General features: G+C 70.5%; 50 protein-coding genes, 1 tRNA gene and 5 pseudogenes (1 of these 56 running past the window's edge). 26 read left to right on the forward strand and 30 right to left on the reverse strand.

All coding sequences use genetic code 11. From position 1 onward, the window contains the following. Positions 1 to 35: 35 nt before the first annotated feature. From OG936_RS10840 to OG936_RS10850, 3 genes and pseudogenes are all read right to left on the reverse strand, one after another. A pseudogene (locus tag OG936_RS10840) lies at positions 36 to 437 on the reverse strand (single-stranded DNA-binding protein); the annotation flags it as partial. 100 nt (positions 438 to 537) lie between these two features. Continuing rightward, the gene (locus tag OG936_RS10845; protein WP_406494206.1) at positions 538 to 2,511 is read right to left on the reverse strand and encodes a GTPase; all 1,974 of its coding nucleotides are present in this window, start codon (positions 2,509 to 2,511) and stop codon (positions 538 to 540) included. Beyond that, on the reverse strand, positions 2,508 to 4,160 hold the full coding sequence (locus OG936_RS10850) for an ATP-binding protein (protein WP_406500393.1): 1,653 nt from the start codon (positions 4,158 to 4,160) through the stop codon (positions 2,508 to 2,510). The genes OG936_RS10845 and OG936_RS10850 overlap by 4 nt, the downstream gene beginning before the upstream one ends. Positions 4,161 to 4,490: 330 nt before the next feature. On the opposite strand from OG936_RS10850, the gene OG936_RS10855 reads away from it, so the two are divergent. From OG936_RS10855 to OG936_RS10880, 6 genes and pseudogenes are all read left to right on the forward strand, one after another. Continuing rightward, positions 4,491 to 4,563: transfer RNA gene (locus OG936_RS10855), tRNA-Arg, on the forward strand. A gap of 148 nt (positions 4,564 to 4,711) precedes the next feature. Continuing rightward, positions 4,712 to 5,101 (forward strand): annotated as a pseudogene (locus tag OG936_RS10860) (XRE family transcriptional regulator); the annotation flags it as partial. An 89-nt stretch (positions 5,102 to 5,190) separates the two neighbouring features. After that, positions 5,191 to 6,090, forward strand: a complete 900-nt coding sequence (locus OG936_RS10865; RefSeq protein ID WP_406494208.1) for a macrolide 2'-phosphotransferase — start codon at positions 5,191 to 5,193, stop codon at positions 6,088 to 6,090. A 354-nt stretch (positions 6,091 to 6,444) separates the two neighbouring features. Then, entirely contained in the window at positions 6,445 to 8,040 is a 1,596-nt protein-coding gene (locus tag OG936_RS10870) for an ABC-F family ATP-binding cassette domain-containing protein (protein WP_406494210.1), read from the forward strand. 14 nt (positions 8,041 to 8,054) lie between these two features. Continuing rightward, positions 8,055 to 8,828 (forward strand): ISAs1 family transposase, encoded by a 774-nt coding sequence (locus OG936_RS10875; protein WP_406500394.1) that lies wholly within the window; start codon positions 8,055 to 8,057, stop codon positions 8,826 to 8,828. A gap of 214 nt (positions 8,829 to 9,042) precedes the next feature. Then, entirely contained in the window at positions 9,043 to 9,438 is a 396-nt protein-coding gene (locus OG936_RS10880) for a molybdopterin-binding protein (protein WP_266746251.1), read from the forward strand. A 314-nt stretch (positions 9,439 to 9,752) separates the two neighbouring features. Here the strand turns inward: OG936_RS10880 and OG936_RS10885 are convergent, their stop codons facing one another. Continuing rightward, positions 9,753 to 10,223, reverse strand: coding sequence for a hypothetical protein (locus OG936_RS10885; RefSeq protein ID WP_406494212.1), 471 nt, complete (start codon positions 10,221 to 10,223; stop codon positions 9,753 to 9,755). A gap of 138 nt (positions 10,224 to 10,361) precedes the next feature. On the opposite strand from OG936_RS10885, the gene OG936_RS10890 reads away from it, so the two are divergent. The 4 genes from OG936_RS10890 to OG936_RS10905 all read left to right on the forward strand — a co-directional run bounded on the left by OG936_RS10890 (position 10,362) and on the right by OG936_RS10905 (position 13,532). Further along, positions 10,362 to 10,748 (forward strand): molybdopterin-binding protein, encoded by a 387-nt coding sequence (locus OG936_RS10890; RefSeq protein ID WP_406494213.1) that lies wholly within the window; start codon positions 10,362 to 10,364, stop codon positions 10,746 to 10,748. A 65-nt stretch (positions 10,749 to 10,813) separates the two neighbouring features. Continuing rightward, on the forward strand, positions 10,814 to 11,602 hold the full coding sequence (gene modA, locus OG936_RS10895; RefSeq protein ID WP_406500395.1) for a molybdate ABC transporter substrate-binding protein: 789 nt from the start codon (positions 10,814 to 10,816) through the stop codon (positions 11,600 to 11,602). Next, complete coding sequence (modB, locus tag OG936_RS10900) at positions 11,599 to 12,459, forward strand: molybdate ABC transporter permease subunit (RefSeq protein ID WP_406494215.1); 861 nt, start codon at positions 11,599 to 11,601, stop codon at positions 12,457 to 12,459. The genes modA and modB overlap by 4 nt, the downstream gene beginning before the upstream one ends. After that, on the forward strand, positions 12,456 to 13,532 hold the full coding sequence (locus tag OG936_RS10905) for an ABC transporter ATP-binding protein (RefSeq protein ID WP_406494216.1): 1,077 nt from the start codon (positions 12,456 to 12,458) through the stop codon (positions 13,530 to 13,532). Before modB ends, OG936_RS10905 begins: the two co-directional genes overlap by 4 nt. A 334-nt stretch (positions 13,533 to 13,866) precedes the next feature. Here OG936_RS10905 and OG936_RS10910 read toward each other — a convergent pair whose 3' ends face one another. The 8 genes and pseudogenes from OG936_RS10910 to OG936_RS10945 all read right to left on the reverse strand — a co-directional run bounded on the left by OG936_RS10910 (position 13,867) and on the right by OG936_RS10945 (position 23,564). After that, positions 13,867 to 15,372, reverse strand: a complete 1,506-nt coding sequence (locus tag OG936_RS10910; RefSeq protein WP_406494218.1) for an FG-GAP and VCBS repeat-containing protein — start codon at positions 15,370 to 15,372, stop codon at positions 13,867 to 13,869. 211 nt (positions 15,373 to 15,583) lie between these two features. Then, positions 15,584 to 15,748: pseudogene (locus OG936_RS10915) on the reverse strand (DUF1772 domain-containing protein); the annotation flags it as partial. Positions 15,749 to 15,954: 206 nt separating this feature from the next. Continuing rightward, entirely contained in the window at positions 15,955 to 17,553 is a 1,599-nt protein-coding gene (locus OG936_RS10920; protein WP_406494220.1) for a vWA domain-containing protein, read from the reverse strand. A gap of 132 nt (positions 17,554 to 17,685) precedes the next feature. Further along, the gene (locus OG936_RS10925; protein WP_266746260.1) at positions 17,686 to 18,561 is read right to left on the reverse strand and encodes an ABC transporter permease; all 876 of its coding nucleotides are present in this window, start codon (positions 18,559 to 18,561) and stop codon (positions 17,686 to 17,688) included. Next, on the reverse strand, positions 18,558 to 21,227 hold the full coding sequence (locus tag OG936_RS10930; protein ID WP_406494222.1) for an alpha/beta fold hydrolase: 2,670 nt from the start codon (positions 21,225 to 21,227) through the stop codon (positions 18,558 to 18,560). The genes OG936_RS10925 and OG936_RS10930 overlap by 4 nt, the downstream gene beginning before the upstream one ends. Before the next feature lie 150 nt (positions 21,228 to 21,377). Then, a complete protein-coding gene (locus tag OG936_RS10935; RefSeq protein ID WP_406500397.1) occupies positions 21,378 to 22,043 on the reverse strand; it encodes a DUF981 family protein in 666 nt (221 codons plus the stop codon). A 184-nt stretch (positions 22,044 to 22,227) separates the two neighbouring features. Further along, positions 22,228 to 22,806: a DUF4291 domain-containing protein gene (locus OG936_RS10940; RefSeq protein WP_406494224.1), complete on the reverse strand. Its 579-nt coding sequence runs from the start codon at positions 22,804 to 22,806 to the stop codon at positions 22,228 to 22,230. 287 nt (positions 22,807 to 23,093) lie between these two features. Then, positions 23,094 to 23,564, reverse strand: a complete 471-nt coding sequence (locus OG936_RS10945; RefSeq protein ID WP_406494226.1) for a transglycosylase SLT domain-containing protein — start codon at positions 23,562 to 23,564, stop codon at positions 23,094 to 23,096. A 497-nt stretch (positions 23,565 to 24,061) separates the two neighbouring features. Here OG936_RS10945 and OG936_RS10950 point away from each other — a divergent pair, with 497 nt between their 5' ends. After that, positions 24,062 to 24,481 (forward strand): hypothetical protein, encoded by a 420-nt coding sequence (locus OG936_RS10950; protein ID WP_383756022.1) that lies wholly within the window; start codon positions 24,062 to 24,064, stop codon positions 24,479 to 24,481. An 88-nt stretch (positions 24,482 to 24,569) separates the two neighbouring features. Here the strand turns inward: OG936_RS10950 and OG936_RS10955 are convergent, their stop codons facing one another. The 5 genes from OG936_RS10955 to iolC are packed head-to-tail and all read right to left on the reverse strand — an operon-like array spanning position 24,570 to position 30,821. Then, positions 24,570 to 26,069: a CoA-acylating methylmalonate-semialdehyde dehydrogenase gene (locus OG936_RS10955; RefSeq protein ID WP_406494228.1), complete on the reverse strand. Its 1,500-nt coding sequence runs from the start codon at positions 26,067 to 26,069 to the stop codon at positions 24,570 to 24,572. 24 nt (positions 26,070 to 26,093) lie between these two features. Continuing rightward, complete coding sequence (gene iolD / locus OG936_RS10960) at positions 26,094 to 27,974, reverse strand: 3D-(3,5/4)-trihydroxycyclohexane-1,2-dione acylhydrolase (decyclizing) (protein ID WP_406494229.1); 1,881 nt, start codon at positions 27,972 to 27,974, stop codon at positions 26,094 to 26,096. Then, a complete protein-coding gene (gene iolB, locus OG936_RS10965; RefSeq protein WP_383756013.1) occupies positions 27,971 to 28,852 on the reverse strand; it encodes a 5-deoxy-glucuronate isomerase in 882 nt (293 codons plus the stop codon). Before iolB ends, iolD begins: the two co-directional genes overlap by 4 nt. Continuing rightward, positions 28,849 to 29,784, reverse strand: coding sequence for a deoxyribose-phosphate aldolase (locus tag OG936_RS10970; protein ID WP_406494232.1), 936 nt, complete (start codon positions 29,782 to 29,784; stop codon positions 28,849 to 28,851). Before OG936_RS10970 ends, iolB begins: the two co-directional genes overlap by 4 nt. Further along, on the reverse strand, positions 29,781 to 30,821 hold the full coding sequence (iolC, locus tag OG936_RS10975; RefSeq protein WP_406494234.1) for a 5-dehydro-2-deoxygluconokinase: 1,041 nt from the start codon (positions 30,819 to 30,821) through the stop codon (positions 29,781 to 29,783). Before iolC ends, OG936_RS10970 begins: the two co-directional genes overlap by 4 nt. A gap of 131 nt (positions 30,822 to 30,952) precedes the next feature. Between iolC and OG936_RS10980 the strand changes: the two genes are divergently transcribed. From OG936_RS10980 to OG936_RS11000, 5 genes are all read left to right on the forward strand, one after another. Then, positions 30,953 to 31,903 (forward strand): sugar phosphate isomerase/epimerase family protein, encoded by a 951-nt coding sequence (locus OG936_RS10980; protein ID WP_406494236.1) that lies wholly within the window; start codon positions 30,953 to 30,955, stop codon positions 31,901 to 31,903. Positions 31,904 to 31,995: 92 nt separating this feature from the next. Continuing rightward, a complete protein-coding gene (locus tag OG936_RS10985) occupies positions 31,996 to 32,430 on the forward strand; it encodes a peptidoglycan-binding protein (RefSeq protein ID WP_406494237.1) in 435 nt (144 codons plus the stop codon). 217 nt (positions 32,431 to 32,647) lie between these two features. Continuing rightward, complete coding sequence (locus OG936_RS10990) at positions 32,648 to 32,845, forward strand: helix-turn-helix transcriptional regulator (protein WP_406494238.1); 198 nt, start codon at positions 32,648 to 32,650, stop codon at positions 32,843 to 32,845. Positions 32,846 to 33,437: 592 nt separating this feature from the next. Beyond that, on the forward strand, positions 33,438 to 33,746 hold the full coding sequence (locus OG936_RS10995; RefSeq protein ID WP_383755999.1) for a heavy-metal-associated domain-containing protein: 309 nt from the start codon (positions 33,438 to 33,440) through the stop codon (positions 33,744 to 33,746). A gap of 139 nt (positions 33,747 to 33,885) precedes the next feature. Further along, complete coding sequence (locus OG936_RS11000; protein ID WP_406494240.1) at positions 33,886 to 36,294, forward strand: heavy metal translocating P-type ATPase; 2,409 nt, start codon at positions 33,886 to 33,888, stop codon at positions 36,292 to 36,294. Positions 36,295 to 36,776: 482 nt separating this feature from the next. Here OG936_RS11000 and OG936_RS11005 read toward each other — a convergent pair whose 3' ends face one another. The 4 genes from OG936_RS11005 to OG936_RS11020 all read right to left on the reverse strand — a co-directional run bounded on the left by OG936_RS11005 (position 36,777) and on the right by OG936_RS11020 (position 42,193). Continuing rightward, a complete protein-coding gene (locus OG936_RS11005) occupies positions 36,777 to 38,075 on the reverse strand; it encodes a citrate synthase (protein WP_383756519.1) in 1,299 nt (432 codons plus the stop codon). Between the two features lie 129 nt (positions 38,076 to 38,204). After that, positions 38,205 to 40,505: an ATP-dependent RecD-like DNA helicase gene (locus OG936_RS11010; protein WP_406494242.1), complete on the reverse strand. Its 2,301-nt coding sequence runs from the start codon at positions 40,503 to 40,505 to the stop codon at positions 38,205 to 38,207. 112 nt (positions 40,506 to 40,617) lie between these two features. Further along, positions 40,618 to 41,532, reverse strand: coding sequence for an RNA repair domain-containing protein (locus OG936_RS11015; RefSeq protein WP_406494244.1), 915 nt, complete (start codon positions 41,530 to 41,532; stop codon positions 40,618 to 40,620). Positions 41,533 to 41,680: 148 nt separating this feature from the next. Further along, positions 41,681 to 42,193, reverse strand: coding sequence for a DinB family protein (locus OG936_RS11020; protein WP_406494246.1), 513 nt, complete (start codon positions 42,191 to 42,193; stop codon positions 41,681 to 41,683). A 198-nt stretch (positions 42,194 to 42,391) separates the two neighbouring features. On the opposite strand from OG936_RS11020, the gene OG936_RS11025 reads away from it, so the two are divergent. The 5 genes and pseudogenes from OG936_RS11025 to OG936_RS11045 all read left to right on the forward strand — a co-directional run bounded on the left by OG936_RS11025 (position 42,392) and on the right by OG936_RS11045 (position 46,267). Beyond that, entirely contained in the window at positions 42,392 to 42,898 is a 507-nt protein-coding gene (locus OG936_RS11025; RefSeq protein WP_406494248.1) for a DUF6584 family protein, read from the forward strand. Between the two features lie 213 nt (positions 42,899 to 43,111). Further along, a complete protein-coding gene (locus tag OG936_RS11030; protein ID WP_406494250.1) occupies positions 43,112 to 45,187 on the forward strand; it encodes a PhoX family protein in 2,076 nt (691 codons plus the stop codon). A 130-nt stretch (positions 45,188 to 45,317) separates the two neighbouring features. After that, a pseudogene (locus OG936_RS11035) lies at positions 45,318 to 45,413 on the forward strand (DUF397 domain-containing protein); the annotation flags it as partial. Between the two features lie 87 nt (positions 45,414 to 45,500). Then, positions 45,501 to 45,800 (forward strand): hypothetical protein, encoded by a 300-nt coding sequence (locus OG936_RS11040; protein WP_351784582.1) that lies wholly within the window; start codon positions 45,501 to 45,503, stop codon positions 45,798 to 45,800. Beyond that, positions 45,797 to 46,267: a hypothetical protein gene (locus OG936_RS11045; protein WP_406494252.1), complete on the forward strand. Its 471-nt coding sequence runs from the start codon at positions 45,797 to 45,799 to the stop codon at positions 46,265 to 46,267. Before OG936_RS11040 ends, OG936_RS11045 begins: the two co-directional genes overlap by 4 nt. Positions 46,268 to 46,354: 87 nt before the next feature. Here OG936_RS11045 and OG936_RS11050 read toward each other — a convergent pair whose 3' ends face one another. The 3 genes from OG936_RS11050 to OG936_RS11060 form a co-directional block, all read right to left on the reverse strand. Further along, entirely contained in the window at positions 46,355 to 47,008 is a 654-nt protein-coding gene (locus OG936_RS11050) for a hypothetical protein (protein WP_406494254.1), read from the reverse strand. Positions 47,009 to 47,095: 87 nt separating this feature from the next. Further along, the gene (locus tag OG936_RS11055; protein ID WP_406494256.1) at positions 47,096 to 47,449 is read right to left on the reverse strand and encodes a hypothetical protein; all 354 of its coding nucleotides are present in this window, start codon (positions 47,447 to 47,449) and stop codon (positions 47,096 to 47,098) included. Beyond that, positions 47,446 to 47,742 (reverse strand): hypothetical protein, encoded by a 297-nt coding sequence (locus OG936_RS11060; protein ID WP_406494258.1) that lies wholly within the window; start codon positions 47,740 to 47,742, stop codon positions 47,446 to 47,448. Before OG936_RS11060 ends, OG936_RS11055 begins: the two co-directional genes overlap by 4 nt. Positions 47,743 to 47,882: 140 nt before the next feature. Here OG936_RS11060 and OG936_RS11065 point away from each other — a divergent pair, with 140 nt between their 5' ends. Beyond that, a complete protein-coding gene (locus OG936_RS11065; RefSeq protein ID WP_406494260.1) occupies positions 47,883 to 48,707 on the forward strand; it encodes a Scr1 family TA system antitoxin-like transcriptional regulator in 825 nt (274 codons plus the stop codon). Next, positions 48,694 to 48,918 (forward strand): DUF397 domain-containing protein, encoded by a 225-nt coding sequence (locus tag OG936_RS11070; protein ID WP_406494262.1) that lies wholly within the window; start codon positions 48,694 to 48,696, stop codon positions 48,916 to 48,918. The genes OG936_RS11065 and OG936_RS11070 overlap by 14 nt, the downstream gene beginning before the upstream one ends. A gap of 53 nt (positions 48,919 to 48,971) precedes the next feature. Here OG936_RS11070 and OG936_RS11075 read toward each other — a convergent pair whose 3' ends face one another. Both OG936_RS11075 and OG936_RS11080 read right to left on the reverse strand, forming a co-directional pair. After that, positions 48,972 to 49,133 carry a hypothetical protein gene (locus OG936_RS11075; RefSeq protein ID WP_406494264.1) on the reverse strand — a complete coding sequence of 54 codons (162 nt, stop codon included), beginning with the start codon at positions 49,131 to 49,133 and terminating at the stop codon, positions 48,972 to 48,974. Between the two features lie 246 nt (positions 49,134 to 49,379). Continuing rightward, positions 49,380 to 50,231 (reverse strand): helix-turn-helix domain-containing protein, encoded by an 852-nt coding sequence (locus tag OG936_RS11080; protein WP_406494266.1) that lies wholly within the window; start codon positions 50,229 to 50,231, stop codon positions 49,380 to 49,382. Between the two features lie 75 nt (positions 50,232 to 50,306). Between OG936_RS11080 and OG936_RS11085 the strand changes: the two genes are divergently transcribed. Next, positions 50,307 to 51,170 carry an alpha/beta fold hydrolase gene (locus tag OG936_RS11085; RefSeq protein ID WP_406494268.1) on the forward strand — a complete coding sequence of 288 codons (864 nt, stop codon included), beginning with the start codon at positions 50,307 to 50,309 and terminating at the stop codon, positions 51,168 to 51,170. A gap of 369 nt (positions 51,171 to 51,539) precedes the next feature. Beyond that, a pseudogene (locus tag OG936_RS11090) lies at positions 51,540 to 51,678 on the forward strand (lytic transglycosylase); the annotation flags it as partial. Between the two features lie 217 nt (positions 51,679 to 51,895). Here OG936_RS11090 and OG936_RS11095 read toward each other — a convergent pair. Genes OG936_RS11095 through OG936_RS11110 form a run of 4 tightly spaced genes read right to left on the reverse strand, consistent with a single transcriptional unit; the run spans position 51,896 to position 55,135 of the window. Further along, positions 51,896 to 52,723 (reverse strand): sugar phosphate isomerase/epimerase family protein, encoded by an 828-nt coding sequence (locus OG936_RS11095; protein ID WP_406494270.1) that lies wholly within the window; start codon positions 52,721 to 52,723, stop codon positions 51,896 to 51,898. After that, positions 52,720 to 53,868, reverse strand: coding sequence for a dihydrodipicolinate synthase family protein (locus OG936_RS11100; protein ID WP_406494272.1), 1,149 nt, complete (start codon positions 53,866 to 53,868; stop codon positions 52,720 to 52,722). Before OG936_RS11100 ends, OG936_RS11095 begins: the two co-directional genes overlap by 4 nt. Next, entirely contained in the window at positions 53,865 to 53,987 is a 123-nt protein-coding gene (locus tag OG936_RS11105; RefSeq protein WP_406494274.1) for a hypothetical protein, read from the reverse strand. Before OG936_RS11105 ends, OG936_RS11100 begins: the two co-directional genes overlap by 4 nt. Beyond that, positions 53,984 to 55,135 (reverse strand): Gfo/Idh/MocA family protein, encoded by a 1,152-nt coding sequence (locus OG936_RS11110; protein WP_406494275.1) that lies wholly within the window; start codon positions 55,133 to 55,135, stop codon positions 53,984 to 53,986. Before OG936_RS11110 ends, OG936_RS11105 begins: the two co-directional genes overlap by 4 nt. A gap of 128 nt (positions 55,136 to 55,263) precedes the next feature. Between OG936_RS11110 and OG936_RS11115 the strand changes: the two genes are divergently transcribed. Beyond that, positions 55,264 to 56,248: the 5' portion of a LacI family DNA-binding transcriptional regulator gene (locus OG936_RS11115; RefSeq protein ID WP_406494277.1), read on the forward strand. The gene runs 95 nt beyond the window's last position; 985 of the gene's 1,080 nt are visible here — the first part of the coding sequence; its start codon is at positions 55,264 to 55,266; its stop codon lies beyond the right edge, outside the window.

The raw sequence follows: 56,248 nt of genomic DNA on the forward strand, positions 1-56,248 counted from the left end.
TCATCCGAGCCCGGTGACGTGCCGCCTGCGTCAACTCCCCGGTCCACGCTCCCCGCCCGTGCCGCCGACCTCGGATCGCCCTTCGTCACGCGCCGGAACGCCGCCGTCCCCCGGGTCAGATCGTGTCCCACCGCAACCGCCTCGATGTCCACGAACGTCCTGCGCAGGCCTTCCCGTTCCTCCTCGCGCACCTTCAACCTGCCGTGCACGACCAGCGGTTCTCCGATGGAGACGGAACCGGACAGATTCGTCGCCAGAGACCGCCAGGCCCACACCGTGTAGAAACTGGTGTGTCCGTCCGTCCAGAACTGTTTCTCGCGGTCCCATCGGCGCGGCGTCACCGCGAACCGGAATCGCGCCATTCCGCCGGTCGCGGTCTCCCTGAATTCCACGCCCGTCGCCGCGTTGCCCACCAGTGTCACCAAGGTGTCGTTCATGACTCCGCCTCCCCTTCGGACTGCGATTCCCGTGCCCGCACCCGCGCGGTCACAGATCCCAGGTTGAAGGGGAGGCGGAATTCCCGCTGACGCCTGTGGACTACCGGACAGTTGTGGAAAACTCCGTCACCGCCACGTACCGCTCCCGCACTTCGCGGTACCGCACGAGCTCCGCCGCCACCGGATCGAGCACCCGCGCCCGGCCGCAGGCCGCCGCCGCCTCGCGCAACTGCCGCTCGGCCTCCTGCCCGTGCCGTCGCGCCGGTCCCCGCGCCGCGGCCGCACACGACCACTCCACCAACGGCCCGCCGACGACCCCGGCCAGCATCACCAGGGCGGGCGTGAGGAATCCCGGTTCGAGCAGGCCGACGATCTGGCCGACCAGCCAGAAACCGCCGAAGATCTGCAGCAGCGTCATCGACGCCTGCGCCAGCACCGCGGCGGGCCACCACCTGGGCCGCGGTGGCTTCCCGCCCACGCGACCGCTGTGCACCACGCCGGAGGCCCCGGCCACCCCCGTCGCCCTCACCGTCGAACCCCCCGGACCGATCCCACCCTGCGCCGCGCCGCCGCCGGAACCGCCCGTACCGCCGCCCGGGGAGGAGCTCGCCGGCCGCTCCCGTCCATCGTCCCTGCCGGCCTTCTCCACCAGTTCGTCGAGCGCCTCCGGCAGCCCGTCCGCACCGTTCACCGCGGCCTCCCGGACGGCCTGCGCCCAGGGACCGGGCAGCCCGTCGGCGGCCTCGTCCGCCACGGTCCGTACCGCCTGTTCGACGTGTTGCCGCGCGGTCAGCTCCTCCTCGACGGGCGCGGGCAGCGCGGGGCACTCCAGGCTTCCCGGCCGCCGGGCGGACTCGTACCAGCGCCACAGTCGCAGCCATGGCGTGCGGCACGCCCGTCCGGCGTTCCTGCACCACTCGCGCTCGGCGGCCTGGCCGGCAGCGGCCGCTCCGACCGCTTCCGCGAGCCGGTCGGCGAACTCCTCTCGGGCGCGTTCGCCCAGACCGGGGCGCCCCTCGGCGACGTACACCGGACGCAGCCTGGCCGCGGCGGCGTCCACGTCCGCGGAGAGCCTGCGTGCGGCGGCCGTGCGCTCCTGGACGAAGCGGCCGAGCACCTCGCGCAGTTCGCCCACGCCGTCGCCGGTGAGCGCGGACAAGGACATGACGGTGGCGCCCGGTTCGCCATGCTCGCCGAGCGCCATGCCGTCCTCGTCGAGCAGCCGGCGCAGATCGTCCAGGACCTGGTCGGCGGCGTCGCCGGGCAGCCGGTCGATCTGGTTGAGGACGACGAAGGTGATCTCGGCATGCCCGGCGAGCGGCCGCAGGTAGCGCTCGTGCAGGGCCGCGTCCGCGTACTTCTCCGGGTCGACGACCCAGATCACCGCATCGACCAGCGCGAGCACCCGGTCGACCTGCTCACGGTGTCCGGGCGCCGCCGAGTCGTGGTCGGGCAGGTCGACGAGGACAAGGCCCTGGAGCGCCTCGTCGGCGTCCGTGCCGCCCTGTTGCGGCCTGCGCCTGAGCCGTCCGGGAATGGCGAGCCGGTCCAGGAGTCCGGCGGCCCCGTCGGTCCAGGAGCAGGCGATGGGAGCGGCGGTCGTCGGCCTGCGCAGCCCGGTCTCGGAGATCTGGACGCCCGCGAGAGAGTTGAAGAGGGCCGACTTTCCGCTGCCGGTCGCTCCGGCGATGGCGACGACGGTGTGCCGGGAGGAGAGCCGCCGACGGGCCGCCGCTTCGTCGAGCACACGTCCTGCTTCGGCGAGGGTGACCCCGTCGAGCCTGGCCCTGGACAGCCCGACGAGTTCACGCAGCGCGTCGAGCCGCGGCCGGAGCGGACCACCGTACGGTACGTACGCCTCGACCTGGGGCGTACGTACGTCGTCGTCCGCGGTCCCGGGCCCGGGACCCGCCTTCATGGCGGCGGCACGCCGGGCGATGAGCCCGTCGTTCCAGTCCCCGCCCGCCTCCGGCACGCGCGTCGGCCTGTCGGGCGTCCGGCCCGGGTGGTCGCTGTCCTCGTGAGGTGCGGGACTCTCGCCCCGGCCGGTCCCTTCGTCAATGACGGCAGTCATCGCTGCCACCTCTCCTTCTGCAGTACGGACAGAGCGGCGATGAGATCGGCCTGCGGCTCCGGGGCGACGTCGAGTGCGTCGAGCGGTGCGAGCCGCCGGTCGCGCTCACCGTCCAGCACCCGGTCGAGGCAGTCGGTGAGCAGTTCGCCGCCCTTGTCACGCAGCCGCAGCGCGCCCTGGGCGCCGATCCGTTCGGCGAGCTGTTCTCCGGCGCCGCGGGTGCGGCGGCCGCCGAGCAGTGCGGCGGCCAGCAGCGCCGCCACCGTCTCGGTGTCGGGCGCGGCGTTGCGTTCGAGCCGGCGCACCTCTTCCTCGGCCAGTTCCTCCAGCACCCGCCACCACCGCCGTACGGCCATGCTGATCCGGCCCCGGATGTCCTCGGCGGGTCCCCATCCGCCGGCCTCCCGGCCGACGTCCTCGAAGCCGAACACCCCGGCCGCGGGTTCGCGCTGCCAGGTCGTGCGGATCTGTTCGTCGGCGGCGGCCACGGCGCACTGCAGGAGTGCGGCGAGACTCTCCACCAGCGCTTCGAGGAGTTCCTCGGAGGTGCTGTACAGCGGGTATCCGCGCCACCGGGTCCGGGCGTCCCCGGCGAGCACGCCGCCGTTTCGCAGCCGCCGCCGGACCCGGGCGCCCTCCGCGCGGTACGCGTCCTCGACGACACCGGTCAGCCGCACGGCCGCCGCGTACTGCGCCGCGACGGCCCCGGCCAGCGCGGGCATCCGTACGTTCAGCGAGTCGATGACCCCGGCCGCCGTACGCCCGACCGCCTGCTGGCGGGCCGCCGGGTCCTGGGCGCGGTGGCTGAGCCAGGCCCGCAGCGGGGCGACCGCGGTGGTGGGCAGCAGCCCGCTGCCGCCGCCGGCCGATTCGGGCAGCTCGGGAATGGTGAAGCGCGGCACCTCGCCGAGGCCCGCCTTGGTGAGCAGCGCTCCGTACTGCCGCGACACCTCGGCGATCACCTGGTGCGGCACCCGGTCGAGGACGGTGACGAGCGAGGCGTCGTACTCCTTGGCGGTACGCAGCAGATGCCACGGCACCGCGTCGGCGTACCGGGACGCCGTGGTCACCATCACCCACACGTCCGCGGCGCAGATCAACTCGGCGGCCAGCACCCGGTTCCGCACCAGGAGCGAGTCGATGTCGGGCGCGTCGAGCAGCGCGAGTCCGCGCGGCAGACCGGTCGCGGTCTCGACGCGCAGCGCGGTCCCGTCCTCCTCCTCGCTCCCGTCGAGCCCGTCGAGGTCGTCGCACCGGCCGGGTTCCCCGGAATCCTGGGGCGGCAGCCAGACCCTGGTGAGCTGCGGCAGTACGCGGCCCCCCGCGAACCAGTGGTGATCATCGGGGTGGCAGACGAGTACCGGCGTCCGGGTGGTCGGCCGCAGCACCCCGGCCTCGCTGACCAGCCGCCCCACCAGCGAATTGACGAGCGTCGACTTCCCGGCCCCGGTGGACCCGCCGATCACCACGAGCAGAGGCGCTTCGGGGTCCCTGAGCCGGGGAAGCAGATAGTCGTCGAGCTGGGCGAGCAGCTCGCTCCGGGTCTGACGGGCCCGCGCGGCCCCCGGCAACGGAAGTGGAAAACGCACGGCAGCGACACGGTCGCGCAGGGCGGAAAGTGCGTCGATGAGCTGAGGCCGTACGTCCAAGGTCACCACATGCGAAGAATGCCCAATTTTGGCGCCTTTTTGAAGCGTATAGCCACCTCTGCGCGCCGGTTCTCGCCTTGGGAAGGGAGTCGGGACAGAGGGGACGAGTGGGGCGCAGGCATAACGAGTGCACAACACCCGGGGCGCGAGGCGTCAAAAACGGTGCACGATCCCCACCCACCTGCGATTATCGGTTCGCTTCACCGAACCTCCACATCGTGCCACGCAGGTGAAGCAACCAGGACGAGGCGATCGGAGCCCTATCCTTGTCCCGGCAGCTCGCCGACCGGCCAGGCCCCAGGGCCCCAGGCCGGTCGAGGCCACCACCCGGCCCCCGTAGCTCAGTGGATAGAGCAGGCGCCTTCTAAGCGCTTGGCCGCAGGTTCGAGTCCTGCCGGGGGCGCACAACGCGCACCACTTTGGGGTCCTCCACCCGGAGGGCCTTTTCGCTGGTCAGACGCACACTAGAGAAGGGCCCGTAGAGGGCGCGTAAGCGCCGGACCGGCCTCGGAAGGCTGTGAGGACGGTCCGGCGCTGTCCGGCTGTCACCGTGCGAGATGTCCTACCTGTGGCCAGACGAGCGGACATCAGCGCAGGTCACAGAGGCTGGGAATGCTGAGCTGATCAAGCTCTACCCTCATCGCTCCGTGGTTCCGAACCGCCTCTGGCCGCAGCTCTACGCCCGAGCCTCACGGCACTTTGAGGTACTCGTCTACTCGGGGTTCTGGTTCACCGAGGGGGCGGCATTCCACCAGGTCGTCAAGGAAAAGTCGGCTGCCGGCGCCCGCATCCGGTTCATGCTCGGGGATCCCGCGTCCGCAGCCGTCACTGTGCGCGGCGAGGACGAGGGAATCGGGGGTGCGATGGCCAGCAGGATTCGCAACGCGCTGGTCAACTACGCCTCGCTGTTCCAGCTTCCAGGGGTGGAGTTCCGGCACCACTGTGTCGCTCCGGAGCAGCCCCTCGGCGGCATGGCTGGTGAGGGGAAAAAAGCTGGAAGTGGCGTAGGCGCAGGTGAGAGCGTGGTCCCATGAACACGATCGATGACGCCATCGCCCTGGCCGCCACCCACGGCCCGCGCCTGTCCGCGCAGGACGCCACCGTGAACGAGGCGGGCCTGGACTACCGCGTCGTCATGGCCTCCGACACGACCGACCAGAGGTGGGTGCTGCGCGTACCGCGCCGCGCCGACGTCTCCGAGGGCATGGCCGCCGAGACACGCATTCTCGACCTGGTCGCCCCCGTCCTGGCCGAGGACGGCGTCGCGGTCCCCGACTGGCAGGTCCGCTCCCCCGAGCTGATCGCCTACCCGGCCCTGCCCGGCGCCCCGGGCCTGACCCTGACCGACGCCGGGGAGCCCAACTGGCACATGGACCCTGCCAGCCCGGACTACGCCGAGCGCCTGGGGCGCCTGCTGGCCCGTCTGCACTCCATCACCCCGGAGCAGGCCGAGGCCGCGGGCGTCGAGGTCCGCACCCCGGCCCAGGTACGTCAGGCGTGGCGGGACGACGTCGCCCGCGTGAGCGAGGCCTTCGCTGTCTCCCCCGCCCTGACCGAGGCCTGGCAGGCCTGGCTCGAGGACGACACCTGCTGGCCCGAGCAGACCGTGATGACCCACGGCGAGATCTACCCCGCGCACGTGCTGTTCGACGAGGAGGGCACGATCACCGGGGTCCTGGACTGGACCACCGCCCGCGTGGACGACCCCGCCCGTGACCTGTCCGCCCAGTACGGCGCCGCAGGCGAGGAGATGCTGCAGGCCACCCTCACCACGTACGAGCAGGCGGGCGGGAACGTCCACCCCGGCCTGGCAGCCCAGGCGAAGCACCTGTGGGACACCTCCCCGATCGGGTACGCCCTGTACGCGCTGACCACCGGCGCCGAGACCGACCTGGCCACCGCGGCAGCGATGCTGAACCCCGAGGCTTGATGACCCGCCCGGTCTGACGACGGCGCACCTTCCCGGGGCGGGAAGGTGCGCCGTCGTCAGACCGGAGATCCGTGGGGGCACATGAGGTGGGTCACGCCCCGGTTAATTCCCTCGCTCCTGCTCGGGGCCTGTCCGTAGACTGCGGGGCATGTCTTTCTGTATGAAGCCCTGGTTCTGCCGCTGACGGCGGCCGAACCCGACTGATTTCTCGCCCGCCGTCCTGGCCTTGTGCCGGGCGGCCCCGCGTGCTGCCCGGCTCCATGACGAGCTGAGAGAACACGCATGCTTCGTACTACTTCCTCTTCCCCTGTTTCTGCCCTGCCTCGGGATCTTCCTGCCGGCGCTGCTGCGCACGTGCGCGCCGAGGGGGTCGTGGTCCGTCTGGGAGAGCGCACGGTCCTGTCCGGCGCCGACGTGACGGTCTCGGCCGGTTCTCGTCTGGCCATCGTCGGCGAGAACGGACGGGGCAAGACGACCCTGCTGCACGTGCTGGCCGGCACTCTGACGCCCGACGCGGGCACGGTCTCGCGTACCGGGACCCTGGCGCTGGTCGAGCAGACCCTGCACGTCGAGGACGAGCGCACCGTCGGTGACCTGGTCAAGGAAGCCGTCGGGGACTCCCTGACCGCCCTGGACCTGCTGGAGAGCGCGACCGAGGCCCTTGCCCAGGGTGATCCCGGTGCGGAGGACGCCTACGCCCAGGCCTTGGAGGTCGCCGCCGCGCTGGACGCCTGGGACGCCGAGCGGCGCGTCGACGTCGCCCTGGAAGGTCTGGGGGCCTGCACCGACCGTGACCGGCGCCTGGCGACCTTGTCGGTCGGGCAGCGCTACCGGGTGCGTCTGGCGGTCGTGCTGGGCTCGAGCACCGATCTGCTGCTGCTGGACGAGCCCACCAACCACTTGGACGCCGCCACCCTGGACTTCCTGGCACGCAGGCTGCGTGAGCACCCCGGGGGCGTGGCCGTGGTCAGCCACGACCGGGCGCTGCTGCGCGAGGTCGCCACGACCTTCCTGGACCTGGACCCGAGTCGGGACGGTCTGCCCCGCCTGTACGCGGGCGGGTACGACGGCTGGGTCGAGGGCCGTCGTCGTGAGCGGGAGCGGTGGGAGCAGGAGCACGCCGCCCAGCAGGCCGAGCACGCCCAGCTGACCCGGGCCGCCGAGGAGGCCCGCGGGCGCTTGCAGACCGGCTGGCGCCCGGACAAGGGCACCGGCAAGCACCAGCGCGCCACCCGTGCCGCCGGGGTCGTGCAGGCCTTCAACCGGCGCGTGGAAGACCTTGAGCGGCACCGCATCACCGTGCCCGAGCCGCCCCGGAGCCTGTCCTGGCCCGACCTGCGCACCCGGGCCGGACGTGAGGTCCTGCACGGGCAGGACCTCACAGTCTCCGGACGGCTGCGCCAGCCGGTCGAGGTGACGATCAGCGGTGGTGACCGGCTGCTGCTGACCGGCCCGAACGGGGCAGGCAAGTCCACACTCTTGGGCGTGCTGGCCGGGCAGGTGCGCCCCACCGGGGGCAGCCTGCAGCTCCACCACGACGCGCGGGTGGTCCTGCTGTCCCAGGAGGTTCCCGCCGGGAACCCGGAGCACACCGCCTACCGGGCCTACCAGGCGCACGTGGACCGGCTCCAGTCCCGCGGCCTGAAGGGGCATGCACCCTCGCTCAGCGGGCTGGGCCTGCTGGACGCAATCACGCTGCGCACCCCAGTGGGACGCATGTCCCAGGGCCAGCAGCGGCGCCTGCACCTGGCGATGTGCCTGGCCGAGCAGCCCGACCTGCTCATGCTCGACGAGCTCACCAACCACCTGTCCGCCTCCCTGGTCGACGAGCTCACCCAGGCACTGACCACCACGGCCTGCGCGGTCGTGGTCGCCACCCACGACCGGCAGATGCTCATCGACCTGGCCGGCTGGCCCCGCCTGGAGCTGGCCGGGCCGAAGCAGAAGTGAACGCTCCTGCCCAGGTGCCACCTGTCCGGCTCTCGGACACGCGGCGGCCCGGTCGGCCTCTGCCGGCCGGGCCCGCGGCCCCGGACACTCAGGAGGAACTGCACGAAGACCGTCTGAGGCTGCTGCTGGAGGTCCTGGCACAGGTGACCGACCCGCGTGACCGGCGCGGCCGGGTCCACCCGCTGCCTTTCGTGCTCGCGCTGGCAGTCCTGGCCGTGACCGCCGGTGCGCGCACGAGCCTGGAGATCGCCGAGCAGTCCGCCGACCTGGACCAGCGGGTGCTGCGGGTCCTGGGCTGGAGGCGGTGGTCCGGGACTCCTTCGAGGTGGACGTTCGACCGGGTCCTGGCCAGGATCGACGACGCCGAGCTCGACCGGGTCCTGTCTTGGTGGTCCTCGCCTGGTCGACAGGCGGCGGTGGACGGCAAGACCATGCGCGCAGCGGCCACGGGCCAGTCCTCGATGCCCTTGACCCAGGTCGTGGCCGCTACCGGGGCGAACGGGAGCGTGCTCGGACAGGCACAGGTCGTAGGTGGCAGCGAGAACGCCGCAGCCCTCGACCTGATCGCCCGGCTGGGACCCGAGCGGCTCTCCGGGGCGGTACTGACCGCGGACGCCAAGCACACCAGCGCTCGGTTCGTCGCGGCCGCCGGGGCGGTAGAAGCGTTCTGGTTACTGCCCGTCAAGCACAACAGCCCGGCCCTGCACAGGAAGCTGGCGGAAAGGCCTTGGGGCAGGTCAGTCCGGCCCGGGCAAACATCAGGCACGCAAGGTCACTTGGCTCCGTGATCGCGTTCGGGACGAAGAGGTCGTGACGGCACCCCTGACCGCAACGGCACAGTCCGTACCCTTATGAGGCCCTCCGCGTCGGAGGGCCTTTTCGCTGGTCGGAGGCACGTTGGTGAGCGCGCCGTAGAGGCGGCGCAAGACCGGCGGATGCGCCGGCCCGGCCGGACCGGTGCGGTGGGCGCGGGCGTCCGTGGATGGGCCTATCTTGGCGCGTATGCAGTTCTACACAATCGGCCAGGCCGCCCGGCTCCTCGGTGTGAGCCCCGACACCGCGCGGCGCTGGGCCGACGCCGGCCGGGTGGTCACCCATCGGGACGAGGGCGGGCGGCGGCTCATCGAGGGCAAGGACCTTGCCGTCTTCTCCGTGGAGCTGGCCAAGGGCGGTGGCGGTGAGGAGGACGCTTCGTACACCTCGGTCCGCAATGCCTTCCCGGGGATCGTCACCGCGGTGAAGCTCGGTGATGTCGCCGCCCAGGTGGAGATCCAGGCCGGCCCGCACCGGCTGGTGTCGCTGCTGACGCGGGAGGCCGTGGAGGAACTGGGGCTGGAGGTCGGGATGGAGGCCACTGCCCGGGTGAAGTCGACGAATGTGCACATCGACCGCGTCTGACCGGGAAACGGTGGCCTCCCCTGGCCTCACCCACGAGAGTCGGGCCCTCGTAGCGCCGTCCGCGGCGGATGATCCGGGACGTCCGGCTCGTGCGTCGGCGACCGACGACAACGCGGCGAGGCACGGTGCCGGGGCACGCGCGCCGGCCTGATCCGAACGAGAGGTGGGCCCCTCGCTGCCCAGCCGATGGGCGAGGCAGGCGTCCGCTTCGGGGCGGACCCTCGTGCGGCACATGCCGGACGATCAGGACGCCCGTGGGTTCCGCCCGGCTCACAGGCCGCTCTTCGGCGTTGCCGTACGGGTATTGCCCGGTGTCACGCCCGCGGGGCGTAGCCACCGTCCACGCGAATCGCGTTGATGCCGCTGATGTGCCGGGCCCCGCAGCGGTCCTGGGGCAGGACGAGCTGCGCGCCGGCGCGGTCGAGCGAAGTGCCGTCGATCGTGGCGGCGAGCAGTACGGGCGCGCGGCCGAAGTCGGGGTCGATCTCCGCCCAGGACAGCAGGACATGGTGGCCGTCCGCGCCGAACACCGCGATCAGGAAACGCAGGCGGTCCTTGCGGCGAGCGGGGTCGAAGACGGGACCGGCCCCCGACAGGACATCGTGCAGGAGCGGCCCGGTGAAGCGGTGGTGCCGGATGCCGCTGGTGGCGCACTCGAAACTGACGTCGGCCTCGCGCTGCGGCCAGGCGAGCAGGTCGGGCACCGTCAGGCGCGCCGGACGGATCAGATCGCCGACGAGGGCGAATCCCGCCACCGTGTCCGCCACTACGGGGAACTGACTCACGGGCTACCACCTCCCGAACACCTCTACCCGGACACCCATCCCGTACAAACGCACATGCCACCCCGGAAGATCAGAGATCCGGCTCATGCAAAGCCACAGAAGACTTTCCCCTCGCATCTGCGGCAGTATGATCAGCGCATGCACACCTACCGGATCGGGGACGCGGCCGCCTTACTCGGCGTCAGTGCCGACACCGTGAGGCGTCTGGTCGACGACGGGAAACCCACCGCCGAACGCGACGGGACCGGCCGCCGGATCATCCCCGGGCCGGCCCTCGCGGCCCACGCCCGGCGGTTGCACCGTGCGGAGCGGGATTCCACCGGCTCCTCGGCCCGTCACCGCTTTTCCGGCATCGTCACCTACGTGCCCCTCACAGACGTGTCGGCGCAGGTGGGAATCCAGGCCGGACCGTTCCGGGTGGTGGCGATGGTCAGCCGCGAGTCGGCTGAGGAACTGAAGCTGGAGCCCGGCGTTCCGGCGGTTGCCGTGATCAAGTCGGCCAACGTGGTCGTCGACAGACCGTAGATGTGTCCGTCAGGACCAGAGGGAGTGGACCCGTGATATCCCGTACCGCACGCCGGACCCTGCACATGACCGGTGCAGGCACCGCCGCGCTGCTGGCCCTGAGCGCCTGCGCCTCGTCCGACGGTTCCTCGTCGGTGAAGTCGGACTCCTCCGCCTCGGCCGCCTCGTCGGACAAGCTGTCCGGCACGGTGACCGTGTTCGCCGCGGCCTCGCTGAAGGAGAGCTTCACGACCCTGGGCAAGGAGTTCGAGAAGCAACACCCGGGTACGAAGGTGACGTTCAGCTTCGGCGGCAGCGACTCTCTCGCCGCGAGCATCACCGGTGGCGCGCCGGCCGACGTCTTCGCCGCGGCCAGCCCCAAGACGATGAAGATCGTCACCGACGCGGGCGATGCCTCCGGCACGCCCGCCACCTTCGTTCGCAACCAGCTGGAGATCGCCACCCTGCCGGGCAACCCCGACAAGATCTCCTCCCTCAAGGACCTCACCAGATCGAGCCTGAAGGTCGTGCTCTGCGACAAGGAGGTGCCGTGCGGCGCCGCCGCCCAGAAGGCCCTCGACGCCGGCAGCCTCAAGCTCACTCCGGTGTCGTACGAGCAGGACGTCAAGAGCGCCCTGACCAAGGTCGAGCTGAAGGAGGCCGACGCGGCGGTCGTGTACAGGACCGATGTGAAGGCGGCCGGTGACAAGGTGCAGGGCGTGGAGTTCCCCGAGTCGGCCGACGCGCTCAACGACTACCCGATCGCCCTGCTCAAGGACGCCCCCAACGCCGATGCCTCCAGGGCGTTCATCGCTCTGGTGCAGTCCGCCGAGGGCCAGAAGGTCCTGACCGGGGCCGGGTTCCTGAAGCCGTGACCTCGACCGTCAAGTCCGACGCCGCGCCCGGCGCCCTCGGGGGTGGGCCGCGGCGTCGGCGTGTCCGGGCGGGTGGCGGTCGCGGCGTACCGCTCCCGCTGCTCGTGCCCGCACTGATCGGCCTGGCGTTCCTGATCGTGCCGCTGATCGCCCTGCTCGTACGGGCCCCGTGGCGCAGCATGCCCGAGCAGCTGACCAGCGCCGAGGTGTGGCAGGCGCTCCGGCTGTCCCTGGTCTGCGCCACGGCGGCGACCGCGGTGAGCCTGGTCATCGGGGTGCCGCTGGCCTGGCTGCTGGCCCGGGTCGAGTTCCCCGGACGCGGCCTCGTCCGCGCTCTCGTCACGCTCCCGCTCGTCCTGCCGCCGGTCGTGGGTGGCGTGGCGCTGCTGACGGCGCTCGGCCGCAACGGCATCGTCGGGCAGTGGCTGGACTCCTGGTTCGGCATCACCTTGCCGTTCACCACGGCGGGGGTCGTGGTCGCGGAGGCGTTCGTGGCGATGCCGTTCCTCGTCATCAGCGTCGAGGGCACCCTGCGGGCCGCCGACCCACGCTACGAGGAGGCGGCGACCACCCTGGGCGCGTCCCGCTTCACCGCGTTCCGCCGGGTCACGCTCCCGCTGATCGCGCCGGGCATCGCGGCCGGCGCGGTCCTGGCGTGGGCCCGCGCGCTCGGCGAGTTCGGCGCGACCATCACCTTCGCCGGCAACTTCCCCGGCCGTACCCAGACCATGCCCCTCGCCGTCTACCTCGCCCTGCAGAGCGACCCGGAGGCGGCGATCGCCCTCAGCCTGGTGCTGCTGGCCGTGTCCATCGCGGTGCTCGCCGGACTGCGCGACCGTTGGATGACCGCCGGATGACCAGAACTCACGACCTTCGCACCGGCACTGCCCCGGCCGGGCTCGACGCCCGCCTCGTGGTGGACCGCGGCGCCTTCCGCCTCGACGTGGCGCTGACCGTCGCGCCCGGCGAGGTGGTCGCCCTGCTCGGCCCGAACGGCGCCGGCAAGACCACGGCCCTGCGCGCGCTCGCCGGCCTGACACCACTCACCGGCGGTCACCTACGGCTGGACGGCGCGACGCTGGAGCGTACGCCGCCGGAGTCCCGCCCGGTCGGCGTCGTCTTCCAGGACTATCTGCTCTTCCCCCACCTGACCGCCCTGGACAACGTGGCGTTCGGGCCGCGCTGCCACGGGGCGACCAAGGCGGAGGCACGTGCGCAGGCCGCGGACTGGCTCGACCGCCTGGGTCTCACGGATCACGCCGGCGCCAAGCCTCGGCGGCTCTCCGGCGGCCAGGCGCAGCGCGTCGCCCTCGCCCGCGCCCTCGCCACCCACCCACGCCTGCTCCTCCTCGACGAGCCCCTCGCCGCCCTCGACGCCCGTACCCGCCTGGAGGTCCGTACCCAACTCCGGCGCCACCTGGCCGAGTTCGAAGCAGTCGCCGTACTCGTCACGCACGACCCGCTCGACGCCATGGTCCTCGCCGACCGCCTGGTCGTCGTCGAGCACGGCGAAGTCGTCCAGGAGGGCAGCCCGTCCGACATCGCCCGTCATCCCCGTACGGACTACATCGCGCAGCTCGTCGGCCTCAACCTCTATGGAGGTCACTCGGACGGCCACACGGTCCGCCTCGACACCGGCCCCGCCATCACCACCACAAAGGCCCTGTCCGGACCGGTCTTCGTGGCGTTCCCCCCGAGCGCGGTCACCCTCCACCGCAGCCGGCCCACCGGCTCCAGCGCCCGCAACCTCTGGCGCTGCGAGGTCGCCGGCCTGGAGACCCACGGCGACCGGATCCGCGCCGCCCTCACCGGCGATCTCCCCCTCGCCGCCGATCTCACCACGGTCGCCGCTGCCGAGCTCGAACTGCACCCGGGTGCGGAGGTCTGGGCGACGGTGAAGGCGACGCAGACCCACGCGTACCCCGCCTGAAGAACGCGCAGAATCCGGAGAGCGTCCACGACCTGCGAGGCACCGCCTGCCTCATCCATCACAGATGCGATGGGTCCAACGCCCGCCCCACCCGGTCCCGGCTACGGTGGGGCCACAGCAGGACCGAAACGTGACAAATCAACCCTTGTCTTCGTGAGGCGTTCCGCCATGAGCCTGAGCATTCCGGCTCCACGGTCGCCGTGGAGCCGGACTTCTTCCGCCACCTGCCAGGGAGGACGGTCGGGCGCGCTGGGCCACGAGGGCGAGCACCTCGCCTTCTCCTACGCCGCAGGTGGCGCGTGCCCTGCCCCCCTGCCCCGGTATTCGGAACGGGTCAGCGGTTGAACGATGAACCCAGCTGTGCGTTCGTTCCCACCGTGCCCAGCGTTCCGTGGCCGAACGCGAACGAGCCCTTGGCCGTCACGCCGGAGGCCGTGGCCGGGAAGACCCAGAGGGAGCCTGCGTCGGTGTTCTCGCCGGGGGCGCCGACGGCCAGTTCGGCGCGGCCGTCGCGGTTGGCGTCGACCAGCCTGACGGCGGCGCCGAACCTGTCGTTCGCCTCGGCCACCCCGGGGACGTTCGCCGTGTCCTGGTTGAAGCCCACCGTGCCCGTCCCGGTCGGGCCGGACGCGGTGCCGGGAAGGACCAGGACCGAACCCGCGTTCTTCGTCGTGCCGAGGTCCTCGTAGGGCACGCCGACGGCGATGTCGCCGTAGCCGTCACCGTTCATGTCACCGATCGACAGCGACGCGCCGAATCCGTCGTGCACTTCGGCGACACCAGGGACACCGGCGCTGTCCTGGTTGAAGACCTTGGCCCGGTCGCCCCGCGGGCCGGTGGCGCTGCCCGGTACGTAGGTGATCATGCCGCCCAGGGCGAGCGGATAGTCCAGATCGCTGTCGTAGCCCTCGATCGTGCGGCCCACGACGAGGTCGGCGTACTTGTCACCGTTGACGTGGCCGGCCGTGACGGTCTCGCCGCCCTGGAGGCGGTAGCCGTCCGCCCGTTTGACAACGGTGTACTTCTCGCTGAGGCCGGTGGCACCGCCGTTACGGACCAGGATGCGCCGGGCGTCGAGCTCGTAGTCGTCGTGGACGACGGCGGCCAGGTCGTCGCGGCCGTCGCCGTTGAAGTCGCCCGCGGCGAGGTCCAGGTACCGCAGATCGTCCATGTCGAGGAATACCCTGACGGCTGCCGCGCTGCCGTCGCGCTCGAACGGGCCGGACAGGATGTGCATGCCGTTCATTCCGAGGGTGACGACGTCCATGGCTCCGTCGCCGTCGAAGTCTCCGACGGCGGCCTTGCCGCCGATCCCGTCGTACAGTTGATTGCCCGTCAGGAGGGTCGCGCCACCCGACAGTCCGTGCGCGCCGCCCCAGATGACGGTGAGCGAACCGGCCGACTTGAATGAGCCGATCGCTTCCTTCGGCGCGCCGACCACGAGGTCGCTGTACCCGTCCCGGTCCAGATCGGCGGAGACCATCGAGCTGCCGAACGCGTCACCTGCCTCGGCGGTGTCCGGGATTCCGGGCGAGTCCTGGGTGAAGACCTGCCTGGTGGAGGGCTGCAGACCGCTCTTGGAGCCGTACACCACACCCACGTATCCGGCCTTGGTCCTGCCCCCGACGGTGGCACCGGGCGCGGTGAACGCCAGGTCCGGGTAGCCGTCCCCGTTGAAGTCGTCGCGTCGCGGGGTCGGGGCGGGCACGGCCCGCGCGGGGGTCGCGGAGGCTGTCGCGGGGGCGGACGTCGTCGCCTGGGCGGCGGCAGGGAAGGTGATCACGGCGGTCGCCACGGTGATGGCGAGAACCACGGTGATTCCTGGAGCGCGGATTGCCACGTGGGCTCCTTCGTTCGATCAGCGATGAGGGGGCGGTGCGGGACTCGGCGGGTTTCCGGGATGTACGGGAGTGCAGGGCCATGCGCCGCACCGGCACTTTGCAGACTCAGACCAGTGGTGTCGCCCGAGGGTTGCGTTCCCCCTGGACTGTCGCAGTTCTTCCACCCCGAATCCCGGCGGAGGCCTGATCCGATCGTCCGTCACTTCGGCGCCCCGGCACCTTCTCGTTGAAGCGGCGCATCGCGGCCGCGAACCGCTCGTCCGGCAGTGCGGCGATACCGGGCATCACCGCTGTCAGGAAGGTCAGCAGGAAGCCCGCGTAGAGGCCGGTCGTGATGACGCCGAGCGCGAGGAGCAGGGCGGGGAGAGAGGACATGGTGCACATCATGGCGTCGGCGGCCGGGCCGCACAGCCGGCTTTCGCAGGATCGCGCGGCCCGGTGGCGGAGGGTGGGCGGCGGGGCACGGGGCACAGGCTGTGGGGCGCGGGCCGCAGGACACGGACGGCGGGGCACGGACCGCAGGGCGGGGCGCCCCGTTGCCCCTCCCCCCGACTCCTCGGTCCCTCGGCCTCTCGGCCCCGTCAGTCGATCTCGCTCTCCGGCGCTCCCCCGGTCCCGTTGTCGTCCCCGCCGCCCTTGAGCCGGTCCGCCTGTCCGATCGCGGTCGCCAGCTTCCGTACCGAATCGTCCTCGGTCTGCGATGCCAACTTCTCGGCCCGACTAGCGAGTTCGGTGAGGCCGGGCGCACCCGGCAGTCGGCTGCCGCGCAACGCGTCGGCGAAGTAGGCGGCGACCACGGTCACTTGGAGCCGCTTGCTGTCGCCGCCCCACAACGGGCCGTCGATCGCGTTCGTCGCGACCGACCCCGTCCGCTCGTGCGGCGCCCGGGTCTTCGGGTCCAGCCAGCGTACGGTCGCGGTCGCCACATGCCCGGCGGCGCCGTCCTTGAGGTGGACGGCGTACAGCGCCGTCACCGTGTGACCGGGCCCGACCTCGCCACCGTCGACGCGGTCGTTGCGGAAGTCCTCGTCGGCGACCTTGCGGTCCTCGTAACCGATCAGCTTGAACTGCTTGACGGTCTCGGGGTCGAAGGCGACCTGGGCCTTGGCGTCGCGCGCGGTGAGTTCGAGGTGTGCGGGCAACTGGTCGACGAAGACCTTTCGGGCCTGGGTCTCGTCGGCGATGTACGTGGTGTGGCCGTCGCCCTTGTTGGTGAGCTGTTCCATCAGCGCGTCGCCGTAGTCGCTGCCGACGCCGACGCCGAAGAGGGTGATGCCGTACTCGCGGCGGGCGGAGCCGATGCGTTCGAGGATGGCTTCGGCGTCGGTCGCGCCGGTGTTGGCGAGGGCGTCGGAGAGCAGGACGACCCGGTTGTTGGCGCCCTCGACGCGGCCGTCGACCGCCTCGTCGTAGCCGCGCCGGATGCCCGCCTCCAGGTTGGTGGAGTCGGTGGGTTCCATGGAGTCGACCCGGTCGCGGATCGTGCCGCGGTGGTCCCGCAGCCGGGTCATCGGCAGCAGCGTCTTCGCCTTGTCGCTGAAGGTGACCAGGGAGACCGAGTCGTCGTCGCGGAGTTCGTCGGTGAGGATGCCCAGGGACTTCTTCACCAGGTCGAGGCGGCCCGCTCCGGCCATCGAGCCGGAGATGTCGACGACGAAGGTGAGCGCGGCGGGCGGGCGCTCGTCGCGGGCGGGGGCGGCCCGGGTGGCCAGGCCGACCCGCACCAGCGACCAGCCGTCCGCCCCGGCGTGGGCCCCGTCAATGTTCACGGTGAAGCCGTTGTCGGCCGGGCGCCGGTAGCCCTGGCGGAAGCTGTTGACGAACTCCTCGGGCCGCACGGTGGTCGGCTCGGGCAGGGTGCCGTAGGCGAGGGTGCGGCGCGCGTATCCGTACGAGGCGGTGTCGACGTCCAGCGCGAAGGTGGACAGATAGTCGGGCGGCGCGGACTCCCGGAGCCCGTCCTGCTTCTTCGCGCCCTTCGCGCCGTCGCGGTCGCCGTCGACGACACCGCCCGCCGCGGGGGCCGGGCCGGGTGCACCCCCGCGGTCCATGGCGGAGCTCTCCTTGGTCGTCGTGGCCGAGCAACCGGTGAGCAACACCCCGCCCGCCAGCAGCACCCCGAGTACCGCTTGCCATGTCCGTACGTACGTCGCTCCGTACTTTCCTGTCCGGCGTTCCATCCCCAGCCCCCAACGTCGTCGTGTCAGCACTTGTGACTGTGACGTGCGAGATGGCGCCGAGGAGCAGACGAAGACGTTGCGGATGAATCTCGATGCGGCAACGGAGGCCGGGGAACGGGTCGGAGGTCGGGCTCAGGACACGATGTCCTTACGGCTGAACCCCCGGAAGGCGAAGGCGAACAGGACCAGGGCATAGGTCACCGAGATCGCGGCGCCCTTCACCATGCCGCCCCATTCCAGTTCGGGCTGGAGCGCGTCGGCCCAGGCGAACTGCCAATGTGCGGGCAGGAATTCGCGCCAGGAACCGAGCGCGGTGACGGCGTCCAGCACATTGCCGACGATGGTCAGCCCGACCGCCCCGCCGACCGCGCCCAGCGGGGCGTCGGTCTTCGTCGACAGCCAGAACGCCAGCCCGGCGGTGACCAGTTGGGAGACGAAGACGAACGCGACGACGAGCGCCAGCCGGGGCACGGTGTCCGAGGTCGCGAGCGCCCCGCCGGTGGGGAGTTCGAGCGGCCCCCAGCCGTACGCGGCGGCTCCCGCGGCCAGCGCGACGAGCGGCAGCAGCACCATCGCGGCCAGGCTGAAGCCGAGCGCCACGACGAGCTTGCTCCACAGCAGCCTGGCCCGTGGCACCGGCGCCGCCAGCAGATAGCGCAGCGAGGACCAACTGGCCTCGGAGGCGACGGTGTCCCCGCAGAACAGCGCCACCGGGACGACGAGCAGGAACCCGGCGGACACGAAGAGGCACGTCGCGGCGAAGTTCGCGGCGGACGCGGTCGCGGTGTCCATCAGGGTGAGCCGGTCGCCGCCGCCCCGCGAGGACGGTGTGCCGCCGATCGCGAACGCGGCGATCAGGATGAACGGCAGCGCGGCCAGCACCCCGCCCATGAGCAGCGTGCGGCGCCTGCGCAGCTGGCGTACCGCCTCGACGCGCAGCGGCAGGGTGTGCCGGGCGCGGTAGCCGGGGGCCCCGGCGGCTTCCGTGACATCGACTGCGGCACTCATGCGGAGCCTCCGGAGATCAGGGTGAGGAACGCGTCCTCCAGGCGGCGGTGTGGCCCGACGCCGGTCAACGGAACGTCCAGCCGGACGAGTTCGGTGATCAGCTCGGGCGAGGTGGCGCCGTCGAGCCGGACGAGCAGGCCGCGGCCGTCGTCCGTACGGGCCGCCGAGCCGATCCCCGGCAGCGCGGCGATCTTCTCCACGAGGGGTTCGGTCAGTTCACGCGCGCTGGTGACGAGCAGCATGTCGCCGGAGCCGGTGATCTCGGCGACCGGGCCGGCCTGGACGAGTCGGCCACGGTCCATGACCACGAGGTGGGTGCAGGACTGTTCGACCTCGGACAGGAGGTGGCTGGAGACGATGACGGTCCGGCCGCCGGCCGCGTACCGGATCATCACGTCGCGCATCTCGCGGATCTGGGGCGGGTCGAGTCCGTTGGTCGGTTCGTCGAGGATGAGCAGGTCCGGCATGCCGAGCATGGCCTGGGCGATGGCGAGCCGTTGCCGCATGCCCTGCGAGTACGTGCGCACGGCGCGGGCCAGCGCGTCACCGAGTCCGGCGATCTCCAGGGCCTCCTCGATGTGGGCGTCCTCGGCGGGCCGTCCGGTGGCCTGCCAGTACAGCTCCAGGTTGGCGCGCCCGGAAAGGTGCGGCAGGAAGCCCGCCCCTTCGACGAACGAGCCGACGCGGGACAGCACGGGCGCGCCCGGCCGGACGGCCTGTCCGAAGACGCGGATCTCGCCGTCGTCGGGCGTGATGAGGCCCATCAGCATGCGCAGGGTCGTGGTCTTGCCCGCGCCGTTGGGTCCGAGGAGCCCGAGCACCTGCCCCTTCTCGACCCGGAAGGACAGTTCTCTGACGGCGTATCTGTCGGTGGACCTGGCGTACTTCTTCGACAGCCCCGTGATCTGGAGGGGTACCTCGGCGAGCGCCGGATCGGGTGCGGGGGTCGCGGTTCGGCGGCGGGCGGTGAGCAGCAGCAGGGCGGCGATCACGACAGCGGCGGCCGGGAGCCCCCAGGTCCACCACGGCAGGGTGGCCGGGGCGGTCTTCAGCGCGGGGGCGGTGGGGACGGTCAGCGGCCCTGCGGCAGTCACGGTGTACGTCGCCGGCTCGGCCGGTGAGGCGTAGCCGAGGTCGGTGGCGGAGAGGACCAGACGGAGCCGGTGTCCCGCGTCGAATTGGTGGTCGATGGCGGGCAGGGTCAGCCGCACGTCCTTGCCCTGCCGGTCCGGGGTGATCCGGAAGGGTGCGACCAGTTGGGAAGGCAGCACCTGTTGCTTGCCGTCCGGCGAGACGTCGTACACCTTCCCGAACAGCACGGCGTCGCCCCGCTGCGCTTCGACGTCGACCCGCACGGTCGGTGAACCGGTGACGCGCAGGGACGCGTCCAGCGGCGCCGAGTCGAAGCGGGCGTACTGCCCCGGGAAGTCGACCGAGAGGCCGACACCGAGGGACGACAGCCGGGAGATTCCGCCGCCGACGCCTGGAACGGCCGAGATGGCGGGCGGGTTGGCCCCGGCGGGGTTGTGGAACGTCTGAGTCCGGTGGCCGAGGCTGATCGATTCTCTTCCGCTGCTCAGCCCGGGGTACGTGTCACTGCTCGCACCGCGCGTGAGGGCGGCCCCGTCGGTGGAGTCGATACCTCCGGTCCGGGTGACGCGGAAGCCGGGCCCGGTGTCGGCGCCCTTGTCGCCCTTCAGATACCGGTCGAACCAGCCGTTGATCCGCTGCTGCACCCGGTCGCTCTCCATGTCACCGCCGTCGTGCCCGCCGGCGATCCAGTCGACGGCGACCGGTGCGCCGTTGCCGCTGATCGCCTCGGCCATGGCGTCGGCCTGGCCGAGCGGGAAGAGGGAATCGGTCTGGCCCTGCACGATGAGCGCGGGCACCTTGATGCGGTCGGCGACGGCACTCGGAGAACGCTCGGTGAGCAGCGCCCGCGCGGCGGCGTCCGGTTTCCCGCTGACGGCGACCCGTTCGTACATCGCGCAGAGCTGCTTCTCGAACTTCTGGCAGCCGCCGCCGGTGGTGACGAAGATTCCGGCCCAGAGCTTCTTGAAGACCCCGTCGGGGAACAGTGCGTCGGCCAGGTTCCAGTAGGTGATCTGCGGCGCTATGGCGTCGACGCGCTTGTCGTACCCGGCGGCGAGGAGCGAGACGGCTCCGCCGTAGGAGGCCCCGGTGACCCCGACCCGGGGATCGCCCTTGGCGTCGAGCTCCACCTCGGGGCGGTCCGCCAGCCAGTCGATCAGCCGGGACACGTCCTTGACCTCGCGGTCGGGGGCGTTGAGCGAGATCTCCCCGCCCGACTTCCCGAACCCGCGGGCGGACCAGGTCAGTACGGCATACCCGGCACCGGCCAACTGCTCTGCCTGCGCCCGTACATCGTTCTTACTGCCACCGAATCCGTGCCCGATCAGCACGGCGGGCCGGCGTTCCGCGCCCCCGGTGGTGAAGTACGAGGTGTCGAGGGACACCCCGTCGATCCGCATCATCCGGTCCTGGCGGTGCACTGCGGGCACGCTGTCGTCGGCCGCGGCGGTCCAGGTACCCGCACCGGCCAGCACGGCGAGCGCCACGAGGCCCGCGGCCCACCGGCCGCGGCTACGGGGCATACGGGGCAGCAGCCGCCGCCACCGGGACGTGCGCGCATCAGGGGTCTCCATGGTTCCCGACCCTAAGCGGACCATCGCGGGGTGCGGGCAGCCGCCGGGGGGAACTCTCCGGCGTCCTTTCGGCGTACGGCACTCACCCGCCGTACTCCGTACGCGGTATGCCGAGGAACCCGGGCCGGGCCCACCGGGATTCCGCGCGGGTCACATGGTGTTGATGATGAGACCGATGTGGGTGAAGTAGTTGAGCCCGCCGAAGAGCAGGAACGCCAGTCCGGCCAGGCCCCAGACGACTCCGATGACCGGGCTCAGCCAACTCCTGGGACGGCGCAGGGCGAACGGGAACAGGAGTGCGCCGATGCCCACGAGGACGTACAGCCCGGACATGAAGCTCGCTTCCAGAATCGGCCACTTCGCGAACTCGCCGGAGATGGGTTCCTCGGGCGGTGCCGCGAAGAGGGTGTACTTCCAGCCCGCGGCGGCGATCCCGAAGCAGGCGAGCCCGAGGCCGAAGACGAAGACGGAGATGGGTGCGGCAACCCGGGCCGAGTGAACGATGCGGTCGGCGCTGTTGAGTTCGGCGCCACGTTTCCAGAGGTAGCAGGATGCGGCAAGCAGGAAGACGCCGAAGGCCAGTGCCGGTTCGCCGAAGATGATGTTGTCGAACGGGAAGCCCTGTCCGGCGAGCGGCCAGGTCAGGGTCATGTGGAGGCCGGTGGTGACAAGCGTGAAGCCGACGGCACCGAACGCCAGCACCCAGCCTTCGGGGGTGATGGTGCGGTCGGAAGCGAGGAGCAGGCGCCCCAGCGCCACCACGAGCAGCAGCCCGGCTCCGGCGGCCACCGCCATGATCGTGTTGTACGTCGGCATCTTGGCCCAGTCGATCTTCAGGCCGGATGCCGCCAGGAGGATGGCATGGTGAGTCACGAACGCACCGTAATGCCCCTTATGATCATTATCGGGTAATTAACCCTTTTACCCGAGTCGGGAGCAGCGGGGTGGCCGGTTCGGGGCAGAGGGGGCCGAGAGGCTGAGGGGGCCGAAGGGCCCGGGGTCACGTTCCCACGGGATACGGCGTCTCCCGCGGCAGGAGTTCCGCCGCTTCGTCGAGCCGTCCGGCCGACACCAGTTCGTGGATCCGCCGGGCGAGCGGGGTGACGTCACGGATCGAGACCGCCCACTCGTCCGCGTACCGCCGCGCCGCCTCGCCGGAGAGGCCGAGTTGCAGGGAGCGGTAGGTGAGCCGGTTCAGACGGAGGTCGCGCTCGGGGTCCCACTGGACGCGGGCCGGACTCCGGCGCAGGCGCTGCTGCCAGGTGCCGCGGTCGGGATGAACTCCCCGTACGTAGTGGGAGAGTTCGGAGTTGGCCAGCGCCCAGTCGAAGCCCTCGCGGGCTATCTCGACGGCCAGGACGGTCTCCTGCCCCTCCTTCGTGGCCCAGCCGCAGCGGTACATCATCCACAGGAAGCTCGGCTTGATCCATGTCATGCGGTCCCGCTTCCAGGCGTCCGGGAAGCGCCCGTCGCGCACGGCGGGCAGCCCGATGGACGGGGCGTACGCCTGGTAAACGGTGATGGTCGTGTCCGTGTGCTGGGCGCGGATCTCGTGCTGCGGCCTGGTCGGGGCGGTCATGGCCCCATCACAGCACCGGTCCGGCCGGTGGGGCGACCGAGTTACGGCCGTCGCCCGCCTGGCAGCGGCTTTCGGCGGAGTCGACGGACTCGGCGCGTTGACACCGAGGACCGGCCGAAGAATCCCAGGAGACCGGAGAAACAGCAGAAGCCAGGGAACCCGACGAGGCTGGAGAAACCGAAGAAGCCGATGAAGGGGAGCCACGAGGCTCCCTTTCTTCGGCTTCTCTTCGGTCCCGGCCCGGGACGCCCCTGGCACGGTCATGCGACGTGGATACCCTGCCCCGCTCAGTAGGCGGAGTTGACGTTGTCGATGGAACCGTAGCGGTGCGCGGCGTAGTTGGAGGCAGCGGCGATGTTGGCGACGGGGTCGTAGATGTTCTTGGAGGTGCCGCCGACGTGGTACGCGCTGAAGGTGGGGTCGATGACCTGGAGCAGCCCCTTGGACGGGATGCCCTTGGCGGCGTTGGAGTCCCAGTTGTTGATGGCGTTCGGGTTGCCCGCGGACTCACGCATCAAGTTGCGGTGGATACCTTCGTACGAGCCCGGGATGCCCTTCGCACGCATGACCTCCAGCGCCTGCTTGATCCAGACGTCCACGTTGCCGCCGGCGGCCTTGGTCGGGGTGGCGGCCGAGGCGCCCGGGGCGCCGGCGACGGTGCCGGCCATGATCGCCGCACCGGCGGCGAGCATACCCAGCGAAGCCTTCTTGGTGCGGGTCATACGGGCGAACTTCTTGGGCATCGAGGTGATCTGCATTCGGAATTCCTCTTTCGTCGGTGGGGTGATGCCAAGAATTGTTATGCCAAGAGGAAATCCAGGTCAATGATGGCCTTTTACTAAAAGCAATCGTATGTGGCGTCGGAAATGATCCAGCAATGCGCCATGGCAGCCGGAAACGACAGCCGGAACGACAGCACCGAGCCTCTACTATTCCGCTTCATAGTGACGCTCGTCATGTGGCCCACTACACACGGCAAATGCGCCAAATCGCCACAAGAGTGGTGCGCGTCACGTGGTCTGTGCCACATAAAGAGCGGGCTATTAACTCACCGTAATGCGAAATAAGCACGCCGCATTGACTGCGAGCGGTGAATCGCCTGCCCATCGCCTGCCCTGCGACGGTCTCCGCCGGGCGCGCTCGCCGGCCCGCCCCGGGCGGCCATGACCTCAGAGGTAATTGAGCGGATGCCGGGCCCGTCCTTACCGTTCGCATGACCAGAGCGACCGCATGACAACGACAGGAGGACCCAGTGATGTCGTCCCAGAACGCGAGTACGGTCCCGGCGACGGGCACCGCCCGCTCCGACGGCCTTCTCCGGGCTGCCCTCGTGGCAGATGTGATCCTCACCGGCGCGAACGGCATCGGTTATCTCGCGCTCGCCACCGTCCTGGACTCGTTCCTCGGCGTGCCGCTCCCCGTCCAGTACGCGGTGGGCGTCTTCCTCACGGTGTACGCGCTGTGGGTGCTGACCGTCTCGCGGCAGCAGAACATCAGCCGCGGCGCGGTCACCGTCGTCATCGCGCTGAACGCGGCCTGGGCCGTGGCCGGTGTCGTGACCGTCGTCCTGGACGCGCTGACCGCCACGACGGCCGGCAACGGCTGGATCGTGTTCCAGGGGCTGGTCGTGGCGGCGATGGGCGCGGTCCAGTACGCGGGGCTGCGGCGCATGTGAGAGCGCGGGGCGACGGCCCGTACGGACACGGCGACGGCCCGTACGGACGGGGGATGCGTCCGTACGGGCCGTCGGCCGGGATGAGGGATCAGTGGTTGCGGGGGAAGCCCAGGTCCACGCCCGACGGGGCGTCGGCCGGGTCCGGCCAGCGGGTGGTGACGACCTTGCCCCGGGTGTAGAAGTGCACGCCGTCGTTGCCGTAGATGTGGTGGTCGCCGAAGAGCGAGTCCTTCCAGCCACCGAAGGAGTGGTAGCCGACCGGCACCGGGATCGGCACGTTGACGCCGACCATGCCGGCCTCGATCTCCAGCTGGAAGCGGCGGGCGGCGCCGCCGTCACGGGTGAAGATCGCGGTGCCGTTGCCGAACGGCGAGGCGTTCATGAGGGCGACGCCCTCCTCGTACGTCTCGGTGCGCAGGACACACAGGACCGGGCCGAAGATCTCGTCCTTGTAAGCGTCCGAGTCGGTGGACACGTTGTCGAGGAGGGAGAGGCCGATCCAGTGGCCGTTCTCGAAGCCGTCGACCGTGTAGCCGGTGCCGTCGAGGACGACGTCGGCGCCCTGGGCGGCCGCGCCCGTGACGTAGGAGGCGACCTTGTCGCGGTGGGCGGCGGTGATCAGCGGGCCCATCTCGGACGTGGGGTCGTTGCCGGGGCCGATCTTGATCTTCTCGGCGCGCTCCTTGATCTTCGCGACGAGCTCGTCCGCGATGGAGCCGACCGCGACGACCGCGGAGATCGCCATGCAGCGCTCACCGGCGGAGCCGTACGCGGCGGAGACGGCGGCGTCGGCCGCGGCGTCGAGGTCCGCGTCCGGCAGCACCAGCATGTGGTTCTTCGCGCCGCCGAGCGCCTGGACGCGCTTGCCGTTGGCGGAGGCGGTGGCGTGGATGTACCGGGCGATCGGGGTGGAGCCCACGAAGGAGACCGCGGCCACGTCGGGGTGGTTCAGCAGCCCGTCGACGGCGACCTTGTCGCCGTGCAGAACGTTCAGCACGCCGTCCGGCAGACCCGCCTCGGAGGCCAGCTCGGCCAGCAGGTTGGCGGCCGACGGGTCCTTCTCGCTGGGCTTGAGCACGAAGGTGTTTCCGCAGGCGATGGCCAGCGGGAACATCCACATCGGGACCATGGCCGGGAAGTTGAACGGGGTGATCCCGGCGACGACACCGAGCGACTGGCGGATCGAGGAGACGTCGACCCGGCTGGAGACCTGGGTGGACAGCTCGCCCTTCAGCTGGGTCGTGATGCCGCACGCCAGCTCGACGATCTCCAGACCGCGGGCGACCTCGCCCAGCGCGTCCGAGTGCACCTTGCCGTGCTCGGCGGTGATCAGCGCGGCGATATCGTCGCGGTGGGCGTCGAGCAGCGCGCGGTAGCGGAAGAGGACCGCGGTACGGGTGGCCAGCGAGGACGTGCCCCAGGTGGCGTAGGCGTCCTTGGCGGCGGCCACCGCGGCGTCGACCTCTTCGAGGGAGGCGAGCGGGACCTGGGTGGTGACGGCGCCGGTGGCCGGGTCGGTGACCGGGCCGTAGTTGCCCGACGCACCCTCGACGGTCTTGCCACCGATCCAGTGGTTGACGGTCTTCATGACAGAACTCCTTCAGTGGCGTCTTCAGAGGTGGTGGCGTCGTGCGGCGACGTGTCGGTCGTACTCTTCGCGGGCTTTCACGGCCGACGGCCGGGTGGCCGTTTCGGCTACGGGAACATCCCACCACGCCTGCGCCGGAGGCGGGCCCGACACTGTGTCTGCCGTTTTGGTCTCGACGTAGACACAAGTGGGACGGTCCGCGGCGCGCGCCTCGGCAAGGCCTTCGCGCAGGTCACGCACGGTCTTGGCGCGCAGTACCCGCATCCCGAGCGAACCGGCGTTGGCCGCGAGGTCGACGGGGAGCGGCGGGCCGGTGAACGTGCCGTCCGCGGCGCGGTGACGGTAGGCGGTGCCGAAGCGTTCACCGCCGACCGTCTCGGAGAGACCGCCGATGGACGCGTAGCCGTGGTTCTGGAGGACGACCAGCTTCACGGGGAGTTCCTGCTGCACAGCGGTGACGATCTCGGTGGGATTCATCAGATACGTGCCGTCGCCGACGAGGGCCCAGACGGGGCGGCCGGGGGCGGCCAGCTGGACCCCGATCGCGGCCGGGATCTCGTAGCCCATGCAGGAGTATCCGTACTCGACGTGGTACTGGTGCGGGGAACGGGTCCGCCAGAGTTTGTGCAGGTCGCCGGGGAGCGAACCGGCCGCGTTGATCAGGATGTCGTCCTCGGTGACGAGCGCGTCGAGCAGACCGAGGACCTGGGCCTGGGTGGGGCGGGCGTGCGGGTCGTCGGCGGTGAACGCGGCGGTGACACGCCGCTCCCATTCCTCCTTGGCCTCGGCGTACTCGGTCTCGTAGGACGGGTCGACGCGGTGGTTGCGGGCGGCGAGCGCGGCGGTGAGTGCTTCGAGGGCGGTACGGGCGTCGGCGACGAGCGGCAGCGCGCCGAGCTTGTGGGCGTCGAAGCCGGTGATGTTGACGTTGAGGAAGCGGACGGCCGGGTTCGAGAAGAGCGTGGCGGAGGCGGTGGTGAAGTCGGAGTAGCGGGTGCCGATGCCGATCACCAGGTCGGCGGTGCGGGCCAGTTCGTCGGCGGTCGCGGTGCCGGTGTGGCCGATGCCGCCGACGTCGGCGGGGTGGTCGTGGCGCAGAGATCCCTTGCCCGCCTGGGTGGAGGCGACGGGGATACGGGTGGCGGCGGCGAACGCGGCGAGGGTCTCCTCGGCCGCGCTGTGGTGGACGCCGCCGCCCGCCACGATCAGCGGCCGGCGGGCGCCGCGCACGGCCCGTACCGCTCGGTCGAGCTCGTGCGGATCGGGGGCGGGGCGGCGTACGTACCAGACGCGCTCGGCGAAGAAATCCTCCGGCCAGTCGTACGCCTCGGCCTGTACGTCCTGCGGCAGTGCGAGGGTGACGGCGCCGGTCTCCGCCGGGTCGGCGAGGGTCCGCATCGCCTGGAGTGCGGCCGGGATCAGGGCCTCGGGGCGGGTGATCCGGTCGAAGTAGCGGGAGACGGGGCGCAGACAGTCGTTGACCGAGATGTCGCCCGCGGCCGGGACTTCGAGCTGCTGGAGCACGGGGTCGGCGGGCCGGGTCGCGAAGGTGTCCCCGGGCAGGAGGAGGACGGGGAGGTGGTTGATCGTGGCGAGGGCCGCGCCGGTGACGAGGTTGGTGGCGCCGGGGCCGATGGACGTGGTGACCGCGTGCGCGGAGAGCCGGCCGCACTGGCGGGCGTAGCCGACGGCGGCGTGCACCATGGCCTGTTCGTTGCGGCCTTGGAGGTAGGGCATGGCGCGGCCGGACTCGACGAGCGCCTGGCCGATTCCGGCGACGTTGCCGTGGCCGAAGATGCCCCAGGTGGCACCGATCAGCCGCTGCCGTCGGCCGTCGCGCTCGGTGTACTGGCGGGTCAGGAAGGACACCAGGGCCTGGGCGGTGGTCAGGCGGCGGGTACTCATGCGGGTGCCTCCGTCCCGTACAGCGGGAGTCTGGGGTCCACCGGCTGGGTGGTCCAGGTGTCACGGATCCAGCTGTGGTCGGGGTGGTCGGTGATCAACCACTCCCGCAGCTCCCCCGGGCCCGCCATCACGTTGAGGTAGTACAAGGTGCGGCCGGGGGAGGCGATGGACGGGCCGTGCCAGCCGTCGGGGATGAGGACCGCGTCGCCGCTGCGGACCTCGGCGAGGACGTCCGTACCGCCCGCCCGGGACGGCGACACCCGGTGGTAGCCGAGACCGTCGCCCGCCACCTCGAAGTAGTAGATCTCCTCCAGCACGGATTCGACGCCGGGGCGGTGCTCGTCGTGTTTGTGCGGCGGGTAGGACGACCAGTTGCCGCCGGGGGTGAGGACCTCGACGGCGATCAGCCGGTCGCACGCGAAGGTGTCGGCGGCGGCGAAGTTGTTGACCTGTCGGGAGCAGTTCCCGGATCCGCGCAGCTCGACGGGTACCTCCGGCGCGGGGCCGTAGCGAGCGGGGAGTCGTCGCTCGCACTTCGCTCCTGCCAGGGCGAAGCGGCCTCCTGCGCCGGAGGCGATCTGTGCATGGGCGTCACGCGGTACATAGGCGAAGTCGGATACCCCGCTGAACACGCTTTCCCGGCCCAGCAGTTCAAAGATCTCACCTGAGGTGTGCACCGTACAGCCACCGGTCAACGGCAGAACGATCCACTCGCTCTCCCCAGTGACGAGTGTGTGAACTCCGCCCGGCTCCAGCTCCAGCACGCGCAGGCCCGACCGGTCCCATCCGGCGCGCTCCGGGCCGATATCGAGGGCGTAGGGGCCGTGCGCCGTGGATCCCGCGCGGACGTGGTACCGCGGCTCTTCGTACGTCGTCATACCCATCCCCTACCCGGCACCCGGTCCCCGCCCGTTCCTCTCGGCTCCAGCAGCGATACGGCCGTGTCGACGGCCGCGGCCACCTTCCCGTCGGCCGGGTAGAGCAGCGAACGCCCCACCACCAGGCCCTGGACCGTGGGCAGTCGCAGCGCCGTGCGCCACTTCTCGAACGCGCCGTCCAGGTCGTCGCCCACCTCGCCGCCCAGCAGCACGGCGGGCAGCGTCGAGGCCTCCATCACCCGGGCCATGTCGCCGGGGTGCTCGGTGACGGGCACCTTGAGCCAGGTGTACGCGGACGTCCCGGCCAGCCCCGAAGCGATGGCGATCGAGGTGGTGACCGCCTCCGCCCCGAGGTCGTTGCGGACGTGGCCGTCCATCCGGCGGCAGAGGAACGGCTCGACGAAGACCGGCAGCCGGCGCGCGGCCATGGCGTCGATGGCCCGGGCGGTTGCGTGCATGGTGTCGAGCGAGCCGGGGTCGTCGTAGTCGATGCGCAGGAGCAGCTTGCCCGCGTCGAAGCGGAGCCGGTCGAGGTCCTCGGGGCGGTGGCCGGTGAAGCGGTCGTCGAGTTCGAAGGCGGCGCCCGCGAGCCCGCCGCGGTTCATCGAGCCGATGACGACCTTGTTCTCCAACGCGCCGAGCAGCAGCAGGTCGTCGAGGATGTCGGCGGTGGCGAGGACGCCGTCGACGCCGGGGCGGGAGAGAGCGAGGCAGAGCCGTTCCAGGAGCTCGAAGCGGTTGGCCATGGCCAGTTCGCGGTCGCCGACGGCGAGGGAGCCGCGGGCCGGATGGTCCGCCGCGATGATCATCAGGCGTCCGCCGTCGCCGACGAGGGGACGTCTGCGGCGGTGCGCGGCGGCCTCGGCGACGGCCTCCGGGTGGCGCATGCGCAGCTGGACGAGTTCGGAGACCGAGGAGGCCGGGGGCGTCATGGGGTGGCTCCGGTGGGGCGGGAGGTGACGGCGCCCGCGGTCAGGGCCGCTTCGACTTCGTACGGGAACGGCATGGCGGACGAGCAGGCGAGCCGGGAGGCGACGATCGCGCCGGCGGCGTTGGCGTACCGCATGACGTGTTCGGTCTCCCAGCCGGCGAGGAGCCCGTGGCAGAGCGCCCCGCCGAAGGCGTCCCCGGCGCCGAGGCCGTTGACCACCTCGACCGGCAGCGGCGGCACATCGGCCACCGTGCCGTCGCGGTGGACGGCGAGGACGCCCTTGGGGCCCTGTTTGACGACGGCCAGCTCGACGCCCGCGGCGATCAGGGCACGAGCGGCCGCGTACGGTTCCCGCTCGCCGGTCGCGATCTCGCACTCGTCGAGGTTTCCGACGGCGACGGTGGCGTGGGCGAGGGCCTCGCGGTAGCGGGCGGTCGGGGTGGAGGTGGTGGAGCCGGAGGCCGTGGAATCGGAGGTCGTGGAGTCGGATTCGGAGGTCGTGGAGTCGGCGCTCCAGAACATCGGGCGCCAGTCGAGGTCGAAGACGGTGATGCCGTTCCGGTCGCGGGCGCGGAGTGCGGCGAGGGTCGACGCGCGGCTCGGTTCGGCACACAGCCCCGTGCCCGTCATCCAGAAGACCCGGGCGGACCGGACCGCGTCGAGGTCCAGCTCCGACTCATGGATCTCCAGGTCGGGGGCCTTGGGCTGCCGGTAGAAGTAGAGCGGGAAGTCGTCGGGCGGGAAGATCTCGCAGAAGGTGACCGGCGTCGGATACGCGTCGACGGGCGTCACCCAGCGGTCGTCCACCCCGAACTCCCGCAACTGCTGGTGGAGATACTCCCCGAACGCGTCCCGGCCGGTACGGGTCACCACCGCGGCTCGCCGGCCGAGCCGGGCCGCCGCGACGGCGACATTGGTGGGTGAGCCCCCGAGGAACTTCCCGAAGGTGTCGACCCGGGCCAGTGGCCGACCGGTCTGCAAGGGGTAGAGATCCACACCGATCCGGCCCATGGTGATCACGTCGTACAGCTCAGGCATCTGCGTCCCTTCGACCGGCGACCGGGCGGCTGCCCCCAGGTCTAGCCCTCCCCCGCACCCCTGTCAACGCTTTGTCCGGACATACGGACGAATCATTGACACGGTTCCCCGGGGCCGGGAGGCTGGGCGGCATGACCTCCTCCGCAGCGGCTCCGGCCCGTATCCGTATCGGTTCGGCACCCGACTCGTGGGGGGTGTGGTTCCCCGACGATCCGCGGCAAGTGCCCTGGCAGCGCTTCCTCGACGAGGTCTCCGCGGCGGGTTACGAGTGGATCGAGCTCGGTCCGTACGGATACCTCCCGACCGACCCGGCCCGTCTCACCGACGAGACCCGCCGCCGCGGACTCACCGTCTCGGCCGGGACCGTCTTCACCGGATTGCACCACGGCCCCGGCGTCTGGGACCGGACCTGGGCGCATGTCGCCGATATCGCGGCACTCACCCGGGCGATGGGCGCCGGGCATCTGGTGGTCATCCCGTCGTTCTGGCGCGACGACAGGACGGGCGAGCTCCTGGAGGACCGGGAGCTGACCGCGGAGCAGTGGCGCGACCTCACCACCCTGACGGAGCGGCTGGGCCGCGAGGTGCGGGACCGGTTCGGGCTGCGCATCGTCGTCCATCCGCACGCCGACACCCATATCGACAGCGAGGAGAACGTCGCCCGCTTCCTCGACGCCACCGATCCCGACCTGGTCTCGCTCTGCCTCGACACCGGCCACTACGCCTACAGCGGGGGCGACAGCGTCAAGCTGATCGAGACGTACGGAGAACGGATCGGCTATCTGCACCTCAAGCAGGTCGACCCGGAGATCCTGGCCCAAGTGGTGGCGGACGAGGTGCCGTTCGGGCCCGCCGTGGCGCGCGGCGTGATGTGCGAACCGCCGGGCGGGGTGCCCGCACTGGAACCCGTGCTCGCCGCCGCCCGCGAGCTGGACGTCGATCTCTTCGCCATCGTCGAGCAGGACATGTACCCGTGCCCGCCCGACAAACCCCTCCCCATCGCCCGCCGCACCCGGGACTTCCTGCGCAGCTGCGGCGGCCCGCACCGGACCCCTGACACGCCGAGGCGCGCCGGGAAGTGACGTAGGGGCGGTACGCGGTGTTGTCCTCGATGAGAAGCCGGTGCGCGGCCCCGACCGCGCACCCCACCACGCCGCACGAGGAGCAACTCACCATGATCCGGAAGATGCTGTCGCCCCGCGGGACGGCCGGGGCCCCGGCCCTGGCCGCGGTCGCTCTGGCCGCCGCCCTCGCGGCCGGCCTGGGCGGCTCGACCGCCTCGGCCGCCTCGGCCTCCGACGACTACAACCCGCCGCCACCGCCCGGCTCCAGCCCGGTCTGCGCCTTCTACGACGGCGACGGGCCGACCCTCTACGGAGAGCGGGGCGAGCGGGTCTCCCAGGTGCAGTGCATGCTGGCCAACCGCCACTATCTGCCGTGGTCCGCACTCGACGGCACGTTCGGACCGCAGACCCTCCTCGCCGTGCAGCGCTTCCAGGCGGACCACCCGCCGCTCAGGCCGGACGGCCTGGTCACCGCGGCGACCTGGTCGGCGCTCTGGCACGCGGGGCCGAGCCGCACGACCCCGCCCCCCTATCCGTCGGCGTGACCGCGGCGTACACCACCTCTCGCTCCGTTCCTCTGTAACCCGTTCGTCACACATGTCCGCGTTACGCGGCTCTTCCGTCACAGGCGTACGACAGCCCCTCCCCGGGACCAACTCCCTTTCGTTGCACCGAGCGCAGGCTGAGTGATCGTCAGCGTCCGTGCCGCGGCTCCCTCGACGGCCTTCCCGGCTGCCGCCGCGGTGCAGAGAGGTGACACTTATGACGGACAGCAGACTCTGGTCCTACAAGGACATCGCGGCGCACATCCGGGTGCAGGCGGACACCGTCCGCTCGTACCGAAAACACGGTCTCCTCCCGTCGCCGGACCATGTGGAGAACGGCAAGCCCTACTGGTACGCGGACACCATCCGCGCCTGGGTCGCCTCAAGACCCGGCAACCGGGGACGCGGGGACTGACCCCCCTGGCAAGCGCAGCCCCGTACGGCGAGCGCGCCCAGAAGCCCGCCCGCCGCACGGGGCCTCCTCTTCCGCCGGATGTGCACCCTTCCGCTCGGCGAGGTGTGCACCCCTTCTGCGTAACGTGACACTTCCCCCTCCACCTGTCACGTTCACACCGCCCCCCTGCCGCTGCCAACTAGCCCCGGCCACTGCTACCCCCTCCGCACAACGTGACACTCACCCCCATACCTGTCACGTTACGTAACACCCCCTACGTGGGGCCGGGGCGAAACCGCCCGTTCGGGCACGGCTCCCGGACGGCGATCGCCGGTAGCGTCCCGCGCTCTCCTTCCGGAGGCCGAACGGGCGTTTCCACCCCGCCGCGCCCGCGATCGCCACCTGCCCCGGCGTCTCCGTGCTGCACTCGCTCCGGGACTCGATGCCCGGCATCACGATCCGGTCGGCCGCCCGGGCCACCGACACCCGCCGGAACCACCAGTGCTCGCATTCATACCCCCTAGGGGTATAATCTGATAAGCATCGAGGGACACCGGAGCTTCCGGGGCCCCTGCCGCCACATCCTTCTGCGCTCATCGAAGAGGAGAACACCATGACCGCCGAGACCCAGCTCCCCCAGGCCACCGGCTCCTGCTGCTCGCCGAGTGGCTCCTGCCACGGCAGCACGGACAGCGGCGACGGGGCGGGCGCGGTGACCACCGTCTACCAGGTGTCCGGCATGACCTGCGGCCACTGCGAAGGTGCCGTCTCCGAGGAGATCTCCGGCATCGAGGGCGTCACCTCGGTGAAGGCCGTCGCCTCCACCGGCCAGGTGACCGTCGTCTCCCGGACCCCGCTGACGGAGGACGCGGTGCGCGCCGCGGTGGACGAGGCCGGTTACGAGCTCGTCGGCCGGGCCTGAACACCATCAGGACCCACCTGCCACACCCGGAAACACCGCATCACCCGCATCACCCGCATCACCCCCCTTTGCCGCCGGGCCGGACCGACCAGCAGATACTGGTGGGGTACGGCCCGGCAGGCGTTTCAGGAGTACGGACATGCACAGCGCGACAGAGGCCGAGAGCCCGGCGGCGGAGAGTTCACGGGCGGAACTCACGATCGGCGGGATGACCTGCGCCTCCTGCGCCGCCCGCGTCGAGAAGAAGCTCAACCGGATGGACGGCGTCACCGCCAGCGTGAATTACGCGACCGAGAAGGCCCGCGTCTCCTTCGGCCCGGGTACCGGTCTGGCGGATCTGATCGCCACGGTCGAGAAGACCGGTTACACGGCGCAGCCGATACGCCGCCCCGATCCCACACCGCTCGCCGGGGCGCGGGTCGCGACCGCCACACCCGCGGCCACCGCCGAAGGCGCCCCCGAGGCCGCCGCCGGATCCGGACCCGGCACCGGGACCGAACCCGCCGAACCCCGGACCGACGACGGCAGCACCGAACCCGGGACCAACAACGGCGACCCCGCCGAGCGGCGCGCCGCCCTCGCGCTCGCCTCGCTGCGTCAGCGCCTGATCGTCTCGGCCGTCCTCGCCGTGCCCGTCATCGTCCTCGCGATGGTCCCGGCGCTCCAGTTCGACAACTGGCAGTGGCTCTCCCTCACCCTCGCCGCCCCCGTCGTGGTCTGGGGCGGGCTGCCCTTCCACCGCGCCACCTGGGCCAACCTCCGGCACGGCGCGGCCACCATGGACACCCTGGTTTCGGTCGGCACCCTCGCCGCCTTCGGCTGGTCCCTGTGGGCGCTGTTCTTCGGCGACGCGGGCATGACCGGGATGCGGCACGGCTTCGACTTCACCGTCTCGCGCGACGGGGCCTCCTCCACCATCTATCTGGAAGTCGCCGCCGGCGTCGTCACCTTCATCCTGCTGGGCCGCTACCTGGAGGCGAAGTCCAAGCGGAAGGCCGGTTCCGCCCTGCGGGCGCTGATGCATCTGGGCGCGAAGGACGTCACCGTCCTCAGGGGCGGCACGGAGGTACGCGTCCCCGTCGGCCGGCTCACCGTCGGCGACCGCTTCGTCGTCCGCCCCGGCGAGAAGATCGCCACGGACGGCACCGTCGTGGCGGGCGCGTCGGCCGTGGACGCCTCCATGCTCACCGGCGAGTCCGTCCCCGTCGATGTGGGCGTGGGCGACTCCGTCACCGGGGCCACCGTGAACGCCTCCGGCCTGCTCGTCGTCGAGGCGACCCGGGTCGGGGCCGACACCCAGCTGGCCCGGATGGCGAAGCTCGTCGAGGAGGCGCAGAGCGGCAAGGCCGAGGTGCAGCGCCTCGCCGACCGGATCTCCGCGGTCTTCGTCCCCGTGGTGCTGGTGCTGGCGCTGGCCACCCTGGTCGGGTGGCTGCTGGTCACGGACGACGTGACGGCCGCGTTCACCGCAGCCGTCGCCGTGCTGATCATCGCCTGCCCCTGCGCCCTGGGCCTCGCCACCCCGACCGCCCTCATGGTCGGCACGGGACGCGGCGCCCAGCTCGGCATCCTGATCAAGGGCCCCGAAGTCCTGGAGACCACCCGCCGCGTCGACACGATCGTCCTCGACAAGACCGGCACGGTCACCACCGGCCGGATGACCCTGCTGGACGTACACACCGCGGACGGCACCGACGAGAACGACGTACTGCGCCTCGCGGGCGCCCTGGAACACTCCTCCGAACACCCCATCGCCCGCGCTGTCGCCGCCGGAGCCGCCGAACGCACCGGCGCCGCCCTGCCCACCCCCGAGGACTTCACCAACGTCACGGGCCTCGGCGTCCAGGGAATCGTCGAAGGCCACGCCGTCCTCGTCGGCCGCCCGCAGTTGCTCGCCGATGCCGGCATCACCGTCCCCGAGGCCCTGTCCGACGCAGTGGCGGACGCGGCGGCCCGGGGCCGTACGGCAATCGCCGTCGCCTGGGACGGCCGGGCGCGCGGCGTCCTCGCCGTCGCAGACGCGGTCAAGGAGTCCAGCGCGGCCGCCGTCGCCGAACTGCGCGCGCTCGGCCTCCACCCCGTCCTGCTGACCGGCGACAACCGAGCCGTGGCGGAGGCCGTGGCCCACGCCGTCGGAATCGACGAGGTCCACGCCGAGGTCCTGCCCGAGGAGAAGGTCCACGTGATCGAGCGGCTCCGGGCCCGGGGGCGCTCCGTCGCCATGGTCGGTGACGGGGTCAACGACGCGGCCGCCCTGGCCACCGCCGACCTCGGCCTGGCGATGGGAACCGGTACGGATGCCGCGATCGAGGCCGGCGATCTCACCCTCGTTCGTGGAGATCTCAAGGTGGCGGCTGACGCGATCAGGCTCTCCCGGCGCACCCTGACCACCATCAAGGGCAACCTCTTCTGGGCATTCGGCTATAACGTTGCCGCCCTACCCCTTGCGGCATTTGGCCTGCTCAACCCTATGATTGCCGGAGCGGCGATGGCGTTCTCATCGGTCTTCGTCGTGACGAACAGCCTGCGGTTGCGCTCCTTCACGTAACATCCACAAAGAGATTTAGATCACACCGGTTTCAGGGTAACCATTCGGTGGGTTCGCGAGTCTAAGAGTGCGATGCCAAGGATGTCTTGGGGGACGTCCATCGAAGTGTCTTGGGGGACGCTTCGGGCACGCGTTGGCCGGGGCACGTGCACCGGGGAGCTTTGAGCGGCCCTCCCGTGCGTACGTACCCCGGCAGACCGCACCGGAAGTACAAGAGAAGAAGCGCGCAGCGCGCCCAGGAGCTTCGGCTCCCACAGACGCCCGGCCGGATCCCGTGGGGGGAATCCGCTCCGGGACATGGGAAGCGCCTCGCTGTCGGCCCGTGGGGGGATCGATGGCGGGGCGCTTCTCGCTGCCCGCGCCCGTCGGGCCTTTCGTAGGGATGCAAATCGCCCCGGACACCGCGCTCTGTGCGAAAGCGCGGTACGCGGGGCGAAGACAACCGGCCGGACGGCCGGGGTGGTACGGGGTGGGTTCGAGGCTCAGCGGCTCTCGACCGGGACGAAGTCGCGCAGGACCTCGCCGGTGTAGATCTGGCGCGGGCGGCCGATGCGGGAACCCGGCTCCTTGATCATCTCGTGCCACTGGGCGATCCAGCCGGGGAGCCGGCCGATCGCGAAGAGCACCGTGAACATCTCGGTCGGGAAGCCCATGGCCCGGTAGATCAGCCCCGTGTAGAAGTCCACGTTGGGGTAGAGGTTGCGGGAGACGAAGTACTCGTCGGAGAGCGCGTGCTCCTCCAGCTTCAGCGCGATGTCGAGCAGCTCGTCGGACTTGCCGAGCGCGGACAGCACGTCGTGAGCCGCGGCCTTGATGATCTTGGCGCGCGGGTCGAAGGACTTGTAGACGCGGTGGCCGAAGCCCATCAGCCGGACGCCGTCCTCCTTGTTCTTCACCTTGCGGATGAAGGAGTCGACATCGCCGCCGTTGGCCTGGATGCCTTCGAGCATCTCCAGCACCGACTGGTTGGCGCCACCGTGCAGCGGGCCCCACAGCGCCGAGATACCGGCGGAGATCGAGGCGAACATGTTCGCCTGCGAGGAGCCGACCAGACGCACGGTGGAGGTCGAACAGTTCTGCTCGTGGTCCGCGTGCAGAATCAGCAGCTTCTCCAGCGCCGAGACGACGACCGGGTCCGGCACGTACTCCTGGGCGGGGACCGAGAAGGTCATGCGCAGGAAGTTCTCGACGTACCCGAGATCATTGCTCGGGTAGACGAACGGGTGGCCGATCGACTTCTTGTACGCGTACGCCGCGATCGTCGGCAGCTTGGCCAGCAGCCGGATCGTCGAGAGGTGACGCTGCTCCTCGTCGAACGGGTTGTGGCTGTCCTGGTAGAACGTGGACAGCGCGCTGACGACCGAGGACAGCATGGCCATCGGGTGGGCGTCGCGCGGGAAGCCGTCGAAGAACCGCTTGACGTCCTCGTGCAGCAGCGTGTGCTGGGTGATCTCGTTCTTGAAGGTCGACAGCTCGTCGACCTTGGGAAGCTCACCGTTGATGAGCGTGTACGCGACCTCGAGGAACGTCGAGCGCTCGGCGAGTTGCTCGATGGGGTAGCCGCGGTAACGCAGGATGCCCTGCTCACCGTCGAGGTAGGTAATGGCGGATTTATAGGCGGCGGTGTTGCCATATCCGCTGTCCAGCGTCACCAGACCGGTATTGGCCCGGAGCTTCCCGATGTCGAAGCCCTTGTCGCCGACGGTGCTGTCGATCACCGGGTAGGTGTACTCGCCATCGCCGTACCGCAGTACTACAGCGTTGTTGGTGTGCTCGCTCACGTCATCCCTCACCGACGTAGTGCCTCTGCTTCGAGGTTCCCTGACTGTCTCCACCCTCCCCCATTTGGCTCAGGAGAGTGCACTCGGGGTCATCCATTGGGCCTACTCACGGCACTGAGTGCCGCGAGCTTACTCATCCTGCCCCCTCGGTTCCGGTTCCGGAAGGGCTCCGTGATGTTTCCCACCGATTTGATCGATCATTTTTTCGGGGGATCCTCCGTCCAGACCCCCGGACAGCCGGTAATCCAGCGCCGTACAGCGTCTGCCTGCGGAAACCGTGCGGACCGCCTGGCCGATCGCCTGTCGCGAGCCGACCAGCACGACGAGCTTCTTGGCCCTGGTCACGGCGGTGTAGAGGAGGTTCCGCTGGAGCATCATCCAGGCGCTCTTGGTGACGGGAATGACGACGGCCGGGTACTCGCTGCCCTGGGAGCGGTGGATCGTCATGGCGTACGCGTGGGCCAGCTCGTCCAGCTCGTCGAAGTCGTAACCGATCTCCTCGCCCTCGTCCGTGAGGACGGTGAGCCGCTGTTCGTCCAGGTCGAGGGCGGTGACGACGCCGACCGTGCCGTTGAAGACGCCGTTCTCCCCCTTGTCGTAGTTGTTGCGGATCTGGGTGACCTTGTCGCCGACCCGGAAGACCCGGCCGCCCACCCGCTTCTCGGGGAGGTCGGGGCGGCCCGGGGTGATGGCCTGCTGGAGCAGCCCGTTGAGCGCGCCCGCGCCGGCCGGACCGCGGTGCATGGGGGCGAGGACCTGGACATCACGCCGGGGGTCGAGGCCGAACTTGGCCGGGATACGACGGGCGGCGACGTCCACCGCGAGAACGCCCGCCTGCTCCGTCTCGTCCTCGACGAAGAGGAAGAAGTCGTCCAGGCCCTGGGTGAGCGGCGGCGTACCGGTGTTGATGCGGTGGGCGTTGGTGACGACGCCGGACTTCTGGGCCTGTCGGAAGATCGTCGTCAGCCGGACCGCCGGAACGGGTCCGCCCTCGGCCAGCAGATCGCGCAGCACCTCCCCCGCGCCGACCGACGGCAACTGGTCGACGTCCCCGACGAGCAGCAGGTGGGCACCGGGTGCCACGGCCTTGAACAGCTTGTTGGCGAGCAGCAGATCGAGCATCGACGCCTCGTCGACGACGACCAGATCGGCGTCCAGCGGCCGGTCCCGGTCGTAGGCCGCGTCCCCGCCCGGCTTGAGTTCGAGCAGCCGGTGCACGGTGGACGCCTCGGCCCCGGTCAGCTCGGAGAGCCGCTTGGCCGCCCGCCCGGTGGGCGCGGCCAGCACGACCTTGGCGCGTTTGGCGCGGGCGAGTTCGACCACGGAGCGGACGGTGAACGACTTCCCGCAGCCGGGCCCACCGGTCAGCACGGCGACCTTGCGGCTGAGCGCGAGCCGGACGGCGGCCTCCTGCTCGGGGGCCAGCGTCGCCCCCGTTCGGCCCGCGAGCCAGGTCAGCGCCTTGGCCCAGTCGACGTCCTGGAAGGCCGGCATCCGGTCCTCGGGCGTCCGCAGCAGCCGCTGCACCTGCGCGGCGAGCGCGACCTCGGCGCGGTGGAACGGCACGAGATACACGGCGGTGACCGGCTCGCCGCCCTCGGCCGACGGCACCTTCTCCCGTACGACGCCCTCCGGGTCCTCGGCCAGTTCGGCGAGGCACTCGATGACCAGCCCCGTATCGACCTGGAGGAGCTTCACGCCGTCGGCGATCAGCCGTTCCTCGGGGAGGAAGCAGTGCCCCTGGTCGGTGGATTGAGACAGTGCGTACTGCAGCCCGGCCTTGACCCGCTCCGGGCTGTCGTGCGGTATGCCGACCGCCTGGGCGATCTTGTCGGCGGTGAGGAAGCCGATGCCCCAGACGTCGGCGGCCAGCCGGTAGGGCTGGTTCTTCACGACGGAGATCGAGGCGTCCTCGTACTTCTTGTAGATACGGACGGCGATGGAGGTGGAGACCCCGACCCCCTGGAGGAAGACCATCACCTCCTTGATCGCCTTCTGTTCCTCCCAGGCGGTGGCGATCATCTTCGTCCGCTTCGGCCCGAGCCCCGGCACCTCGACCAGCCGCTTCGGCTGCTGCTCGATGATGTCGAGGGTGTCGACCCCGAAGTGGGTGGTGATCCGGTCCGCCATGACCGGGCCGATGCCCTTGATCAGTCCGGAGCCGAGATAGCGGCGGATGCCCTGGATGGTGGCGGGCAGCACGGTCGTGTAGTTCTCGACCGTGAACTGCTTTCCGTACTGCGAGTGCGAGCTCCAGCGCCCCTCCATCCGCAGCGACTCACCGACCTGCGCCCCGAGCAGCGACCCGACCACCGTGAGCAGATCACCCCCGCCCCGACCGGTGTCGACGCGGGCGACGGTGTACCCGTTCTCCTCGTTGGCGTAGGTGATGCGCTCAAGCACACCTTCGAGGACGGCCATGTTGGACATGTTCCGACCGTATCGGTTCCCACCGACAACTCATTCCCGGCCTCGGAGGCCGCCCGTTTCCTGTGGTGACGGCGCCTGAAACAGCGGCGCTTCGGCCCAGCCGGCCACGGCCTCATCTGTCGTTGATCCCGGAGAGCCATGTCATGTCCTCCGGGCCCGGCGCTCCGGGGCCGGGCGCGGGCAGCCGGCGGACCTCGCCCGTCCGCAGGGCGACCGTGGCCCGTGGCCGCATCGGCCCGTCGCCCCTGCGTGAGAGCAGGACGAGTTCCCAGACTGTCGCCGCCATGCTGTCGAGCCGGGTGACACAGTCGGCGGTGACTCGCCGCGGATCCCGGGTCCGGCCCAGGGACAGATGTGGGGTGAAGTTCTTGGCGGGCCCACTGCAGCGCGGGAACCGCTGCCGCAGCAGGCGGTGCAGGTGGGCCCACGGCGCCTGGCCGGCTGCCGTCGGGTCGAGCCACACGGTGAAGTACGCCCGGTGCCGGAAGGTGCGCACCCCGTCCAGCCGGGCGGTGAAGACCGGCGTCTCGGCCGTCGCCGCGGCGAGCAGCGGGGCGGCCCGCTCGAAGTCGGACTCCGGCACGAAGCCGAAGAGCACATTGACGTGCGGCGGCCACCGGCGGATCTGCGGATCGTAATCCCGGCGGATGTCCTGGATCGGCGGCCACAGCTCCGCAGGCGGGATCCAGGCCACCGCTGTGCGGGCCGTCGGGGGCACGTCGAGGACGCCGACGGGATCGCCCCTGCCGGAGCCCGTATCGAAGCTCAGGTCCGCTCGCTGGTCCCGCACCCGGCCGGCGCCCGACGCATCGATACGGTCCACGCCCGTGGCCCGGTCCCAGACCACCTCGCCGTCCGCCTCGATGAACACCACCCGGTGCCACGGGATGTCGCCCCCGGGCACGAATGAGGACAGCGGGATGCGTTTGCAGGCATCCCCGCGCTGGCTGATCCCCAGCACGAACCGGGCCGGGTCGAACCGCGGGTCCCAGCGGACCCGGTGATAGATCTCGTCGCTGGTTCGCATCACGCCTCCTCGCCCGACTCACCGACCTGCGCCCCGAGCAGCGACCCGACGACCGTCAGCAGATCGCCCGCGCCCCGACCGGTGTCGACGCGGGCGAGGTGTACCCATTCTCCTCGTTGGCGTAGGTGATCCGCTCCAGCGCCGGCTCTCAGACCCCCGTCCGGCCGTCGAGGCGCTCGCGGATGAGGTCGGCGTGCCCGCAGTGGCGGGCGTACTCACCGATCATGTGCGTGTAGATCCAGCGCAGGGTGACCTGCCCGCCCATGAACGGGCTGGTGTCGTCGAGCGACCGGGCGTCGCAGTTCGCCCTGGCCCGCTCCACCTCGGACTGCCATATCGACAGCGCCGTGTCGTAGCCGGCCCCCTCGGCGAGATCGAACCCGCCGTCGGTGGCCGACGGGTCGGCGTCAGGGGTGAAGATCGGCGGCGCGTCCTCCTGGACCAGGACCCGGCGGAACCAATTCCGCTCGACCTCCGCCATGTGCTGGACGAGACCGAGCAGGCTGATCGGCGAGGGCTCCACGGATGCCTCACGCAACCGCTCGTCGTCGAGCCCCTCGCACTTCTGGGCAAGGGTGGTGCGGTAGAAGTCCAGCCAACTCGTCAGCGACGTCCGCTCGTCGGCGTCCAGGGGCGGCATGGTGCGTTCGGTGGTGTTCATGGAGCAAAAGCCTGCCACGAGGATCTGACAACAACGGTGATCACCGGGGCTGCCGCCCTGCGGCCCACGTCGTCGGACCATCCAGGGCCGCTTCGAGCGCACTCCCGACCACCCACAGAAGCTACAACCGGCCGGTCTCCCGGGCACCTTGAAATAATTCATTCACGCACGCCGCCGGGCAGGCCCGATGATGTGCGCATGGCACTGAAGGAGACACTGGAGCGCGTGGACGCCGACCTCGCCGCAGGACGCGTACCCCTGGCGCGCCAACGGCTGCGCGGACTGGTCTCGTCCTACCCGCACCACCCCGTCCTGCGCCGATGCCTGGCCGACATCTACCGGCTGTACGGCGACCCGGCCGAGGCCGGCCGGTGGACGTACCTCGAAGAGGACAGGCTCCCGGAAGAGGTCGCCGCGTTTGAGGAGAGGTACAGCGACCCCGTACGGCGGATGCGCGCCCTGGCCTGGCAAGGCCAGGAATCGGCGGCCGACTCCCCCTTTGTCGAGCAGCAGTTGGCGGCCGTGCGGACCGCCGCCTCCAAGGCCCTCGGCCAGCCTGTCACCTGGGACACGCTCGTTGAGGTACGGGGTGACGCGCCGGAGGCGGGTTCGTTCCGTCAGTCCTTGGCGGTCGTGGGCTGCGCGCTCCTGGCGATCGTGTTCGCTGCGATCTGGGTGAACGGGTTCCTCGACCTCTTCCGCTGACGGCGAGTGCCCCGACTTCGCCCGTGGCTACGCCACCCCTCTGTCCGCGACAGCAAGGCACCCCCGGACCCCGCGCGACACCGCCCCGTCGGCCGTCATCCAATCCCGTACGGTTCGACCCCGTTCACCGATCGTTCATTCATCGGCAGGGCTCCCGCACACACACCCTCCTAGCGTAACGCTCACATCAAGGGTTCATATAGGGAGAGCAAAGTGCGCAAGCTCCTGCCGCTGATCGGAACACCGTCCGGTTCGCATCCTGGCGGACGGTCCGCCCTGACCTGCCGCTACCGCTGCGGCGACGCATGTTTCCACGAGGTGCCCAACACCAGCTCGGGCGAGTACGTCGGCGACGTCATCGCGGGTGCCCTCAGCCGCCGTGCCGCCCTGCGCGGCGCCGCCGTCGTCACCGTGGCCGCCGCCACCGGCATGGCCGCCGTCACGGCCGCGGCCCCCGAGGCCCAGGCTGCCGCCCCGCAGGGGCAGGGCGCCGCCGGGGGTCGTGGCGACGCCGCCCGTGGCCTCGGCTTCACCGCCGTTGCCCCCAACACCGCCGACGTCGTCACCGTTCCCGACGATTACGACCAGAACGTCGTCATCCGTTGGGGCGACCCCATCCTCCGCGGCGCCCCCGACTTCGACCCCGAGAACCAGACCGCCGCTGCCCAGGCCGGCCAGTTCGGGTACAACAACGACTTCCTCGCCCTCCTGCCGATTCAGGGCGAGCACGACCTCCAGCTCCTCGTCGCCAACCACGAGTACACCGACGAGGTGATCATGTTCCGGGGGTACGACCCCGAGAACCCCACCCGGCAGCAGGCCGAGGTCGCCTGGGCCGCTCACGGTCTGGCCGCCGTCGTGGTCCAGAACGACCGGCGCACCGGGCGCCTCACCGCCGTCCCCCGCCACCCCCTCAACCGCCGTGTGACCGCCACCAGCGAGTTCCATCTCACCGGACCGGCCGCCGGGGCCGACCTCCTGAAGACCTCTGCCGACCCGAGCGGCCGCAAGGTCCTCGGCACCCTCAACAACTGCTCCGGCGGCACCACCCCGTGGGGCACCACCCTCCACGGCGAGGAGAACTTCAACCAGTACTTCGCGAACGGCAGCCGGGCCACCGACAAGCGGTACGGCATCGGGACCGGTGCCACCGAGCGGAAGTGGGAACGGTTCGACAAGCGGTTCGACATCGCCCAGGAGCCCAACGAGGTCCACCGCTTCGGCTACGTCGTCGAGTTCGACCCGTACGACCCCACGTCCACGCCCCGCAAGCACACCGCCCTCGGCCGCTTCAAGCACGAGGCCGCGACGGTCCGGCTCACCGATGACGGGCGGCCCGTCGTCTACTCCGGCGACGACGAGCGGTTCGACTACTTCTACAAGTTCGTCAGCAGCAAGCGCATGCGGCAGGGGAACAGCCGCGCGGCGCGTGAGCACAACCTGTCGCTGCTCGAAGAGGGCACCCTCTACGTCGCCAAGCTCACCGGCGACTCGCCCGCCTCCGAGATCGACGGCAGCGGCAAGCTGCCCGCCGACGGCGAGTTCGACGGCTCCGGCACCTGGATTCCGCTGGCCACCGCCACCGCCGACGGCGCCGTCTCGCACGTCGAGGGTATGACCGCCGAAGAGGTGTTCGTGTTCACCCGGCTGGCGGGCGACAAGGTCGGCGCCACCAAGATGGACCGCCCCGAAGACATCGAGCCCTCCCCGCACACCGGCAAGGTCTACGTCGTCCTCACCAACAACACCAACCGCGGCAAGAGCGGCTACGCTCCCGCCGACGAGGCCAACCCCCGCAACGCCAACAAGCACGGGCACATCCTGGAACTGACCGAGGGCCGGAACCAGCCCGAGAGCACCACGTTCGCCTGGTCGGTCTTCCTCGTCGCCGGTGACCCCGCCGACCCGTCCACCTACTTCGCCGGGTTCCCCAAGGAGAAGGTCAGCCCCATTTCCTGCCCGGACAACGTGGCCTTCGACCCGCACGGCAACCTGTGGATCGCCACCGACGGGGCCCAACTCGGCTCCCACGACGGCCTCTTCGGTGTCGCCACGCGCGGTGACCGGCGGGGTGAGCTCAAGCAGTTCCTGACGGTGCCCACCGGCGCCGAGACCTGCGGGCCGATCGTCCAGGACCGGCGCGTGGTCGTGGCCGTGCAGCACCCGGGCGAGGTCGACGGCGCGTCCGTGGAGAAGCCGGCCAGCACCTGGCCCGACGGGCCCGGCAAGATCGTCCGCCCGGCCGTGGTCGCGGTGTGGCGCGCTGACGGTCGCGACGTCGGCGCCTGAGGCCGTACGACGACGGGGGCGCCGTTCGCGCGAGCGGCGCCCCCGGTCGCTGCAGCCTCGATCCTGCCGCCCCGTACGGCCGTCGATGCGCTCGCGGATGAGGTCGGCGTGAACGGGTTCCTCGACCTCTTCCGCTGACGGCGAGTGCCTCGACTTCGCCCGTGGCTACGCCACCGTCCCTGTCCGCGACAGTAAAGCGCTCCGCGGCCCGGCGCTCGTCTTCTCCGCCGACGTACTCCGACGGTACCGGCCGGGTACGACATCCCCCACCGGACCTACGACACCCGGTAACACTCGGTGTTACCGTAATGGCATGGCAACCGAGCGCTTTTCGATCAGCATGCCGGCCGAGGTTCGGGACCGGATCAGAGAGCATGCCGCAGACGCCGGGCTCGACGTCTCCACGTTCCTCACGATCGCCGCACAAGCGCAGATGGACCAGCAGGACCGCGTCAGGAAGATCTTCAAGTCGTTCGAGGAGGCCCGCGCGGAGGCCGAGGAGCAGGCGGGCACCGGCACCTGGGCAGGCGACGAGATCGAGCTGACCAGCGAGGAAAGGGCGAAGGTCGACGCTATTCTCGGCCGCACCTCGCACGATGAGGCCGCCGCGTGAATGTCGTCGTCTACGACACGGGGATGCTGATGGCACTGGTGAGCCAGGACCGTCGGGCGCACATCCTGCACAAGGGCTTCATCGCGGCCGGTGGACACCAGCCGATCGTCCCTGGCCCGGCCCTCTCGCAGGCCTGGCGAACGAGCCCGAAAACCGCCTACGCCTGGAAGCGCCTTCTCGCCGACGTCGTCGTATATCCAGCAGCCGGGGCCCGCTACCCCGCCGACCTGGCGCCCCGCTGCCTCCCCTGTGCGGGGGGAATGGCCATCGAAGGCTGGAAAACGATCGGCGGCATGATCGGCGCGGCCGCACTGCCCCCCAAGAAACGACCCGACCCGGTGGATGCCCTGGCCGTCCTCGTCGCGGCCGTCCACGGAGGAGGCAGCGTGCTCACCTCCGACACCGACGACATCGAGGCGTACGCCGCCACACTGCCCGAAGCCAATGTCTCGGCCGTAGCCGTCTGACTCGCGGGTCCGGTCAGGGACCGCCCACCTCCGGTCCCTGACGGGATGGCGGCGCCACCCGCGCCTCGCCCCCGGTCCGCGCCGGGCTCAAGCGTCGAGCACGTGGGCCACAGCCAGGGCGATGCGGTCGATCCAGTTGATCGCGTCCGTGACGTCGGGCTCGGTGATGGGCCGTCGCTGCTTGAGGTCTCCGTCCACCAGGTCCGCGTCGTGCGCGATCTTGTTGCGGCGGGTGGTGATGCTTACGAACTGAGCCTTCAGCGTCTTGTCGGTGTACGCGGTGCGGCCGCCCTGCCAGGTGTTGATCTGCGCCGCCGCGCCCTGCCAGATGTTCTTGTCGGTAACCAGTTTCAGCACATCCGAGATGGCGCGCGGATTCTGCAGCGAGGCACTGCCCCACCTGTCCTTGACGTGCTCGACGACCACTTCGGCCAACGTGACGTCACCCCGTTGCACGGCCTCGACCCGGTGCAGGGGAATCTCGTAGTTGCGGAGTTGCAGCGGCATGTCGGGGCTGTCCTTGGCGGCCAGTTCGGCGACGCGCCGGAAGAGCTCCTCGTGGAACCAGTGATCGATTGCGGCCACAGCCTGTACCCAGGCGGCCCGGTAGAAGTCGTCGACGTCGACCGTCGCCGGCTGGAAAGGGGCCAGGTACCGCCCGGCATCGACCATCTTGCGGGCGTAGGCGATGTTCGTGGTGAACGCCTCGAACTGACTGGTCTGCGGCCTGGGAATGGCCATCGTTGAGCCCCCGTACTGTCACATGTTCTCCGAGCTGCGTGAACAGGTTTCGTGACGGTCCGGGAGCTCGTCAAGCGGCTTGCCGACTCACCTGCTGTCGATGTCCGGTTCTCGGTGCCCCAGCCTGTCATTGTCCGGAACAGGCCCACTCGCGTTCAGTCGCGAACCCCGGCTCTCCGCGACCCGCTTGACCTCCCGCAACGACTCGCTCAGCCGGCTGGCGAGGAAGTGGAGCTCCGCGCCGGTGACCCGTCGGTCCGCCAGCAGGTCGGCGGCGTGGCCGAGCAGGTCGTCCGCCATGCCGAGTTGGATGCTCTCGATACCGTCGGCCATCCGTGACACGTAGCCGGTGCCGTCCCCCAGGACGTAACACGGCTTGCCCTCCGCCGCCGTCCAGGGCAGCAACCTGAACGTGCGGCGTTCTCCCTGCTCCCCGTTCACGCGGCGACCTCGGCTCGGCGAAGGGGCCGGGGCCCGGGCCCGGGCCTGATGTCCACAGCGTGCACGGCGATCCACAACGTGCGCGATCGCCGCCGCGCCTCGGCCAACTGCCGCTCGTGCGCCACGAGATAGGGACGCACCAGTGGGCCGTCCTCCCCACGCAGCGCAGGCTCACCGATACGGCGGACGGTGGGGCCGGCCACGTATACACAGGAGTACGGATGGACGGTGATGGGGACTGGGCGCACCAGCCGCACCAGCGACTCGGTGAACCGGCGGACGAAATTCTTCATGTCGGTGCGCTCTCCCTCTGACTTACCACGAACGGATGCGTTCTGTAGCGAACTCATCACAGAGTGGGGTCGGGCGTGGCTACGCTGCCAGGGGTTCGGGCTTGACAGCCCGCTGGTCAGACAAGGGAGTTGGGGGCTGGATGGCGATGAACCGGAAGCCGCGTACACCGAGGGAGAAGTACGGGGAGGAGCTGAGGCTGCGACGGACTGCGGCGGGGCTGACCCAGGAGGCCCTGGGCGATCAGGTGGTGTGCTCGCCGACGCTGATCAGTCATTACGAGGCGGGGCGGCGGCTACCGAACCCGGATGACGCACAGCGGGTCGACCGCGCGCTTCAGACGGATGGGTTCTTCGCCCGATGGCTGGAGGACCTGGAGACGAAGTACGCAGATCACTTCGCCGTCATGGCGGAGTTGGAGCGGCAGGCAACGCTGATCCAGCAGTTCGCCCTCTCTCTGGTGCCCGGTCTGCTCCAGACGGACGGGTACGCGCGTGCGCTGTTCCGCGCGTATCGGCCGAACCATCGGCAGGAGGACCTTGACAGAGACGTCGTCATCCGGACCGAGCGTGCCCACATCCTCGACGGCCCGTTGAACCCTGTCCTGTGGACCATGCTGGACGAGGCCGTGCTCAAGCGTCAGGTCGGCGGGCCACAGGTCATGGCGGAGCAACTACGCAAGATCGCGGACATGGCCGAGGCCGGACGGCTTCGGCTGCATGTGCTGCCGTTCGGGGTGGGGGCACACTCGCTTCAGGAGAGTCTGCTGTCCCTGATGGGCTTCGAGGACGCCGGACCTGTCGCTTATGTCGAGGGCTTCTTGACAGGGCATCTGATGGACGATCCGGCTCTGGTGAAGGCCAGCAGGACGGCCTACGATCTCGCCTTGAGCGATGCGATGTCGCACCAGGAATCAGTGGCCCTTGTGCGGGCAGCAGCGGAGGAACATGAACATGATCAGCGGTAAGCGCAGCGTCTCCGACTCTTCCACGCTCACCGGGTGGTTCAAGTCCAGTTACAGCGGTGGCGGTCAGGGCGAGTGCCTGGAGGTCGCCGACGGCTACGCCAACATCCCCGTCCGTGACAGCAAGACCCCGAGCGGCCCCGCGCTCGTCTTCTCCGCCGACGGGTGGTCGTCGTTCGTCGCAGCGGTCAAGGACGACAGCATCACGGCCTGACGCCTTCCGTGCCTCGCAATCGATCGACCTGATCGATCGATTGCGAGGCAATGTCATGCGCCTTCGAGAAACCCCTTACGTACCGCCGGATCGCACAGCAGTGCCAGCACGTCGTCCTCACCGTCGAAAAGGCTCTCGGCGACCGGGAGGGCGGCCTGGTGGAACATCGCGGCCAGTACGTCCGCCAACGGGCGGTCCCAGGCGATGCGGACCACGTCTTGCGCCTTGTCGTGCTGCCCTCTGCGCGTGGCATGCCTCCACTGGGCGAGGAAGAGGCCCGCAGTCCGCGTAGGGTCTCGCGGCGCGTGTCGGATGGTGTTCCGCTGACCTGGGCTTCTCCCGCAGTCTCACGATGTCTCGGACACTGGAGTCTCGACCACATGTCGGATTCTCAGCGACCCCCGTGAGCCGACGTCGGTAACGGCGGCCGAGCCGAGATCCGTGGAAACGTGGGTCTTGGGTCAGTGTTCCGCGGTCGGCCATGCGCGGTCGTCCACCGTCAGGAATGGCTCGCCCAGCACGGTCGCCGGGGTTGTGCCGGTGAACGCCATGACGTCCCGATGCAGATGGGACTGGTCGCAGTAGCCGCCGTCCGCCGCGACTTGGGCTGCACTTTCACCCGCGACCAGACGGTGCACGGCATGGTCGAAGCGGACCAGCTTCGCGGCACTTTTCGGTGGAATGCCGATGTTCGAGTGGAACCGGGACCACAGACGCTTGCGGCTCCATCCGAGTTCGGCCGCCAGGTGGTCGATCCGGACGAGGCCCTTGCCGACGACGATCCGGTTCCAGGCCCATGCCACTGCCGGGTCCATCGGCGACCGCGACTCAAGTCGGCGGGCGAGCAACGTGTCCGTGAACGCGAAGCGGTCCTCCCATGAGGGGATTTCGCCCAGTTGCTCGCGAATCCGTGACGCCTCCTTGCCCCACAGGTCGTCGAGGGACACCAGGGAACCGGCCAGATCGGCCGGACAGGCGCCCAGAACCGTGCCTGCGACCAGTGGGGACAGGCGCACCTGCACGCACTCGACATGTTCGCCCCACGCCCGAACCCCGCCTCCGGAGCCGAACCCGGGCCCGGCGACGAGACTTCCCCGATGTTGCCGCCCAGCGTCATCCTCCACGGTGGACGGGCTCGCCCCGAACTCCAGAATCATCATCACGGCCGGATGCGGAACCACCCGCAGGCCACCGACAGGCGGGCCGGGGACCCGGAACCCGGCCATGTCGACACCAGCCACCCGGCTGGGCCGCTGCGGACGTGCGACGTCCCACACAGCGGGATCGTCACGTTCACTCGTGGTGGACCCCATCACCAAATGCTACGCGGGCCAAGGAGGGAACATTTGTCCAAGCCGCCGGTGCGCACCGGCGGCGACAGTGGACTCATGACTCCTCCCGACAGGCACCCTCATAACAACGGCGACGCCGGCGCCACCGAGGATTCGATCCTCTACCTGGAGCACGGCGACATCTACGTTTGCCAGGACGGCCCTCGCGACGCCCCCGTGCTCCTGCTCATCCATGGATCCGCCGCCTCGAGCCGTTCGTGGGACGCGCTGGTTCCGCTGCTGACCACGCTCCATCGCGTCATCCGGATCGACCTGCCGGGGCACGGCCGCTCGGCCGAACCGGTCGACGGCGATTACGCGATCCCCGAGCAGGGACGCAGGATCGGCACGGCACTGGACCGGCTCGGAGTCGAGCACGCCATTGTCGCCGGCCACTCCAGCGGTGGCTATGCCGCCACCGCTCTCGCCGAGCAACGACCCGACCTGGTGACCGCGCTCGCGCTCATCAACTCCGGCCCCAGCATGGACGCCTTCATCGCACCGGGGCCCACCGCGATCGACCCCGCGCAGTGGCCACCGACCGACGAGCAGATCCGCCAGTTCGCGAGCACCGGATTCCGCGCGGGCTACCAGATCCCACAAGAACTCGTCGACGAACTGCGCGGCATGACCTACCGCGCGGTCACCGCAGCAATGCAGGCGTCCACCGCCTATCTGAACCAGCATGCGCTCCCGGATCGGCTGATGGCCCTCGGTAAGCCGCTGCAGGTGATCTTCGGCGACCAAGACCGCAGATGGCGACCCTCGTCCGCGGCCGACTACCGCGTCGTTCCGGGCGCGAAAGTCGAGTTGCTGCCCGGTGCCGGACACACACCCATTCTGGAGGATCCGCCGCGGACCGCCGCACTTCTCCTGTCCTTCGCCGAGATCCACACCGCTCGAGCGCCCAAGGCCACTTGACGATTTGGCCCAACACAGCAGGTCTGCGAATGATGGCCGCGACCTGCGAGTCTCAGCTCCGTGTCGCATCCAATTCCGATCCGACATCAGCTCGGAGATTCCGACACGGAGTTTGAGAACCCACAGTCCGGTACGTGTCAAGACGCCCCTTGAGCAGTGAGCCTCGATTGAGCCCGAACACGTCGATGCCGGCGGTTCCTTGAGGACTCAGCGCCTCGTACCGGCCCACGCCCAGGATCAAGTGAAGGCGCTCCAGCGGGTCCTCGATCGTCGGATCCAGAAGCAGCGGGCGCCCGCCCTCATCGCGCGGGAACATGTGCCGCTTGTAATGGCTGTTGCAGAGAGAGCAGGCCAGCAGGTGGTCCGGCCATCGACCCGACCTTCAGGGCGTATCACGTCCCCGGCACCTCGTGGAACATCTACGACCCGGTCGCCAACATCACCGCCGCCTGCAACTACGCGGCACATCGCTACGGCTCGATCGACAACCGTCAACTCGGCCTACTGATCAGCATGCGATGAAACGTCGGGAATTCGCGAGACGGTCCCGACAAGGCGAAACGGGCCCGGTCAAAAGACCGGGCCCCCTCGCTTTCCCCCCTCCGTCAGGGCTTCCCGATCCCCCCGGATCCCCCCGGAAGCGCCCGACGCCAGATATGACCCGGCAGGGCACCGAACGGTTGCACGCCTTGACGATCTCTTTACCGTGGCGGCAAAAAGCCTTCTCAGCAGGCGTGTTCGGCGTAGCGGGCAGCGACCTCCGCGAGGGCTGCGGCGCCGTCGCGGGCCCAGAGGGCCTCGTTGAAGATCTCCACCTCGATGGGGCCGTCGAAGCCGGTGGCCTCGACGTGTGAGCGGAACGCGCGGAAGTCCACCGCGCCGTCTCCGAGTTGGCCCCGGCCGAGCAGGACTCCGGCCGGAAGTGGGGTGATCCAGTCGGCGAGTTGGAAGGAGTGGATGCGGCCGGCCGCGCCCGCGCGGGCGATCTGGGCGGGCGCCTGGTCGTCCCACCAGATGTGGTACGTGTCGACGACCACCCCGACCTGGTCGGCGGGGAAGCGTTCCGCGATGTCCAGGGCCTGGGAGAGCGTGGAGACGACGCAGCGGTCCGAGGCGAACATCGGGTGCAGCGGTTCGATCGCGAGACGTACGCCGCGCTCGGCCGCGTACGGCGCGAGTTGCCCCAGGGCGTCCGCGATGCGTTCGCGGGCGCCGTGCAGATCCTTGCTGCCCGCCGGGAGGCCGCCGGAGACGAGGACCAGGGTGTCGGTGGACAGGGCCGCCGCCTCGTCGATCGCGGCGCGGTTGTCGTCCAGGGCGCGGGCCCGTTCCGCCGGGTCGAGCGCGGTGAAGAAGCCGCCCCGGCAGAGGCTGGTGACGGACAGGCCGGAGTCGGACAGGAGTTGAGCGGTGCGCTCGATGCCGTACTCCTGCACGGGGGCCCGCCACAGGCCGACCTTGTCGATGCCCGCCTTGACGCAGCCCTCGGCCAGCTCGGGCAGCGACCACTGCTTGATGGTCTCCTGGTTGATGGAGAGACGGCCGTCGCTCATCGGGTGCCTCCGTTGACCGTGAGCAGCGCGCGCATCCGGGATTCGGCCAGCTCCGGGTCGGGGAACAGGCCCAGCCGGTCCGCGAGTTCGTACGACTTCGCCAGGTGCGGCAGCGAGCGGGCGGACTGGAGGCCGCCGACCATCGTGAAGTGGTCCTGGTGGCCGGCCAGCCAGGCGAGGAACACCACGCCCGTCTTGTAGAAGCGGGTGGGTGCCCGGAAGAGGTGGCGGGCCAGCTCGACCGTCGGGTCGAGGAGGGCCCGGAAGCCCTGGACGTCCCCGGTGTCCAGGACCCGTACCGCGTGCGCGGCCAGCGGGCCGAGCGGGTCGAAGATGCCGAGCAGGGCGTGGCTGAAGCCCTGGTCGTCGCCCGCGATCAGCTCGGGGTAGTTGAAGTCGTCGCCGGTGTAGCAGCGGACCCCGCCGGGCAGGCGGCGGCGTACGTCGATCTCGCGCTCGGCGTCCAGGAGCGAGATCTTGATCCCGTCGACCTTGTCCGGGTGCTCGGCGATGACCTTGAGGAACGTGTCGGTGGCGGCGTCGAGGTCCGGGGAGCCCCAGTAGCCCTCCAGCGCGGGGTCGAACATCGGGCCGAGCCAGTGCAGGACGACCGGTTCGGTGGCCTGGCGCAGCAGGTGTGCGTACGTCTCCAGGTAGTCCTCGGGGCCGTTCGCCGCGGCGGCGAGGGCGCGGGAGGCCATCAGGATGGCCTGGGCGCCGCTCTCCTCGACCAGGGCGAGCTGCTCCTCGTACGCGGACCGTACCTGCGCGAGCGTGGCGGGCCCGGCGGGCAGCTGGTCGGTGCCGACGCCGCACGCGATCCGGCCGCCGACCGCCTTCGCCTCGGCGGCGGAGCGACGGATCAGTTCGGCCGCGCCGGCCCAGTCGAGGCCCATGCCGCGCTGGGCGGTGTCCATGGCTTCGGCGACGCCGAGTCCGTGCGACCAGAGGTGGCGGCGGAAGGCGAGGGTGGCGTCCCAGTCGACGGCCGCGGGGTCGTCGGGGCTGATGTCGGCGTACGGGTCGGCGACCACGTGGGCGGCGGAGAAGACCGTACGGGAGGCGAGCGGTGCCCCGCCGGGGGCGGAGAGGTCGAGCGGGGTGGTGCGGGGCTCGTAAGGGCCCTGCGGGAGGTGGATGGTCACAGGATCAGCTCCGATGCGCCGTGCGCGGGGTGGATCGTCACAGGACCGACTCCGGTGCCGTACGCGGGCTGGATCGTCACAGGACCGACTCCGGTGCCGTACGCGGGGTGGATCGTCACAGCGCCAGCTCCGGGACGTCGAAGCGGCGGCCCTCGGCGGACGACTTCAGGCCCAGCTCGGCGAGCTGGACCCCGCGGGCACCCGCCATCAGGTCCCAGGTGTACGGCTCGTCGAGCGCGATGTGGCGCAGGAAGAGCTCCCACTGGGCCTTGAAACCGTTGTCGAAGACGGCGTTGTCCGGGACTTCCTGCCACTGGTCGCGGAACGGCTCGGTGACCGGGAGGTCCGGGTTCCAGACCGGCTTGGGGGTGGCCGAGCGGTGCTGGACGCGGCAGTTGCGAAGGCCCGCGACGGCGGAGCCGTGGGTGCCGTCCACCTGGAACTCGACGAGCTCGTCGCGGTTGACGCGGACCGTCCAGGAGGAGTTGATCTGGGCGACGGCGCCGCTCTCCAGCTGGAAGATGCCGTACGCGGCATCGTCCGCGGTGGCGGCGTAGGGCTTGCCCTGCTCGTCCCAGCGCTGCGGGATGTGCGTCTGGACGTGCGCCTGGACGGTGGCGACCCGGCCGAACAGCTCGTGGAGCACGTACTCCCAGTGCGGGAACATGTCGACGACGATGCCGCCGCCGTCCTCGGCGCGGTAGTTCCAGGACGGGCGCTGGGCCTCCTGCCAGTCCCCCTCGAAGACCCAGTAGCCGAACTCGCCGCGCACGGAGAGGATCTCGCCGAAGAAGCCGCCGTCGATGAGGCGCTTCAGCTTCAGCAGACCCGGCAGGAAGATCTTGTCCTGGACGACGCCGTGCTTGATCCCGGCGTCGCGGGCCAGCCGGGCCAGCTCCAGGGCGCCGTCGACGTCCGTGGCGGTCGGCTTCTCGGTGTAGATGTGCTTGCCCGCGGCGATCGCCTTCTTGATCGCCTCTACGCGGGCCGAGGTGACCTGGGCGTCGAAGTAGATGTCGATGGTCTCGTCCGCGAGGACCGCGTCGAGGTCGGTCGACCACTCGGTCAGGCCGTGCCGCGCGGCGAGCTCCTCCAGGGCGTGGGCGCGGCGGCCGACGAGAACCGGCTCGGGCCACAGCACGTCGCCGTCGCCGAGATCGAGGCCGCCCTGCTCCCGGATCGCGAGGATCGAGCGCACCAGGTGCTGCCGGTACCCCATGCGACCCGTGACGCCGTTCATGGCGATGCGCACTGTCCTGCGTGTCACGAAAGTTCCTCCTACAGCCTTAGCAAGCGCTTTCTATGTCGTATGACGCTAACCTGCCGACAGCGGCCCGGACAAGAGGGGGCGCGCCGACAACTCCTCTCACTCCTCATCACCCTCGGAGGGAAGCGATGACAGTCACCCTGGCCGACGTGGCGGCTCGCGCCCGGGTGTCCCCGGCCACCGTCTCCCGTGTGCTGAACGGCAACTACCCGGTGGCCGCGTCCACCCGGGAGCGGGTCCTGCGCGCGGTGGACGACCTCGACTATGTGCTCAACGGACCGGCCAGCTCGCTCGCGGCCGCCACGTCCGACCTCGTCGGCATCCTCGTCAACGACATCGCCGACCCGTTCTTCGGGATCATGGCGGGCGCGGCGCAGACGGAGATCGGCGGTCCGGGTGACGGCTCCGGGCGGGCCGGCGGCGAGAAGCTCGCCGTCATCTGCAACACCGGCGGCTCCCCCGAGCGCGAACTGACCTATCTCACCCTGCTCCAGCGCCAGCGTGCCGCCGCCGTCGTCCTCACCGGCGGCGCGTTGGAGGACCCGGAGCACCAGGCGGCGATCTCCGCCAAGCTGGCGAAGCTCGCGGACGCGGGCACCCGGGTGGTGCTGTGCGGGCGCCCCCCGCTGCCGGACAGCGAGGCGGTCGTGGCCGCGCTCGCCTTCGACAACCGGGGCGGCGGGCGTCGGCTCACCGAGCATCTGCTGTCGCTCGGCCACCGGCGGATCGGCTATGTCGCGGGCCCGTTGGAGCGGACGACGACCCGCCACCGGCTCGAAGGCCACCTCGACGCGATGAGGGCGGCGGGACTCGGCGACGGGGCGGGTGCCGGGGAGCAGGAACGCCTCACCGTCCATGGCCCCTACGACCGCCGCTCCGGCTACGAAGCCACCCTCGAACTCCTGCGCCGCGAACCGGAGGTGACGGCGATCGTCGCCGCCAACGACACCGTGGCCCTGGGTGCGGGCGCGGCGATCCGGGACCGCGGTCTCCGCATCCCCGAGGACGTCTCGGTGGCGGGCTTCGACGATCTGCCGTTCTCCGTGGACGCGGTCCCGGCGCTGACGACCGTACGCCTGCCGCTCTTCGAGGCGGGGGCGCGGGCGGGGCGGC

The sequence above is a fragment of the Streptomyces sp. NBC_00846 genome (assembly GCF_045207325.1).
GTDB lineage: Bacteria > Actinomycetota > Actinomycetes > Streptomycetales > Streptomycetaceae > Streptomyces.

What these genes read in the sequence shown, in the direction of transcription:
- OG936_RS10845 (WP_406494206.1), bottom strand. Translation starts at nt 2,511, where the DNA reads ATGACTGCCGTCATTGACGAAGGGACCGGCCGGGGCGAGAGTCCCGCA.
- OG936_RS10865 (WP_406494208.1), top strand. Translation starts at nt 5,191, where the DNA reads ATGAACACGATCGATGACGCCATCGCCCTGGCCGCCACCCACGGCCCG.
- OG936_RS10880 (WP_266746251.1), top strand. Translation starts at nt 9,043, where the DNA reads ATGCAGTTCTACACAATCGGCCAGGCCGCCCGGCTCCTCGGTGTGAGC.
- OG936_RS10890 (WP_406494213.1), top strand. Translation starts at nt 10,362, where the DNA reads ATGCACACCTACCGGATCGGGGACGCGGCCGCCTTACTCGGCGTCAGT.
- modA (WP_406500395.1), top strand. Translation starts at nt 10,814, where the DNA reads ATGACCGGTGCAGGCACCGCCGCGCTGCTGGCCCTGAGCGCCTGCGCC.
- OG936_RS10905 (WP_406494216.1), top strand. Translation starts at nt 12,456, where the DNA reads ATGACCAGAACTCACGACCTTCGCACCGGCACTGCCCCGGCCGGGCTC.
- OG936_RS10920 (WP_406494220.1), bottom strand. Translation starts at nt 17,553, where the DNA reads ATGGAACGCCGGACAGGAAAGTACGGAGCGACGTACGTACGGACATGG.
- OG936_RS10925 (WP_266746260.1), bottom strand. Translation starts at nt 18,561, where the DNA reads ATGAGTGCCGCAGTCGATGTCACGGAAGCCGCCGGGGCCCCCGGCTAC.
- OG936_RS10930 (WP_406494222.1), bottom strand. Translation starts at nt 21,227, where the DNA reads ATGGAGACCCCTGATGCGCGCACGTCCCGGTGGCGGCGGCTGCTGCCC.
- OG936_RS10935 (WP_406500397.1), bottom strand. Translation starts at nt 22,043, where the DNA reads ATGCCGACGTACAACACGATCATGGCGGTGGCCGCCGGAGCCGGGCTG.
- OG936_RS10940 (WP_406494224.1), bottom strand. Translation starts at nt 22,806, where the DNA reads ATGACCGCCCCGACCAGGCCGCAGCACGAGATCCGCGCCCAGCACACG.
- OG936_RS10945 (WP_406494226.1), bottom strand. Translation starts at nt 23,564, where the DNA reads ATGCAGATCACCTCGATGCCCAAGAAGTTCGCCCGTATGACCCGCACC.
- OG936_RS10950 (WP_383756022.1), top strand. Translation starts at nt 24,062, where the DNA reads ATGTCGTCCCAGAACGCGAGTACGGTCCCGGCGACGGGCACCGCCCGC.
- OG936_RS10955 (WP_406494228.1), bottom strand. Translation starts at nt 26,069, where the DNA reads ATGAAGACCGTCAACCACTGGATCGGTGGCAAGACCGTCGAGGGTGCG.
- iolD (WP_406494229.1), bottom strand. Translation starts at nt 27,974, where the DNA reads ATGAGTACCCGCCGCCTGACCACCGCCCAGGCCCTGGTGTCCTTCCTG.
- iolB (WP_383756013.1), bottom strand. Translation starts at nt 28,852, where the DNA reads ATGACGACGTACGAAGAGCCGCGGTACCACGTCCGCGCGGGATCCACG.
- OG936_RS10970 (WP_406494232.1), bottom strand. Translation starts at nt 29,784, where the DNA reads ATGACGCCCCCGGCCTCCTCGGTCTCCGAACTCGTCCAGCTGCGCATG.
- iolC (WP_406494234.1), bottom strand. Translation starts at nt 30,821, where the DNA reads ATGCCTGAGCTGTACGACGTGATCACCATGGGCCGGATCGGTGTGGAT.
- OG936_RS10980 (WP_406494236.1), top strand. Translation starts at nt 30,953, where the DNA reads ATGACCTCCTCCGCAGCGGCTCCGGCCCGTATCCGTATCGGTTCGGCA.
- OG936_RS10985 (WP_406494237.1), top strand. Translation starts at nt 31,996, where the DNA reads ATGATCCGGAAGATGCTGTCGCCCCGCGGGACGGCCGGGGCCCCGGCC.
- OG936_RS10990 (WP_406494238.1), top strand. Translation starts at nt 32,648, where the DNA reads ATGACGGACAGCAGACTCTGGTCCTACAAGGACATCGCGGCGCACATC.
- OG936_RS10995 (WP_383755999.1), top strand. Translation starts at nt 33,438, where the DNA reads ATGACCGCCGAGACCCAGCTCCCCCAGGCCACCGGCTCCTGCTGCTCG.
- OG936_RS11000 (WP_406494240.1), top strand. Translation starts at nt 33,886, where the DNA reads ATGCACAGCGCGACAGAGGCCGAGAGCCCGGCGGCGGAGAGTTCACGG.
- OG936_RS11010 (WP_406494242.1), bottom strand. Translation starts at nt 40,505, where the DNA reads ATGTCCAACATGGCCGTCCTCGAAGGTGTGCTTGAGCGCATCACCTAC.
- OG936_RS11015 (WP_406494244.1), bottom strand. Translation starts at nt 41,532, where the DNA reads ATGCGAACCAGCGACGAGATCTATCACCGGGTCCGCTGGGACCCGCGG.
- OG936_RS11020 (WP_406494246.1), bottom strand. Translation starts at nt 42,193, where the DNA reads ATGAACACCACCGAACGCACCATGCCGCCCCTGGACGCCGACGAGCGG.
- OG936_RS11025 (WP_406494248.1), top strand. Translation starts at nt 42,392, where the DNA reads ATGGCACTGAAGGAGACACTGGAGCGCGTGGACGCCGACCTCGCCGCA.
- OG936_RS11040 (WP_351784582.1), top strand. Translation starts at nt 45,501, where the DNA reads ATGGCAACCGAGCGCTTTTCGATCAGCATGCCGGCCGAGGTTCGGGAC.
- OG936_RS11050 (WP_406494254.1), bottom strand. Translation starts at nt 47,008, where the DNA reads ATGGCCATTCCCAGGCCGCAGACCAGTCAGTTCGAGGCGTTCACCACG.
- OG936_RS11060 (WP_406494258.1), bottom strand. Translation starts at nt 47,742, where the DNA reads ATGAAGAATTTCGTCCGCCGGTTCACCGAGTCGCTGGTGCGGCTGGTG.
- OG936_RS11065 (WP_406494260.1), top strand. Translation starts at nt 47,883, where the DNA reads ATGGCGATGAACCGGAAGCCGCGTACACCGAGGGAGAAGTACGGGGAG.
- OG936_RS11070 (WP_406494262.1), top strand. Translation starts at nt 48,694, where the DNA reads ATGATCAGCGGTAAGCGCAGCGTCTCCGACTCTTCCACGCTCACCGGG.
- OG936_RS11080 (WP_406494266.1), bottom strand. Translation starts at nt 50,231, where the DNA reads ATGGGGTCCACCACGAGTGAACGTGACGATCCCGCTGTGTGGGACGTC.
- OG936_RS11085 (WP_406494268.1), top strand. Translation starts at nt 50,307, where the DNA reads ATGACTCCTCCCGACAGGCACCCTCATAACAACGGCGACGCCGGCGCC.
- OG936_RS11095 (WP_406494270.1), bottom strand. Translation starts at nt 52,723, where the DNA reads ATGAGCGACGGCCGTCTCTCCATCAACCAGGAGACCATCAAGCAGTGG.